The organism is Polaromonas sp. P1_E12 (assembly GCF_056405975.1).
The window spans coordinates 1,058,432-1,114,876 of the sequence record NZ_JBFUBB010000001.1; the positions used below are offsets into that span (position 1 = coordinate 1,058,432).

Annotated in this window: 49 protein-coding genes (1 of these 49 running past the window's edge); 22 read left to right on the forward strand and 27 right to left on the reverse strand. The window is 62.0% G+C overall.

All coding sequences use genetic code 11. The features are described from left to right. The 3 genes from AC1D13_RS05240 to AC1D13_RS05250 form a co-directional block, all read left to right on the forward strand. Nucleotides 1-424, forward strand: partial view of a MetQ/NlpA family ABC transporter substrate-binding protein gene (locus AC1D13_RS05240; RefSeq protein WP_477689091.1) — the 3' portion only. The gene continues 371 nt to the left of window position 1, outside the view; 424 of the gene's 795 nt are visible here — the last part of the coding sequence; its start codon lies off the left edge, out of view; its stop codon occupies nucleotides 422-424. A gap of 24 nt (nucleotides 425-448) precedes the next feature. Further along, a complete protein-coding gene (locus tag AC1D13_RS05245) occupies nucleotides 449-1,585 on the forward strand; it encodes a sigma-54 interaction domain-containing protein (RefSeq protein WP_477689092.1) in 1,137 nt (378 codons plus the stop codon). A 197-nt stretch (nucleotides 1,586-1,782) separates the two neighbouring features. After that, nucleotides 1,783-2,721 (forward strand): TauD/TfdA dioxygenase family protein, encoded by a 939-nt coding sequence (locus AC1D13_RS05250; RefSeq protein WP_457278546.1) that lies wholly within the window; start codon nucleotides 1,783-1,785, stop codon nucleotides 2,719-2,721. 201 nt (nucleotides 2,722-2,922) lie between these two features. Here AC1D13_RS05250 and AC1D13_RS05255 read toward each other — a convergent pair whose 3' ends face one another. The 6 genes from AC1D13_RS05255 to AC1D13_RS05280 are packed head-to-tail and all read right to left on the reverse strand — an operon-like array spanning nucleotide 2,923 to nucleotide 8,939. After that, on the reverse strand, nucleotides 2,923-3,249 hold the full coding sequence (locus AC1D13_RS05255; protein WP_477670794.1) for a 4Fe-4S binding protein: 327 nt from the start codon (nucleotides 3,247-3,249) through the stop codon (nucleotides 2,923-2,925). After that, nucleotides 3,246-4,847 (reverse strand): FAD-binding protein, encoded by a 1,602-nt coding sequence (locus tag AC1D13_RS05260; protein ID WP_477689093.1) that lies wholly within the window; start codon nucleotides 4,845-4,847, stop codon nucleotides 3,246-3,248. Before AC1D13_RS05260 ends, AC1D13_RS05255 begins: the two co-directional genes overlap by 4 nt. After that, nucleotides 4,847-6,199 (reverse strand): LLM class flavin-dependent oxidoreductase, encoded by a 1,353-nt coding sequence (locus AC1D13_RS05265; RefSeq protein WP_477689094.1) that lies wholly within the window; start codon nucleotides 6,197-6,199, stop codon nucleotides 4,847-4,849. The genes AC1D13_RS05260 and AC1D13_RS05265 overlap by 1 nt, the downstream gene beginning before the upstream one ends. Before the next feature lie 28 nt (nucleotides 6,200-6,227). After that, on the reverse strand, nucleotides 6,228-7,067 hold the full coding sequence (locus tag AC1D13_RS05270; protein ID WP_477689095.1) for an ABC transporter permease: 840 nt from the start codon (nucleotides 7,065-7,067) through the stop codon (nucleotides 6,228-6,230). Continuing rightward, nucleotides 7,060-7,914: an ABC transporter ATP-binding protein gene (locus AC1D13_RS05275; RefSeq protein WP_477667306.1), complete on the reverse strand. Its 855-nt coding sequence runs from the start codon at nucleotides 7,912-7,914 to the stop codon at nucleotides 7,060-7,062. The genes AC1D13_RS05270 and AC1D13_RS05275 overlap by 8 nt, the downstream gene beginning before the upstream one ends. Further along, the gene (locus tag AC1D13_RS05280; RefSeq protein ID WP_477689096.1) at nucleotides 7,911-8,939 is read right to left on the reverse strand and encodes an ABC transporter substrate-binding protein; all 1,029 of its coding nucleotides are present in this window, start codon (nucleotides 8,937-8,939) and stop codon (nucleotides 7,911-7,913) included. Before AC1D13_RS05280 ends, AC1D13_RS05275 begins: the two co-directional genes overlap by 4 nt. Before the next feature lie 332 nt (nucleotides 8,940-9,271). Here AC1D13_RS05280 and AC1D13_RS05285 point away from each other — a divergent pair, with 332 nt between their 5' ends. Beyond that, a complete protein-coding gene (locus tag AC1D13_RS05285) occupies nucleotides 9,272-9,820 on the forward strand; it encodes an NADPH-dependent FMN reductase (protein WP_477686437.1) in 549 nt (182 codons plus the stop codon). A 311-nt stretch (nucleotides 9,821-10,131) separates the two neighbouring features. On the opposite strand, the gene AC1D13_RS05290 is transcribed toward AC1D13_RS05285, so the two are convergent. Then, entirely contained in the window at nucleotides 10,132-11,043 is a 912-nt protein-coding gene (locus AC1D13_RS05290) for a TauD/TfdA dioxygenase family protein (RefSeq protein WP_477689097.1), read from the reverse strand. A gap of 142 nt (nucleotides 11,044-11,185) precedes the next feature. Then, nucleotides 11,186-12,088 carry a LysR family transcriptional regulator gene (locus AC1D13_RS05295; protein WP_477689098.1) on the reverse strand — a complete coding sequence of 301 codons (903 nt, stop codon included), beginning with the start codon at nucleotides 12,086-12,088 and terminating at the stop codon, nucleotides 11,186-11,188. A gap of 185 nt (nucleotides 12,089-12,273) precedes the next feature. Here AC1D13_RS05295 and AC1D13_RS05300 point away from each other — a divergent pair, with 185 nt between their 5' ends. Both AC1D13_RS05300 and AC1D13_RS05305 read left to right on the forward strand, forming a co-directional pair. After that, nucleotides 12,274-13,419, forward strand: coding sequence for an alpha/beta hydrolase (locus tag AC1D13_RS05300; RefSeq protein ID WP_477670784.1), 1,146 nt, complete (start codon nucleotides 12,274-12,276; stop codon nucleotides 13,417-13,419). A 206-nt stretch (nucleotides 13,420-13,625) separates the two neighbouring features. Further along, nucleotides 13,626-13,982, forward strand: a complete 357-nt coding sequence (locus AC1D13_RS05305; RefSeq protein ID WP_477689099.1) for a cyclophilin-like fold protein — start codon at nucleotides 13,626-13,628, stop codon at nucleotides 13,980-13,982. A gap of 125 nt (nucleotides 13,983-14,107) precedes the next feature. Here the strand turns inward: AC1D13_RS05305 and AC1D13_RS05310 are convergent, their stop codons facing one another. Beyond that, a complete protein-coding gene (locus AC1D13_RS05310) occupies nucleotides 14,108-14,758 on the reverse strand; it encodes an FMN-dependent NADH-azoreductase (protein WP_477689100.1) in 651 nt (216 codons plus the stop codon). Nucleotides 14,759-15,001: 243 nt separating this feature from the next. Here AC1D13_RS05310 and AC1D13_RS05315 point away from each other — a divergent pair, with 243 nt between their 5' ends. Continuing rightward, a complete protein-coding gene (locus tag AC1D13_RS05315; protein WP_477689101.1) occupies nucleotides 15,002-15,907 on the forward strand; it encodes a LysR substrate-binding domain-containing protein in 906 nt (301 codons plus the stop codon). A 341-nt stretch (nucleotides 15,908-16,248) separates the two neighbouring features. Here the strand turns inward: AC1D13_RS05315 and AC1D13_RS05320 are convergent, their stop codons facing one another. From AC1D13_RS05320 to AC1D13_RS05330, 3 genes are all read right to left on the reverse strand, one after another. Beyond that, nucleotides 16,249-22,149 (reverse strand): calcium-binding protein, encoded by a 5,901-nt coding sequence (locus AC1D13_RS05320; protein ID WP_477689102.1) that lies wholly within the window; start codon nucleotides 22,147-22,149, stop codon nucleotides 16,249-16,251. 878 nt (nucleotides 22,150-23,027) lie between these two features. Further along, entirely contained in the window at nucleotides 23,028-23,810 is a 783-nt protein-coding gene (locus AC1D13_RS05325) for a hypothetical protein (protein WP_477667311.1), read from the reverse strand. A gap of 191 nt (nucleotides 23,811-24,001) precedes the next feature. Then, complete coding sequence (locus tag AC1D13_RS05330) at nucleotides 24,002-24,385, reverse strand: hypothetical protein (RefSeq protein ID WP_477667312.1); 384 nt, start codon at nucleotides 24,383-24,385, stop codon at nucleotides 24,002-24,004. Between the two features lie 219 nt (nucleotides 24,386-24,604). Here AC1D13_RS05330 and AC1D13_RS05335 point away from each other — a divergent pair, with 219 nt between their 5' ends. Next, nucleotides 24,605-24,745, forward strand: coding sequence for a hypothetical protein (locus AC1D13_RS05335; protein ID WP_477689103.1), 141 nt, complete (start codon nucleotides 24,605-24,607; stop codon nucleotides 24,743-24,745). 868 nt (nucleotides 24,746-25,613) lie between these two features. Here the strand turns inward: AC1D13_RS05335 and AC1D13_RS05340 are convergent. The 7 genes from AC1D13_RS05340 to AC1D13_RS05370 all read right to left on the reverse strand — a co-directional run bounded on the left by AC1D13_RS05340 (nucleotide 25,614) and on the right by AC1D13_RS05370 (nucleotide 33,539). Continuing rightward, nucleotides 25,614-26,801: a M20 family metallopeptidase gene (locus AC1D13_RS05340; protein ID WP_477689104.1), complete on the reverse strand. Its 1,188-nt coding sequence runs from the start codon at nucleotides 26,799-26,801 to the stop codon at nucleotides 25,614-25,616. Further along, nucleotides 26,798-28,201: a M20 family metallopeptidase gene (locus AC1D13_RS05345; RefSeq protein ID WP_477667315.1), complete on the reverse strand. Its 1,404-nt coding sequence runs from the start codon at nucleotides 28,199-28,201 to the stop codon at nucleotides 26,798-26,800. Before AC1D13_RS05345 ends, AC1D13_RS05340 begins: the two co-directional genes overlap by 4 nt. Nucleotides 28,202-28,256: 55 nt before the next feature. Continuing rightward, a complete protein-coding gene (locus tag AC1D13_RS05350) occupies nucleotides 28,257-29,117 on the reverse strand; it encodes an ATP-binding cassette domain-containing protein (RefSeq protein ID WP_477667316.1) in 861 nt (286 codons plus the stop codon). Continuing rightward, a complete protein-coding gene (locus AC1D13_RS05355) occupies nucleotides 29,114-30,100 on the reverse strand; it encodes an ABC transporter ATP-binding protein (protein WP_477667317.1) in 987 nt (328 codons plus the stop codon). The genes AC1D13_RS05350 and AC1D13_RS05355 overlap by 4 nt, the downstream gene beginning before the upstream one ends. 12 nt (nucleotides 30,101-30,112) lie before the next feature. Then, nucleotides 30,113-31,024 carry an ABC transporter permease gene (locus AC1D13_RS05360; RefSeq protein WP_457282712.1) on the reverse strand — a complete coding sequence of 304 codons (912 nt, stop codon included), beginning with the start codon at nucleotides 31,022-31,024 and terminating at the stop codon, nucleotides 30,113-30,115. 9 nt (nucleotides 31,025-31,033) lie between these two features. Then, nucleotides 31,034-31,951, reverse strand: coding sequence for an ABC transporter permease (locus AC1D13_RS05365; RefSeq protein WP_477689105.1), 918 nt, complete (start codon nucleotides 31,949-31,951; stop codon nucleotides 31,034-31,036). A 76-nt stretch (nucleotides 31,952-32,027) separates the two neighbouring features. Next, complete coding sequence (locus tag AC1D13_RS05370) at nucleotides 32,028-33,539, reverse strand: ABC transporter substrate-binding protein (RefSeq protein WP_457282795.1); 1,512 nt, start codon at nucleotides 33,537-33,539, stop codon at nucleotides 32,028-32,030. Between the two features lie 183 nt (nucleotides 33,540-33,722). Here AC1D13_RS05370 and AC1D13_RS05375 point away from each other — a divergent pair, with 183 nt between their 5' ends. The 7 genes from AC1D13_RS05375 (at nucleotide 33,723) to AC1D13_RS05405 (ending at nucleotide 40,328) form a co-directional block, all read left to right on the forward strand. After that, nucleotides 33,723-34,655: a LysR family transcriptional regulator gene (locus AC1D13_RS05375; protein ID WP_477689106.1), complete on the forward strand. Its 933-nt coding sequence runs from the start codon at nucleotides 33,723-33,725 to the stop codon at nucleotides 34,653-34,655. Between the two features lie 387 nt (nucleotides 34,656-35,042). Next, entirely contained in the window at nucleotides 35,043-35,693 is a 651-nt protein-coding gene (locus tag AC1D13_RS05380; RefSeq protein ID WP_457282715.1) for a peroxiredoxin, read from the forward strand. A 19-nt stretch (nucleotides 35,694-35,712) separates the two neighbouring features. Then, entirely contained in the window at nucleotides 35,713-36,312 is a 600-nt protein-coding gene (locus tag AC1D13_RS05385) for an RBBP9/YdeN family alpha/beta hydrolase (protein WP_477667319.1), read from the forward strand. Next, on the forward strand, nucleotides 36,309-37,316 hold the full coding sequence (locus AC1D13_RS05390; protein WP_477667320.1) for a sulfate ABC transporter substrate-binding protein: 1,008 nt from the start codon (nucleotides 36,309-36,311) through the stop codon (nucleotides 37,314-37,316). The genes AC1D13_RS05385 and AC1D13_RS05390 overlap by 4 nt, the downstream gene beginning before the upstream one ends. 11 nt (nucleotides 37,317-37,327) lie before the next feature. Beyond that, nucleotides 37,328-38,221 (forward strand): sulfate ABC transporter permease subunit CysT, encoded by an 894-nt coding sequence (gene cysT, locus AC1D13_RS05395; protein ID WP_457282718.1) that lies wholly within the window; start codon nucleotides 37,328-37,330, stop codon nucleotides 38,219-38,221. Then, nucleotides 38,218-39,228, forward strand: coding sequence for a sulfate ABC transporter permease subunit CysW (gene cysW / locus AC1D13_RS05400; RefSeq protein ID WP_477667321.1), 1,011 nt, complete (start codon nucleotides 38,218-38,220; stop codon nucleotides 39,226-39,228). Before cysT ends, cysW begins: the two co-directional genes overlap by 4 nt. Nucleotides 39,229-39,239: 11 nt before the next feature. Continuing rightward, complete coding sequence (locus AC1D13_RS05405) at nucleotides 39,240-40,328, forward strand: sulfate/molybdate ABC transporter ATP-binding protein (protein ID WP_477689107.1); 1,089 nt, start codon at nucleotides 39,240-39,242, stop codon at nucleotides 40,326-40,328. A gap of 72 nt (nucleotides 40,329-40,400) precedes the next feature. On the opposite strand, the gene AC1D13_RS05410 is transcribed toward AC1D13_RS05405, so the two are convergent. Both AC1D13_RS05410 and AC1D13_RS05415 read right to left on the reverse strand, forming a co-directional pair. Further along, nucleotides 40,401-40,754: a hypothetical protein gene (locus AC1D13_RS05410; protein WP_477689108.1), complete on the reverse strand. Its 354-nt coding sequence runs from the start codon at nucleotides 40,752-40,754 to the stop codon at nucleotides 40,401-40,403. Between the two features lie 307 nt (nucleotides 40,755-41,061). Continuing rightward, the gene (locus tag AC1D13_RS05415) at nucleotides 41,062-41,949 is read right to left on the reverse strand and encodes a LysR family transcriptional regulator (protein ID WP_477689109.1); all 888 of its coding nucleotides are present in this window, start codon (nucleotides 41,947-41,949) and stop codon (nucleotides 41,062-41,064) included. A 95-nt stretch (nucleotides 41,950-42,044) separates the two neighbouring features. Between AC1D13_RS05415 and AC1D13_RS05420 the strand changes: the two genes are divergently transcribed. Further along, complete coding sequence (locus tag AC1D13_RS05420) at nucleotides 42,045-43,079, forward strand: SDR family oxidoreductase (RefSeq protein WP_477689110.1); 1,035 nt, start codon at nucleotides 42,045-42,047, stop codon at nucleotides 43,077-43,079. 71 nt (nucleotides 43,080-43,150) lie between these two features. Here AC1D13_RS05420 and AC1D13_RS05425 read toward each other — a convergent pair whose 3' ends face one another. Together AC1D13_RS05425 and AC1D13_RS05430 are read right to left on the reverse strand one after the other, a co-directional pair. Continuing rightward, the gene (locus AC1D13_RS05425) at nucleotides 43,151-43,426 is read right to left on the reverse strand and encodes a DUF2277 domain-containing protein (protein WP_436154801.1); all 276 of its coding nucleotides are present in this window, start codon (nucleotides 43,424-43,426) and stop codon (nucleotides 43,151-43,153) included. An 86-nt stretch (nucleotides 43,427-43,512) separates the two neighbouring features. Then, nucleotides 43,513-43,923, reverse strand: a complete 411-nt coding sequence (locus tag AC1D13_RS05430) for a VOC family protein (RefSeq protein WP_477689111.1) — start codon at nucleotides 43,921-43,923, stop codon at nucleotides 43,513-43,515. A gap of 247 nt (nucleotides 43,924-44,170) precedes the next feature. On the opposite strand from AC1D13_RS05430, the gene AC1D13_RS05435 reads away from it, so the two are divergent. The 5 genes from AC1D13_RS05435 to AC1D13_RS05455 all read left to right on the forward strand — a co-directional run bounded on the left by AC1D13_RS05435 (nucleotide 44,171) and on the right by AC1D13_RS05455 (nucleotide 51,370). After that, entirely contained in the window at nucleotides 44,171-44,677 is a 507-nt protein-coding gene (locus AC1D13_RS05435; RefSeq protein WP_477689112.1) for a disulfide bond formation protein B, read from the forward strand. Between the two features lie 221 nt (nucleotides 44,678-44,898). Further along, entirely contained in the window at nucleotides 44,899-45,699 is an 801-nt protein-coding gene (locus AC1D13_RS05440; protein WP_457282727.1) for a hypothetical protein, read from the forward strand. A 194-nt stretch (nucleotides 45,700-45,893) separates the two neighbouring features. Next, nucleotides 45,894-46,739, forward strand: a complete 846-nt coding sequence (imuA, locus tag AC1D13_RS05445; protein WP_457282728.1) for a translesion DNA synthesis-associated protein ImuA — start codon at nucleotides 45,894-45,896, stop codon at nucleotides 46,737-46,739. After that, on the forward strand, nucleotides 46,699-48,159 hold the full coding sequence (locus tag AC1D13_RS05450; protein ID WP_477689113.1) for a DNA polymerase Y subunit UmuC family protein: 1,461 nt from the start codon (nucleotides 46,699-46,701) through the stop codon (nucleotides 48,157-48,159). Before imuA ends, AC1D13_RS05450 begins: the two co-directional genes overlap by 41 nt. 7 nt (nucleotides 48,160-48,166) lie before the next feature. Then, on the forward strand, nucleotides 48,167-51,370 hold the full coding sequence (locus AC1D13_RS05455) for an error-prone DNA polymerase (RefSeq protein WP_477689114.1): 3,204 nt from the start codon (nucleotides 48,167-48,169) through the stop codon (nucleotides 51,368-51,370). Nucleotides 51,371-51,446: 76 nt separating this feature from the next. Here AC1D13_RS05455 and AC1D13_RS05460 read toward each other — a convergent pair whose 3' ends face one another. Together AC1D13_RS05460 and gstA are read right to left on the reverse strand one after the other, a co-directional pair. Further along, entirely contained in the window at nucleotides 51,447-52,544 is a 1,098-nt protein-coding gene (locus AC1D13_RS05460) for an NAD(P)H-dependent flavin oxidoreductase (protein ID WP_477689115.1), read from the reverse strand. Next, nucleotides 52,541-53,149 (reverse strand): glutathione transferase GstA, encoded by a 609-nt coding sequence (gene gstA, locus AC1D13_RS05465; RefSeq protein ID WP_477689116.1) that lies wholly within the window; start codon nucleotides 53,147-53,149, stop codon nucleotides 52,541-52,543. The genes AC1D13_RS05460 and gstA overlap by 4 nt, the downstream gene beginning before the upstream one ends. A 124-nt stretch (nucleotides 53,150-53,273) precedes the next feature. Here gstA and AC1D13_RS05470 point away from each other — a divergent pair, with 124 nt between their 5' ends. Beyond that, nucleotides 53,274-54,185: a LysR family transcriptional regulator gene (locus AC1D13_RS05470; RefSeq protein WP_477689117.1), complete on the forward strand. Its 912-nt coding sequence runs from the start codon at nucleotides 53,274-53,276 to the stop codon at nucleotides 54,183-54,185. A gap of 55 nt (nucleotides 54,186-54,240) precedes the next feature. Here the strand turns inward: AC1D13_RS05470 and AC1D13_RS05475 are convergent, their stop codons facing one another. Together AC1D13_RS05475 and AC1D13_RS05480 are read right to left on the reverse strand one after the other, a co-directional pair. After that, nucleotides 54,241-54,720, reverse strand: a complete 480-nt coding sequence (locus AC1D13_RS05475; RefSeq protein WP_457282734.1) for a response regulator — start codon at nucleotides 54,718-54,720, stop codon at nucleotides 54,241-54,243. Next, on the reverse strand, nucleotides 54,717-56,423 hold the full coding sequence (locus AC1D13_RS05480; protein WP_457282735.1) for a PAS domain-containing hybrid sensor histidine kinase/response regulator: 1,707 nt from the start codon (nucleotides 56,421-56,423) through the stop codon (nucleotides 54,717-54,719). Before AC1D13_RS05480 ends, AC1D13_RS05475 begins: the two co-directional genes overlap by 4 nt. Nucleotides 56,424-56,445 lie beyond the last annotated feature (22 nt).

A 56,445-nucleotide genomic window follows, 5' to 3' on the forward strand; every position in this document is an offset into this window, starting at 1 on the left:
GGAGGGTGCCCGTTTCGGTATCCCCAATGACCCGACCAATGGCGGCCGTGTGCTGCTGGTGCTGCAGGACAAGGGCCTGATCAAGCTCAAGCCCGACGCAGGCCTGAAAGCCACGCCGCTCGACGTGATCGAGAACCCGAAGAAACTGAAGTTTGTGGAGCTCGATGCCGCACAGCTGCCGCGCTCGCTGGACGACCTGGACGCCTCGGCCGTCAACACCAACTACGCGCTCTCCGCCGGGCTGAACCCGAAGGACGCGATTGCCCAGGAAGCCGCCAAGTCACCGTATGTGAATCTGCTGGCCGTGCGTGAGCAGGACAAAGACAAGCCGTGGGTAGCCAAGCTGGTCAAGGCCTACCACTCGGAAGAAATCCGCAAGTACGTGCAGGCCGAGTTCAAGGGCGCTGTGCTGCCCGGGTTCTGAGCGTAGCCAGGCGGAGCGCAAGGCATGAGCCGGTTGCTGACCCTTCCCAATGCCGGCGCCTTGTCGATTCGCGCCAAGGCGCTGGTGTTCGAAGACCCCGGCTCGCTGGCCTTGCTGGAGCGCGTCGACCAGGTCGCGCCGACCGAAGCCACGGTCCTGATCATTGGTGAAACCGGTACCGGCAAGGAATTGCTGGCGCGCCGGATCCACCAGGGCAGCGGACGCAGCGGGCCTTTTGTGGCGGTCAATTGCGGTGCTTTCAGCGAATCGCTGATCGATGCCGAACTGTTTGGCCATGAAACCGGCGCTTTCACCGGCGCTGCGCACGCCCGCGCCGGCTGGTTTGAGGCGGCCGACGGCGGCACGCTGTTCCTTGACGAAATTGGTGACCTGTCGCTGAGCCTGCAAGTCAAGCTGTTGCGCGTGCTGCAGGAGCGCCAGGTGGTGCGCATCGGTTCGCGCAAGCCGATTGCGCTGGACGTGCGCCTGATTGCCGCAACCAACGTCGACCTGCGCGACGCGGTGAACGCCAGCCACTTTCGCGCCGACCTTTACTACCGCCTGAGTGTTGCCACGCTGGAGCTGCGCCCGCTGTTTGAGCGGCCCGGCGACATCCTGCCGTTGGCGCGACATTTCCTGGCGAGCTACGCCGCGCGCCTGGGCATCAGGGATGCCAGCATTTCGCCCGAGGCGGAGCAGGCCCTGCTGGCCCATGACTGGCCCGGCAATATCCGCGAGCTGGAAAACGTCATCCACTACGCGCTCATCGTCGCGCCGGCCGCAACGCTGCATGTCGCGGACCTGCAGGGCATCCACCGCTCTGCGCGCCTGGCGTCCCGCGCGGCTCCGGCCGCATTGCCGGCACCCGCTTCCGTAGCAGAGGTTTCAACAGAAGCGACGCAGGGTGCTGCACCCGACAGTTTGCGCGTGGTGCTGCTGCAACGCATGAACCAGGCCGAACCTGAACTGTTTGAAACTGTCGAGGCCACGCTGGTGAGGACGGCCTTCGACTTCTGCCATGGCAACCAGGTGCAGACGGCCAACTTGCTGGGCCTTTCGCGCAACGTGCTGCGAACCTTGCTCAAGCGCCATGGTTTGCTCGACCGACCTGCGCAGGCTGATGACGTGGCAGAAGATCAAACCGCTTCGTTGTCACAGTAACTGCAGGTGGGTGCTGTATTCACAGCAGCCGTTGAACACTTTCCCTCACCCACTCCTGCCCGGCTGCTTCGATTGCAGCAAGAGATTGAAAAAAAGCCGTACGGTGCCCGGTTTTCACTGGCACAAGTCATGCGTAGAAGCTTGTCAGCAGCGTCATTTCTGCCGCCCGTTTTATCAACGATACAAGGAGCTTCTTCATGACAACATTGCCCGTGGATATTCACCCGGTCGCCGGCCGCATTGGCGCCGAGGTGCGCGGCCTGCGCCTGTCTGCCGACCTGCCAGGCGCCACCATCACCGCGCTGAACCAGGCGCTGCTCAAGCACAAGGTGCTGTTCTTTCGCGGCCAGCAGCATCTGGACGACGCATCACAGGAGGCGTTTGCCAAGCGCCTGGGCGAGCCGGTGCCGCACCCCACGGTGCCGGTGCGCCAGGGCACGGGTTTCATCCTTGAGCTGGACTCGGAACACGGCGGGCGTGCCAACTCCTGGCACACCGACGTGACCTTCGCCGTGGCCCCGCCCAAGATATCGGTGCTGCGCGGCGTGGTGATCCCGCCCGCCGGCGGCGACACGGTGTGGGCCAACACGGCGCTGGCTTACCAGGGCCTGCCGCCCGCGCTGCGCGAGCTGGCCGAAAAGCTCTGGGTGATTCATGGCAACGATTACGACTACGCCGCCTCACGCAGCGAAGACGAAGTGTCGAGCGAAGGCCTGCGGCATTACCGCGAGGTTTTCACCCGCACATTGCATGAAGCCGAGCACCCGGTGGTGCGCGTGCACCCCGAAACGCGCGAGCGCACGCTGGTGCTCGGCCACTTCGCCAAAAAGCTGGTGGGTTATTCCAGCACCGATTCGCAGCACCTGCTGTCGGTGCTGCAAAGCCATGTGACCCGCCTTGAAAACACCGTGCGCTGGCGCTGGATCCAGGGCGATGTGGTGATCTGGGACAACCGCGCCACCCAGCACTACGCCATCAACGACTACGGCGACCAGAAGCGCATCGTGCGCCGCGTCACGCTGGCCGGCGACGTACCGATCAGCGTGGACGGCCGCCGCTCACGCGTGCATGGTGGCCAGGCGCAGCCACCGAAGGCCGCCCAACCGGTGGTGCCTGCCGAGGCCGTGGCTGCCTGATGGATTGATCTTTCGTGTGGCATGGCCGTGCTGCCAGTGCGGCCGGCCATTTTTGCCGGCTTCGCGCCGGCTTTTTTGTGCTTTCGAGCGAAAAAATGGCCGTCTTGATGCATTTTGAGCAATCAAAACGGCCGTTAGGCCAATGAAAATGCGCGCCACCAGCTATCAAATAGATAGCATATGGTGGCGATGGGTTGAGGCTCAGGCTCTCTGCAGCAGGTGGTAGCTGTGGTCGTCCGAAGCTGTCGACTTGCGGCCGCCGCCCCAGCCCACGGCTTTGCGGTAGCTGCCGAGCAGGGCGCCGTGGCGCAGGGCTTCTTCGTTCACCTGCACGGACTCATCGGCGCTGGGCGCGACAAACAGCGCGTCTTCCGGGCAGTACAGCTCGCACATGAAGCAGGTCTGGCAGTCACCCTGGCGCGCGATGACCGGCGGGCCGCCGGGCACGGCGTCGAAGACGTTGGTGGGGCAGGCCGTCACGCAGATGTTGCAGCCGGTGCATTGCGAAGCGCTGATGAGCTCGATCATGCGACCACTTCCTGGTTGACCCGGATTTCGTCGAGCCCGTTGCTGATGAGGCGGTGCCGTTGCGTGGGGTCGGGCGCGGCGTGCTCCTGGCGCCGGTGCATGCCCCGCGTTTCGTTGCGGGCGAGGGCGCTGCGGTACATCCAGCGCGAATGGGCCAGCAGCGCGGCGGCTTCGCGTGTGCGAACCGCCTGTTGCCTGTCGGCCGGTGCGGCCTGGCGCAGGCGAATCCACAACGCATCAAGCCGCGACAGTGAGTCTTCGAGCACATCACCAGCGCGGAACCAGTTGCGCTCATATGGAAACACTTCGGCCTGCACGGCCCGGATCAGGACTTCGCTGTCGATGTGTTCGCTGCCCGTGCCCTGCAGGCCCACGCCGCCGGCGCGCAGCACCGCGCGTGCGGCGCTGTGCCCGTTGGAGCGTGCGAAGCCCGCTGCGCCCGCACCGGCCCAGAACCCGGACGACAAGGCCCAGGCCGCGTTGTGGCTGCCGCCGCCGGTAAAGGCGCCGCAGATCAGCTCACGTGTGGCGGCGTCCCCGGCGGCATAAAGGCCTGGCACTGAAGTCGCGCAGTCGCGGCCCGTAATGCGCAGGCCACCGGTGCCGCGCACCGTGCCCTCCAGCCGCAAGGTCACGGGGAAGCGCTGGGTAAAAGGGTCTATGCCTGCGCGGTCGAAGGGCAAAAAGAAGTTGGGTTGGGCGGTGCGCATCCAGGCTTTCACCTGGTCGTCGGCTTTATCCAAACGGCCGAACACACGCTGGGTCTGCAATGTTTTGGCAATCAGGCTGCGGCCGAAAGCCGAGCCTGCGCCTTCAATCACGCTGCCGTCTTCGTAGTAGAAGGTGGCCCATTGGTAGAACAGCGACTTGGTGACCGAGGCAAAGGCCGCACCCAGGCCGTAGGCATTGGAAAACTCCATGCCCGAAAAATCGGCACCCGCCTCGGCGGCCATCAGGTGGCCGTCGCCGGTCAGCACATTGCAGCCCAGTGCGCGGCTTAAGAAAGCGCAGCCGCCGGTGGCAATCACCACGGCGCCGGCCCGCACCACCCAGGGCTCCAGCGTCTGGCGCTGCTGGCCGGTGGCGCCGCACACGGTGCCTTGTTCGTCCACCAGCAGTTCCAGCGCCGGGCTGTGGTCGAGGATGCGCACGCCTGCCTCTTTGGCGCGCTTGCGCATCAGGCGCATGTACTCGGGGCCTTGCAGCGAGGTGCGGCGCTGCTCGCCGTCTTCGCCAATCGGGAAGGGGTAGCCCCATTCGGCCAGTTGCTGCATGTTGGCGTAGGTCTGCTCAAGCACGCGGTCCATCCACGCGTGTTCGGCCAGTTGCCCGCCCTTGTCGTAGCGGCTGGCTTTGGCGTCTTCGCGCTGCGTGCCTTGCGGCTCCACGTACCAGACGCCTGTGCCCGAAGGCGCCGTGGCGCCCGAGGTGCCGCAGTAGCCCTTGTCGGCCAGCACCACCTTGGCGCCCTGTGCTGCGGCGCTGATGGCGGCCCAGGTCCCGGCAGGGCCGCCGCCTATGACCAGCACGTCGGCATCGTGCTGCCGGGCGCCGGCCGCGTTCGCGAGGGCGGTGAAGTTGAGGTCGCGGCTTCCCATCACGCCACCTTTTGGGCCTTGACGGCGAACTGGTTGACGGGCCGGTCCAGGCCGAGGTTTTCGCGCAGCGTGCTGCCTTCGTATTCGGTGCGGAAAATACCGCGGCGCTGCAGCTCTGGGATCACCAGGTCCACAAAATCGTTGAGCGACTCGGGCAGCACCGGCGGCATCACGTTGAAGCCGTCGGCGGCGCCGTTTTCAAACCACTCCTGGATCTTGTCCGCGATGGTCTCTGGTGTGCCCACCACCACCCAGTGGCCGCGTGCACCCGCCAGGTATTCATAGAGTTGGCGCACGGTGAGCTTGTCGCGCCGCGCCAGCTCCAGCACCACGTGAGCGCGGCTGTTCTGGCCCTTGGGCGGTTCGGGAATGTAGGGCGGCGGGGCGTCCAGGTCCCACTTCGTGAGGTCTTCGCCGGGCCAGAATTGAGCAATGGTGTTCAACCCCACTGAAGGGTGAATGAGCTTTTGCAGCTCGGCCCACTTGGCTTCAGCTTCGGCCTGCGTGCAGCCGATCACGGGCGAGATGCCAGGCAGGATCAGCAACTGCTCAGGCCGACGGCCGTACTTGGCCAGGCGGCCTTTCACGTCGCGGTAGAAGGCCTGCGCTTCCGCCAGGCTGGTCCAGGCCGTGAAGATGGCTTCGGCGGTGGCCGCCGCGAGTTCGCGCCCAGGTTCGGAAGAACCGGCCTGCACGATGACGGGGTAGCCTTGCGGCGGCCGCTCGAGGTTCAGCGGACCCTGCACCTTGAAGTATTTGCCGTGGTGGTTGATCTCGTGCAGCTTTGCCGGGTCAAAGTAGCTGCCTGTTTCGGGGTTGCGGATGAAGGCGTCGTCTTCGAAGCTGTCCCACAGGCCCTTCACCACGTCGATGAACTCATGGGCCTGCTCATAACGCACCTCGGGGTCGGGGTGTTTGTCGAGCCCGAAATTGCCGTAGACGTTGTCGGCGCCCGTGGTCACCACGTTCCAGGCCGCGCGGCCCTTGCTGATGTGGTCCAGCGAGGCGAACTTGCGCGCCAGCAGGAAGGGGTCTTCATAAGTGGTGGAAGCCGTGGCCACGAAGCCGATGTGTTTTGTCACAGCCGATAAGGCCGCCCACAGCGTGACCGGTTCGAAGTAGGACACGCGGCCCTGCCGGCTAAAGGCTTCGTCGGTACCGTGGAATGCGACGCCCGGGCTGTCGGCCACAAACACCTGGTCGAACAGGCCGCGCTCGGCGGTTTTGGCCACCTCAATGTAGTGGTCGATATTGACGCCCGAATCGACCTGGGAGCCGGGATGCCGCCAGGACGCGATGTGGTGGCCCGTGGCCATGATGAATGCGCCCAGGCGAAGTTTGCGTTGAGTCATGAGGGATGTCTTTCTGTGGGTAAAGGAGTCAGCTGTGGGTGGAAGCAGGCTTCCACGCCGTGAAGTGACGCTCCAGCGCCTGCAGCGCGAAGTTCAGCGTGACCCCGATGGCGGTGATGGCGATGATCCCGAAGTACATGTCGGCAATCAGGAAACTGAACTGGGCGTAGATGATCAGGTAGCCCAGCCCGGCCTTGGCACCCACCATCTCGGCGGCGATCAGCACCAGCATGGCCGAAGCCGCAGCCAGGCGTATGCCCACGAAGATGGTCGGCACGGAAGCCGGCAGGATGACCTTCAGGAACAGCTGGCGCGGTGTCACGCCCATGGTGCGGGCCGATTTCACGAGCAGCGGATCCACCTGCCGCACGGCCGAGATGGTGTTGAGCAACAGGGGCCAGGCGCACGAATACACCACGATGGAGACCTTGGACACCTCGCCAATGCCCAGCAGCAGCAGGAAGACCGGCAGCAATGCCAGCGGCGCGGTATTGCGCAACAGCTCAATCAGCGGATTGAGCGTGTTGCCCAGGCGCCGGTACCAGCCGATGGCCAGCCCCAGCGGAATCGCGAACACGATGGCCAGCAGCAAGCCGCCGAGCGAACGGGCCAGGCTGATGGAGGTGTGCTCCCACAGCTGGCCGTTCAGTGCCAATGCCCAGCCGGCGGCAAGCACCTCGCTGAGCGGCGGCAGGAAGGTCGGGTCGGTGAGGCCCAGGCGCGGCGCCAATTCCCACAGCAGGGCCAGCGCCACGATCAGGCCGGAGCGCCAGGTGGCGTTGGCAACTTGTGCCTGCAGGCGTTTCCAGAGCGGCGGCGTGTGAAGGGTAAGCGGTGCGGCGCCCGCGTTCAGGGCAATATCAGACATGGGCGATTTCCTTGAGGATGGGTTGTGAGGAAATACGGGCGCGGCGCTCGCGGCGGGCGGATGCCACCTCGTCATGCAGCTGCGACCAGATTTCGTGGCGCAATTCGCCAAACAGCGGCAGCGAGCGCACGTCGTCGGTGCCGCTGCGCAAGGATTCGGGGATGTCCACGATCTGTTTGATGCGGCCCGGCCGGGTGGTCATGATGGCCACGCGCTGGCCCAGCACCACGGCTTCGTCGATGCCATGTGTGATGAACACAATCGTCTTGCCGGTGCGTTGCCAGATTTCGACCAGCTCTTCCTGCAGCGTTTCGCGTGTCTGCGCATCGAGCGCGGCAAAGGGCTCGTCCATCAGCAGCACCTGCGGCTCGTAAGCCAGGCTGCGCGCAATGGCCACGCGCTGCTTCATGCCGCCGGAAAGTTCATGCGGAAAGCGGTTGGAAAAATCGGTCAGGCCCACCAGCTCCAGGTAGTGCGCGGCCTTCTCGCGCCGGGCGCGCTTGCCCACGCCCGCCACCTCCAGGCCAAAGGCCACGTTGTCGAGCGCGCTGAGCCAGGGGAAGAGGGCGTATTGCTGGAACACCACGCCGCGGTCGCGTGCCGGGCCGGTAATGGGTTGGCCGTCAATCAGCACGCGGCCACTGGTGGGCAGCGCCAAACCGGCCAGCAGGTCAAGCAGGGTGGACTTGCCGCAGCCGCTGGGCCCGACCAGCACCAGGAATTCGCCCGGACGCACGTCCAGCGTCACGTCGTGCACGGCCACAAATCGTTTGGCCGCACCACCGTCGTCCGCGCGAACGGTGAACTCCTTGCTGACGTTTTCAAAGCGGATTTTTGCGGCGCTCATTTGGCGGCCGCCAGCTTGTCGCCGCTGTTGGAGGTATTGGAATAAGGGTTGAAGGCGTTGGTGTACAGGTCTGTGGGCTTGACCTGGCCGGGTTTGAGCAAGCCGTCCTTGACCAGCCAGTCGATCCAGATCTGCAGCTCCTTGTCCTTGATCACGCCGCCTGTGCCCGCCACGCCGGTGCTTTTCCAGTACTGGATGGTGTCTGCGCTTTCGGCGCGCTTGCGGCCGTCAATGATTTTCACGAAGCGTGCCCGAACCTCGGCCGGCGGTGTGTTGCGCGCCCATTCGATCGAACGCGCCAAGGCCGACACCAGGTGGCGGCTGGTGTTGGGGTTCTGCTCGATGAACTTGTTGTGCAGAACGATGGAGCCCGCCGTGAAGTTGCCATACAGGTCCCGGTCTGTGAAGAGCGGGCGTATGCCGCCGCGCTCCCGCGCCTTGTCGCGCAGCACACCGCCCAGGGTGGTGACTTCCACATGGCCCTGGCGCAGCGCCTGCTCTCCAGTCACCGGGGGCGTGACCACCAGGGTGACCTGCTTGGCGTCTGCGTCGCTGACTTTGGCGCGTTCCAGGTATTCGCGGACCATGAACTCGTGGTGTGCGCCCAGCGTGTTCACCGCAACTTTTTTGCCGATCAGGTCGCGTGCGGATTTGATCGGGCTGTCTTCCTTGACGTAGTAGCCGCTCCAGGTGTTCTCGTCCACCCCGTAGTAGCCCAGCACCGCCTTGATCGGCGCTTTCTTGGCCAGCAACTTCACGACCGCGCCGTTGAAGGCGCCACCCAGGTCGACATCGCCGGTGACCACGCTCTGGATGTCTTGCGGGCCGCTGATGGTGTTGCCCACCCATTTGGCTTTGAGCGGCGCAAGGTAGCCCAGGTCTTCGGCCAACTCGATCCAGGTGACCTGGCCGGCCCAGCCCTGGTAGCGGATTTCGGTTCGTTCAGGTGGGGGTGCGGCATGGCCTTGAGTGGACAGGAGGCCAAACGACAAAGCTGTGAGACCGAGGAAGCGAGTGATATTCATGGCGTGAGGAGTGAGTGGTTGACAGGCTCAACATCGCAGCATCCGTGCCAGTGATTTCGGGCTGATTCAGGGGTGATTTCGGGGTTTTCAGGGCGTCCGGGTTGCTTTGTTGCTGCATCCCGGGCAGTCGGCTGTTGGGGTGCTGTCTGGTTTTGCGCAGAGGCGGCCTGGCGTGTTGACGGGAAGCGGGCAGCGCTGCGGAACCTTGGGGTATTTCTGTCCTGAAGTCCTACAGCGCGCGGCGGTGAATTGATTTAAAACCGGGAATGCCTTTTGCGAATTCGCGCATTCGCTGATCAAACCCTTTCATCCTCACCTTCCTGGAGAACCCCATGGCCCAATACAACATCGCCGTCGTCGTCGGCAGCATCCGCAAGGATTCGTTCAACAAAAAACTCGCCAGTGCGCTTGAAAAGCTGTTTCCCGCGGACTTCAGCTTTACCCATGTGCGCATTGACGACCTGCCGCCCTACAACCAGGACGACGACGGGAATCCGTCGGCAGAGGTGAAGCGGCTCAAGGGCGAGATCAAGGCGGCGCAGGGCCTGCTGTTTGTCACGCCCGAATACAACCGCTCGATTCCCGGTGTGCTGAAAAATGCCATTGACCATGCCTCACGCCCTTACGGCCAGAGCGCATGGGACGGCAAGCCTGCCGGCGTGATCGGGGCATCGGTTGGCGCGATTGGTACTGCGCTTGCCCAGCAGCATCTGCGCAATATCCTGGCTTACCTGAATGTGCCTACGCTGGGGCAGCCTGAGGCTTTTGTCCACAACAAGGAAGGTTTGTACGACGCTGATGGCAGCATCAGTGAAGGCAGCCGCAAGTTTTTGCAGGGGTGGGTGGATGCTTATGTGGGGTGGGTTAAGAAGCACGCCTGAGCGTCATGCTTTTTGCTGAGGGCGGCTGGCCGGGGTTGCCCGGCGGCAAGTAACTTTCTTTTGCTTCGCCAAAAGAAAGTCACCAAAGAAAAGGCGACCCTGCTGTCTGCGTCCCTTCGCTGCGCTGCGGGCAACCTGCGGTGCTCGGTCCAGCCGGGGTCTCGCTCGAACTCGCCTTCGGCTCAGACAATCGCGATCCCTGATCCGTCTGGACCTCCGCTCCTCGGCGCATACAGAAGGGGTGGGGGCAAGGAATACCTGAAACCCGAATACCTAAAACCGCAATCCGAATACCGGACGCAAGCTCTCGTTTAAAACGGGGCGTCGCCTTCGATGGTGGTGCGGTAGAGCTTGCGGCGCAGGTGGTCGGGGGTGCCTGCTGCCAGGTGGGTGACTGAGCGGTTGTCCCAGAACACCATGTCGTGTGGTTGCCACTGGTGGCGGTAGATGAGTTCGGGGCGTGAGGTGTGTTCGAACAGTTCGCCCAGCAGCGCTTTGCTTTCGTCCTCGGGTATGCCCAGGATGCGGGTGGTGAAATGCTCGCTGACAAAAAGCGCCTTGCGGCCGTTTTCGGGGTGGGTGCGCACCACCGGGTGAACCACCGGCTTGACCTCTTCAACCTGCTCTTGTGTGAGCTTGGGCCGCCATGGGTTGCGGCTGCGCAGCTCTTCGTATTTGGCGAGGTAGGTGTGTTCGGCACGCAGGCCTTCAACGGCTGTTTTTAGCGCGGCGGGCAGGGTGTCCCAGGCGGTGTGCTGGTTGGCGAAGAGGGTGTCGCCGCCTTCGGAGGGCAGCTCCTGGGCATGCAGCAATGAGCCCAGGCTGGGCTTGTCTTTGTATGACAGGTCAGAGTGCCAGAAATGGCCGGCGTCGCCCAGGCCGATGGGTTCGCCGTTTTCCTTGATGTTGGAGACGATCAGGATTTCAGGGTGGTTTTGCAACTGGAAGTTTTTCAACACATGGATTTGCAGCGGCCCAAAGCGGCGGCTGAAATCAACATGTTGCTGCGGCGTGATGCGCTGGTCGCGAAAGACCAGAACGTGGTGGTCCAGGTGTGCGCGGTGGATGCGGCTGAAGTCAGCTGTGGTGAGCGGCGTGGACAAATCCATGCCCAGCACCTCGGCGCCCAGCGGGGCGTCAAAAGGCCGGATCTCGATGGAGGATTGGGTATGCGTTGCTGCCGATGCATCGGCACGGTCGTTCGGAGTCAAAGTCGCTGTCATCTTCATCTTTCTCATCTGCGTCCTGGGGCGCCGGTCAGCCTATAAATGTAGGAGTGCCGCCGTGCAAAGCGAACTACCTATTCGTCGTTTGTTAATTACTTTTAAGTCTGTTCGGCTTCGCCACACGAGGGCGCCAACCATCTTATCTATCGGATCCACTCACCCGCAACGCTTTCACCACCAGCGAAAAGGCCGGTGAAGGCTGGCGTCTGCTGGGATAGTACAGGTGGTAGCCGGAAAATTTTGGGCACCAGTCCTGCAGAACGCGCACCAGCCGCCCGGCTTCAATGTGCGCCGTCAGTTCGTCTTCCGGCAGCAATGCGATGCCCAACCCCGCCAGTGCCGCGTCGACCTGCGGCGTTGTCGTGTTAAAGATCAGCGGGCCATCCACACGGACATTGACCTGGCGGCCGCGGCGCTCAAAGTCCCAGACGTACAACCCGCCGGAAGTAGGCATGCGCTGGTTGATGCAGTGATGTGCGGTGAGGTCGTGCGGTGTTTTGGGGATGGAATGGACCGCAAAATAACCGGGTGAAGCCGCTACTGCCATGCGCAGCGGCGGGCCGATGGGCAAGGCGATCATGTCTTTGTCGATCGTGTTTCCCAAGCGTACGCCGGCATCAAAACGGTCGGCCACGATGTCGCGAAAACCATAGTTCACGTCGAACTCCAGCTTGATGTCCGGATACTCGCGAAGCAGTGGCGCGAGCTTGGGCAGCAGGGTGCTTTGCAGCACGTGGTCGCCACACGTGATGCGCACGGTGCCTGCAGGTTTGTCGCGCAGGTCGGTCAATGCGTCGAGTTCAGACTCAATTTCGTCAAAGCGGTGGCCGATCGCCTTCATCAGCCGCTCGCCCGCGGACGTTGTGGCGACGCTGCGTGTGGTGCGTGTGAGCAGCCGGATCTTCAAGCCTTCTTCCAGCCCCCGGATGGCCTGGCTCAGCGCTGACGGGGTCACACCCAGCGTGGCGGCGGCCCGGGTGAAGCTGCCCTGGCGCGCCACGGTGACGAAGGCCAAGAGGTCGTTGAGATTGCGTCGAGGCATTGCGGGTCTCTGTTTCGTGGGCTACTGATTAGCTATGCTAACAAATTCATTAAGAATTCATTACCTAGTCAATGTTAAAGGTACTTGGCAAACTTCAGGAACTGCGAACGGAACACGGACCACGTCGAACAAGGGCAACCGTCACGCGTAGTGCCTTCTGACCCAACCAAAGAGGAACATCGACCATGAAAACACCATCAGAGAACGACGGCCGCGCAGCGGTCGAACTGTCCAGCGACGCCTCCGGCCGCCGTGAGTTTTTGAGAATGACTGGAACAGGCGTGGCTGCGGCCGGCATGCTTTCGACCGTTGGAGGAGCTGCCTTTGCGGCGGATACGCCGGCCATACCAGGCAGGCCCGGTGGTGCCGATAACTTTTACAAGAGCGACAAGGTGACCGTGCAGAAGGTGACTTTCAGGAATCAGTACCGGATGAACGTCGCGGCGAATCTTTTCATTCCCAAAACGCTTGACCGGAAAAAACGCAACCCGGCCATCGTTGTGGGCCACCCCATGGGTGCGGTGAAGGAGCAAAGCGCGAACCTGTACGCCACCAAGATGGCGGAGCAGGGCTTTGTGGCCATGTCCCTGGATCTCGCTTTCTGGGGCGGCAGCGACGGCCAGCCGCGCAATGCCGTTGCGCCGGACCTGTACGCCGAGAACTTCAGCGCTGCAGTGGATTACCTCGGTAGCCAGGCGTTTGTCGACAGGCAGCAGATCGGCGCCATCGGGATTTGCGGCAGTGGCAGTTTTGTCATCAGTGCGGCGAAGATTGACCCGCGCATGAAAGCCATCGCCACAGTGAGCATGTACGACATGGGCGCGGCCAACCGCGACGCCCTCAATCATTCGCAGACGCTCGAGCAGCGCAAGCAGATCATTGCCGCCGCCGCCGAGCAGCGCGATGTGGAATTCAAAGGCGGTGCGATCCAGTACACCAGTGGCACCGTGCATCAACTGACGGCGGACACGCACCCCATCCAGCGCGAGTTTTACGACTTCTACCGCACACCGCGAGGCGAATACACGCCCACGGGCGGATCGCCGCGAACCACCACGCACCCGACCCTGGCCAGCAACGTCAAGTTCATGAACTTTTACCCGTTCAATGACATCGAGACGATCTCGCCTCGCCCCATGTTGTTCATCACGGGCGACCAGGCGCACTCGAAAGAATTCAGCGAAGACGCCTACAAGCGGGCCGCTGAACCGAAGGAGTTGTTTATTGTTCCGGGCGCCGGCCACGTGGATCTGTATGACCGGGTGACGATGATTCCGTGGGGCAAGCTGACTGCGTTCTTCGGCAAGCACCTGGTGCAGACCGGCGCCTGATGGCGGTTCGGGCGATCATCAATGTGGTGAGCGGCGTCTGCGTCGAACGCGAGACCGCCTTTCACTTCGCCGCGCGCAGACGGAGGTTTTGCGCCTCGCTGATGCTTCCACTGCTTTGCGCGAGTAGTCTCGCTGCTGCGGGCGGCGACACTCGGGCAGTTTCCCAACAACCATCTGACCCGACACCCCGCAGGAAGGACCCCGTGATGAAAATTCAGATGAGCGTGGATGGCATCGTCATTGCGACGGCAACACTTGACAGCAATGACAGCGCCAGAGATTTTGCGGCACTGCTTCCGCTGAACCTGGTCCTGAAAGACTACGCGGCCACGGAAAAAGTCGCTGATTTGCCGCGTGCGCTGTCAACGAAGGGTGCGCCGGTGGGGCACAAGCCCTCCACCGGCGATCTCGGTTATTACGCTCCGTGGGGCAATCTGGCGATTTATCACAAGGACTTCGCTTTTTCAGACGGCCTGGTTCGGCTCGGGCGGCTTGATTCAGGGCTGGACGCCATGCGGCGCCCCGGCCCCGTGGCGGTGAGGGTTGAACACGCTCCTCCATGACGCTGCACGGCGCAACGTGTCGGGCCGTGTGCATCAGGCCGATGATGTTGGCGAAAACGAAAAAGCCCGCAGTTGCGGGCTTTTTTCCGTACGGCGTTCCGGCATGGGTGCCGGACGCCTGTGGCTCAGGCAGCCAGTGCGGCTTTTTCCTGGTTGGCGGACTTTTGCGTGTGGGTCACGATTTCAATCTGCGCGGCTTCCAGTGCTGCGGCCTTGGCGGCTTCGCCCATGGCCAGGCCTTCGGCGCGCACAAAACGCACGTCGGTGATGCCGAAGAAGCCGAACACCACTTTCAGGTAGCTCTCCTGGTGTTCCAGGGCTGTCATCGCGTCGCTGGTTGAATACACACCGCCGCGGGCGGACGCCACGATCACCGTCTTGCCGCCGGCCAGGCCCACAGGGCCTTTGTCGGTGTACTTGAAGGTGCGGCCGACTTGCGCAACGCGGTCGATCCAGGCCTTGAGCTGGGTGGGAATCGCGAAGTTGTAGAGCGGTGCACCCACAACGATCACGTCGGCGGCCAGGAATTGCGTCACCAGCGCTTCAGACACGGCGTTTTCGCGCTTTTGCACGTCGCTCAGGGCGGTGCCGGCAGGCATGCGGAAGCCGAGTGATTCGGCGGAGAGGTGGGAAGGTGTGTCGGCTGCCAGATCGAGGTAGCTGACTTCGGTGCCGGGGTTGGCGGCGCGCCATGAGGCCACGATCTGGGCCGTGAGCTGGCGGGAAACCGAGTTGCCGCCAAGGATGCTGGAGTCGATGTGAAGAAGCTTGGTCATGGTGAATTCCTTGAATTGAAGTGATTGATCGGGTGGGATAAACCGGTTTTCAGGCCGTGTTCACCTTGAACCGCAGCCATGGGATAGATTGTGCGGATGAGTCGAGTGTTTGATAAGTTGGCAATAATGCGACTTATCGTTCTACTGATGAGACAATAAACACCGCAAAATCACAAAATGCCTTCGATCTGGCGCCATCGCACCTGGCGCAAGGCGAGTAAAGGCGACGAAAGGACTTTTCCCATGCAAGACCTCAATGACATGCTGTACTTCGCCGAAGTGGTGGAGCGGGGCGGCTTTGCCGCCGCCGGCCGGGCGCTGGGTTTGCCCAAGTCGCGCCTGTCGCGCCGCGTGGCCGAGCTGGAGGCGCGGCTGGGCGCGCGGCTGCTGCAGCGCACCACCCGCAAGCTTTCACTGACCGAGGTCGGCGAGATTTACCTGCGCCACTGCGGCGCCATGCGCGACGAGGCGCTGGCCGCATCGGAAGCCGTGGCGCAAATGCAGGTCGAGCCGCGCGGCACCCTGCGCATCACCTGCCCGGTGACGCTGGCACAAAGCACGGTGGGCTACCTGGTGCCGCGCTATATGGCGCTTCACCCGCATGTGAAAGTCGACATGCGCGTCACCAACCGGGTGATTGACCTGGTGGAAGAGGGCATCGACATTGCCCTGCGCGTGCGCCCCACGCTGGAAGACAGCGGCAGCCTGATCGTGAAAAACCTGGGCGCGGGCTCCGGGCGCCTGCTGGCCAGCCCGGATTTGCTGAGGCGCCAGGGCACGCCTGAAAAACCGGAAGACCTGCACAAGCTCGACACCGTCGCCATGTCCTGGGTGGACGGCCGGGCGTCGTGGACGCTGATGGGCCCCGACGGAAAGGAGTTTGTGCTGCAGCACCAGCCGCGTTATGTGGCCGACGACCTGCAAACCCTGAAGCTGGCCGTGCTGGCCGGCACCGGCATGAGTTTTTTGCCCGAATCCCTGAGCGCGGTAGAGCAGCAGGCGCAGTTGCTGGTGCCTGTGCTGCCAGGCTGGGCGCTTCGCCCCGGCGTGGCGCATGCGGTGTTCACTTCACGGCGCGGGCAGATTCCGGCGGTCCGGAGCTTTCTGGACTTCCTGGGGGAGCGGATGCGGGGTGAAGAGCTGGTTTGATGGCCTGGCCTGGCGGATTAGCCGGCCGCGAGTGCAAGTAATGTGCTATTAATTTAATAGCTGTTTGCGCTTGTCCTTATTGGGCTGAAGGCAGTTTTGATAGTCAGAAAAGCTGTCAAAACGGCAAAAAACAGGCGATTTGGGACCTGCGGGTGCATGTTGAGGCCGGAAATAGCGCCCCGAAAGCTTGTTTTTTCACGAAAAAAATGGCTGCAAGCCAACAGGGATAAGCGCCAGCAGCTACAAAAATAATAGCGCCCGGGCCCGCCGGGATTCACGGCCGACGGCAACCGGGCGGAAGCCGTCGGGCGATTTCAGCGAGCAATGTGATTCAACGCTATTTACTGCCAGTTGGCAGCAATCACCGGCGCCAGACTGTTCTGGTAGCTGGCAGGCAAGGTGGTCTCACCTGCTGCCGGCGGGCTGAACGATGCCATGGCTTGCACGAGGTTTTGCACCTGGGTGTTGAGCAACGTCAGCCCGCCGCTGGTCTTGAACTGCTCGACATGGTACTGGCTGTCCAAGTACCAGTTGCTGACCATGAATTTGTCGTCGGTGCCGATGATGCTGACCTCAAGGTCGTTGTTGACCTCACGGAACCAGAGCTGGTCCGCGGCGATACCGGCATCAAACTGGGCAATGTCCACGTTGCCGGCCGTGGCGTCGTCTTCCTCAATGGTGTCACTTCCATAGCCGCGAGCCAGGAAGAATTTGTCGTCACCAGTGCCTCCGCTCAGGGTGTCGGCTCCAGCGCCTCCGTTGAAATAGTCATTGCCCGCGCCGCCTTCCAGCACATCGAGCCCGACCCCGCCGTAAAGGGTGTCATTACCGCCGTCACCGCGCAAAACATCGTTGCCATTGGAGCCCAGCAGGAAGTCGTCACCGGCAGTGCCCACGTAGGTAGACGTGGTGGCCAGGGCGGCCTGATCCCAGACCGTGCCATCGGCGAACTCAACGCGCTCGATCCTGTACGCGCTGTCGAGGAACCAGTTGCCCAGCGTGATGCGGTCGTTTGTTCCTGCGATATTGAGATAGAGGTGCTGCTGGTCGCGGCTGGTGGTCACGTCGCTGGCCAGCACCGTGCTGTCAAAGCGGAACGTGTCCGTGTTGCCTGCCGTCTCGTCGTATTCAACGGTGGTGTCGGATCCGTCACCCCGGCTGTACAGGTAAACATCGTTGCCTTCGCGGCCGTAAAGCACATCGTCTCCCTGCAGTCCTTGCAGGGTGTCGTTGCCGAGGTCACCCGACAGGTAGTCGTCGCCGGCTGTACCGACGACATTGAGTGCAATGACGGTGGCCGAGGCGGCCAGGGTTTGCGAGTCCCACACGGTGCCGTCGGCGAACTGGACCTGCTCGATCTTGAACTGGTCGCCGTTGAACCAGTTCCTGAGCTGGATGCGGTCAGTGCCGCCGGAGATGTTCAGGTACAGGTTGTCCTGGTCGCGGGTGACGGTGACGTCTCCAGCCAGCACACTGGCGTCGAAACGCACGGTGTCGATGTTGCCGGCCGTGGCGTCCAGGTCGTAGAGGTGATCTGAACCGTCTCCGCGCTTGTACAGGTACACGTCGTTGCCGCCGGCAGTGTCGAAGATGTAGTCGTCTCCGCCTGCGCTGTTGAAGGTGTTGCTGCCGGCCCCTCCGGTAATGACGTCCAGGCCTTCGGTGCCCACATACGCAGATGTAGCGGCAAGGGCCTGCTGATCCCACACCGTGCCGTCAGCGAATTGGACGCGTTCGACCTTGCGTGCGTCCTCGAGAAACCAGTTCGCTAAAGTGATTCGGTCCGTGGTGCCCTGAATGCTGAGGTACAAGTTCTGCTGGTCGCGACTGGTGGTCACGTCGCCAGCCAGCACGGTGCCGTCGAAACGCAGGGTGTCCAGGTTGCCCGCCGTCTCGTCGTAATCGATGATGGTGTCGGAACCATCACCCCGGCTGTACAGGTAGACGTCGTTACCTTCGCCGCCGTACAAGGCATCGTCTCCGGCCTGGCCGTCGAACACGTCTGCTGCGCTTGTGCCGCCCAGCGTGTCGTCTGCGGCTGTGCCAGTCACGGTCAACGCTGCCGCCGTCACAGCCGCACCCGTCCATATCGTGCCGTCGGCAAAAGAAATTCTCTCCAGCCTGCTGAAAATGGTGCCGTCAAACCAGTCCTTGATGGTGATGCTGTCAGCGCCGTTATTGAGCGTGAAGACGGCGTCATTGCCGGTGCGCGAGACGGTTACGTCTTGCTGGGTAATGCCTGCGCCGAACACCAGCGTGTCCCGGTAGCCTTCGTCATCCGGATGTGCAGCAAAATAATCTGGCGCAGCCGCATTGGGGTAAAAGCGCACATCATCAGTGATGGTGTCGTGGCCATCACCCAGGTTGAAGACATAGGTATCGCCCGCGTAACTGCCAATGAGCGTATCGTCGCCTGTGCCGCCTTCATAGGTGTTCGCACCAATCGTGCCGGTGTTGTGCGGAACTGTCAGCAGGTCGTTGCCGGCGCCGCCGATCAGGTGTCCCAGTGCGCCCATGCCGGTCAGTACATCGTCGTACTGTGATCCCTGCAAAGTGCCGGTTCCCGTCAGGGTCAGGCCGGACATACTGGCCATATAGGCAGAATCCCAGACCGTGCCATCGGCGAACGCGACCTGTTCGATCTGGTAGCCGGCATCGGCAAACCAGCCTGTCACCGTAATTTTGTCGGTGCCGTTGGCATGGCGGAAGATCATGTCATTGCCTGACCTACCCAAGCTGATATCACTAACCAGAATGCCCGCGCCAAACACCAGCGTGTCGGTCGGCCTGAAGTTGGACTGGTTCTCGGTGATGGTGTCCTGCCCGTCGCCCAGGTTGAACTTGTAGGTGTCTGTAAAGCACGTACCGCTGATGGTGTCGTCGCCTGTGCCACCCTCAAACACGTTGTTGTTCGGGCCGTAGTAGAAGGCACTCAAGGTGTCATTGCCTGCGCCGCCAATCAGGGTGTTGGAGGTTGAGCTTTGCTCGCCATACAGCACGTCGTCGCCGTCGCCCCCGTCCAGGATGTTCACGCCTGCGCCCCCGCGGATGTCGTCGTTGCCGGCGCTACCGTGAATGATGTCGTTCATGACCGTGCCGGTCATCACATCGTTACCGGCCGTACCGGTAACTTCCAGCCCGGCCGAGGTCAGGGCCGGCTCCAGCCACACAGTACCGTCAGCAAACTCGACCCGCTCGATCTGGTAACCCGAATCGGCATACCAACCCTTGACGGTGATCTTGTCGGTGCCATTGGCGTGGCTGAACACCATGTCGTTGCCCACGCGAACGAAGCTGATGTCTGCAACCAGAATGTCCGCGCCAAACACCAGCGTGTCAGTCGGCCTGAAGTTGGACTGGTTCTCGGTGATGGTGTCCTGCCCATCGCCCAGGTTGAACTTGTAGGTGTCTGTAAAGCACGTACCGCTGATGGTGTCGTCGCCTGTGCCACCCTCAAACACGTTGTTGTTCGGGCCGTAGTAGAAGGCACTCAAGGTGTCATTGCCTGCGCCGCCAATCAGGGTGTTGGAGGTGGAGCTTTGCTCGCCGTACAGCACGTCATCGCCGTCACCGCCGTCGAGGATGTTCACGCCTGCGCCCCCGCGGATGTCGTCGTTGCCGGCGCCACCGTGAAGAATGTCATCCATGACCGTGCCGGTCATGACGTCGTCACCGGTGGTGCCGGTCACGATGAGTCCCGCAGTCGTCAGGTCGGCCGAATTCCAGATTGTTCCATCCGAAAATTCGACCCGTTCGATCTGGTAACCGGAATTGGCAAACCAGCCGATGACCGTAATCTTGTCGGTGCCATTGACATGGGCAAAGACCATGTCGTTACCTACCCGGTAGCTGCTGATGTCGCCAGCCTGTATGTTGGCGCCAAAGACCAGCTTGTCGATTGGTGTGGGGCCCGTCGACTGGTTCTCGGTGATGGTGTCTTGGCCATCACCCAGATTGAATTTGTAGGTGTCCACAAAGCAGCCGCCAGTGATGGTGTCGTTGCCCGTACCGCCCTCAAATACATTGTTGCCGGGGCCATAGTAGAAGACACTCATCGTGTCATTCCCCGCACCGCCAATCAGGGTGTTGGATGTGGAGTTTTGCTCTCCGTACAGCACGTCGTCGCCATCACCACCGTCCAGAATGTTTGTGCCGGCAGCACCGGTAATGGTGTCGTTACCGCCCATGCCAAGCAAGGTATCGCCCATGGGGGTGCCGGTCATGACGTCGTCGCCGGCCGTGCCGGTGACGATCAGGCCTGCAACCGTCAGGTCAGCCGAGTTCCACACCGTCCCGTCAGCAAACTCGACCCGCTCGATCTGGTAGCCGATGTCGGCAAACCAGCCTGTCACCGTAATCTTGTCGGTGCCATTGACATGGGCAAAGACCATGTCGTTGCCCACCCGGTAGCTGCTGATGTCGCTGACCAGTATGCCTGCACCAAAGATCAACTTGTCGACTGGCGTTGGGCTGATTGACTGATTTTCCTGGATGGTGTCGTGGCCGTCGCCCAGGTTGAATTTGTAGGTGTCTGTAAAGCACGTGCCGACGATGTTGTCATCACCGGTTCCGCCTTCAAACACGTTGTTGTTCGGGCCATAGTAAAACGCGCTCAGCGTGTCATTACCGGCACCGCCGATCAGGGTGTTGGAGGTAGAGGTTTGGTCGGCGTACAGCACGTCGTCACCGTCACCGCCATCCAGCAGGTTAACGCCCGCACCGCCATTGATGGTGTCATTGCCGGCGCCGCCATACAACTCGTCGTTGCCACCGCCGCCAGAAATCACGTTGGCGCCGGCACTGCCAACCACCGCCCAGTTTGCGTTGTCCTGCACCGCGTGGTTGGTATCGCCGCTTCCCAGTACGGCAACATGCTCCGCCGCAAGCATGGCCTGAATTTCAGGCGTGCTGGTGTTGTTTTCAAGAATGCTCTGAAGCGTGAAATAAGGTTCCCAGCCCACTGCTTTAACCGTGGCGGAGGCGTACTTGTGCAACTCAACCAGGTCGATGGCTGTGTTGTACGTGTCACTCACAGCCCGGGTGTTGGCCATGGCCTGCGCAGCGGTGGTATCGAAATGAACGCCGGTCTCATCAATCGCCAGCTCAATGCTGTCGAGGTAGGGCTTCAACCGCGTCTGAACAACAAGTGCGGAGTACACACTTTCTTTCAATGCGTCGTAGGCCTGCTGAAGCAACGCGACCTGCTGGGCTGGGGGGCTGACGATATAGGTATAGGTGATGTTGCCTGTGCTGGGTTCCGTCACAGCTTGGATCGCGTAGCCTGCGGGCCTTGGCCCGCCGTTCTGGTCACCATAGAAACGGCTACCGTTAAATTTTTCAAGCACCTCGATCATGGTGATGAAATGCGCTACCGACACGCCTGCAGGCATGGTGTAGACGATGTTGACTCCACCGGTGCTCAACATGCTCGGCGCGAAACTCGACGTTTCAGACCACTTCTTGATCAACTCATCAAGCTGCCCGCGCTGCCCAGTACGCGTGGTAGTTTCTGCATAGGTTTGCAACGCTGTCGCAAAATCACCGTCAATGCTGGCTGCGGCTTGCATGTTGCGCACCATTCCAGAACCATTCATCTGCGGCAATGCCCGGGCTTGCTCGGTGATGGGAACGGGGTTGCCGGCTTCGTCCACCACTTCGGGTGGGAACTCGGTGAAGAAGTTATTGGTCTCGAGGTCGATCGCACCGACGGTATGCGTCTGGCCATTCTGGGTAAAGGTGGCGCTCAGGGCCACGGTGTTGTTGTTAATCACTTGCCCCGCTTGTGGGCCGGCGCTGCTGCCGTTGACCCCAATGCTGGTGATGTTGAGCTCGGTCAGGGTTTTGAGCTCGCCGCTTTGGGTAATGCCGTCCTGGTTGGCGTCCTGCCAAATCTTGAGTTCGCCAAATGCAGCATCTGCACTGGTGATAAAGCCATCGCCGTTGGCGTCCAGGTCACGCAAGGCATCGAAGCCGTCAGTGGCCAGTGTGTTGTTGCTCTTGATGGTGTCTACGCCAAAGAGCTCCCGGCCAGTGTCTATGGTACCGTTGCCGTTGAGGTCACGCACGAGGAGACCGTCGTCTGGCCGGGCCCAGCCGGTGCCGGTTTTTATGCCGTCGGCGTTGTGGTCGAAGAGAGTGGAACCGCTGGCGGCTGAGAGTTCTAGGCCGTCGCCGTCCAGGTCCAGAACTAAGGGGTCACGGCGGATGATTAGGTTGCGGGCCGATAGAAAAAACGTATTCAATTCGGATGACAAGTCTTTCAACGAAGAAAGCATCCAGTCCGCAAGGGAATAATCCGGTGAAGAGTAAAGCTTTCCTGCTGCGTCATAAACCCATTTTTCAGTGGAGCCGTCAGAATGCTCAATGGTGTATTGGCTACTACCGTCGGCGAAATACTCCTCGGTTTCGGTATATCCCAGTACGTTGGGATAAGTCGTATTCAACTGGGTGCGTAGCGCCTGAACCTCATCGATATCTAACGCTAACCTGGTTTTTACTTCACTCAAAAAGCTGTCGATATATCGTCGACTGTCATAGCCGGCCATGACGTTGCGTGATTCATCAATAAGCTGGGCATCCGTTTTACCTGACGCTTCCAACTCCGCGAATTTTCGGTACAACTCATTTGTAGCTAGCAGGCGCTGTGCTTGCCCTGCGTACTCAGTAGGCAGCTCCTTCAAGGCCCTGTAGCCTGCTAGGCGGCTTGCTGTTTCATCATCGAGCATTGCTTTTAGGAATTCATCCGCTCGGATAGACAAAGAATTGGAGGGGTTTTGCAGCATTCGATAGGCGTCGTCTCGATCACGTTTCAACTCATGGTGTCGAAACTCATGAGCGATGTCGTCAATCGCCTGAGGTAGCTGGGAGTAGCGCTGTAGATACTGAGCCTGTATGACCATGCTATTGTTGTTGTCGTAAAAAGCATGCGCGCCGGCGGGAATCACCTCGCCTGGAACAGGTAATCGAATAGTAGCCGTTCCGGCATTGAGTTCCTGGCGCAACCCTTCAAGCGATGTCATGGCGGGGTTGTTCAATAGTCCCTCAAGCTGCATTACAAAGAAGGCGGGTACGCCGCTGCTGGAGGCGCGCAGGTTGGCTAGTGCATTGGCATTGAGCGTCGTCATTTGGCGCCTTTCTCAGAAAATCTTTGGCTTGAAATTGAAAGAACTTTCACGCAACGCGCGTCGATAAGCTGCCCATCAACCACATTGGTGTCCACATAGATGTGGAACCCTTTGTTGGAGAAGTACAGACCTGACTTGGCACGGGCGAACATTTCCCACTCGTACTTGGGCGGGTAATGAGTGGTGTTATGTGGTCCTCCATCCATTCCGGAAAAATCAGCACCGAAGTAGATGGCCAACTCGTAGGGATCTAGACAGAATTTTTGGGTTTCAAAGGGAATATCCAGGACGTAGCTGTATGCTTTGGGGCGGCTACTGTATCGAAACGATTTCCACAATAGGGGACCACCTTTGCGTGGGTCGCCAAAGCGAAACTCTGTATCAATGGGCCACGGCGGGCTCACTGAAAGCCCGCGGATACGCCAAGCTGCGGCATAGACGTCTGGAATTCCTTTTGCAAGAGTGAGCGGTACCAGTTCAGCACCAAGCACGCGCCCAATCTCAGCAATACTTGGTAGATCTTCCGCTTGACGGCGTTCTGCACCAAAAAGCGCAATGGCGCCCTCGACGGTTTGTCGAACTTCCGGTTGCCATGTTTTGGCAATATCAGGATTAGCGGGAGGTAAGGGCGTGCCCGCCGGTGGCCGACTCTTGGTTGGGGGCGTTAGTTGCTGAGCGTCCACCGCAAAGACCGGAGCGACCAAAGAGACCAAGATGCTAAAGGTTAGCCACATGGGCAGTTGCCTAAGCAATAAGAGATTTGATATGGATTTGTTCATTATTTCTCCCCGTGATTTATTGGTATTAAACGGTAACTCTTAAAGGTTGATCATGCACATACCTGAAATTTGAATTCTTTTACGGTGTCACACCTATTGACCTCGATTCCTCTGCGGCAACGTCTACGATTGAATCAACACTAGCCGTATCGACGCGAATAGACTCTTGGGAAACTCATTCTCCAAATCTATTACTTCAAAATAACAACACCGATAACTGGACAGATTGCTATGTACCCCGCGCCGACCATCGTGATGGGCTGAAGGTAGCGATAGCACGCCACAAGCCAGAAACGATCAGGGCGTTGCGCGGCCTCTAACAAACGTTCATCGTTTGTCGGCGAGCCAGGCGAGTCTTTATTTGGTGTGCTTCCGGTTGCAAACCAGAATGCCAAATTTGCGATCGCAGCAACACCAATGGTGGCAAGCATTGGAAAAAATATTAGAGGAAATACGATCATTTCGTCATGAACTCCATTTAGTGAAACGACATATCCCAATACACATAGGCCAACAATCACTCCGGCTGGTATGCCCAATATTTTTGGCTTCTTCTTTTTAATGCCGATTGTCATTGCGGAGTTCTTCGTAATTTTTAGATGTGAATCGCTGAAATCTGCCCCTAGTGTGGAGCGCTCCACCGGACTGAAACCGCGTCGGCTGTCACGTGATTAACTTGGGCTTGCACGGTGCCATAGCGGGTGTAGAGAAAGGTTTTGAGTTTGACCTCGGCTGTGGTTTAGCAACTTGCCATCCACACCACAGGCGGCGGCGTCACCGAAGCACAAGCTTTTATGATCGTCGTGCCTGAGGACGCACAGGTCACGGCCGAAGTCACGCTGGAAGACAAGGGCATCGGCTTTGTGAATGTCGGCAACGGCCCAGCGTCCATGCGCTCATGGGTTTTGTCTTGCGTGGCATGGCCGGAGATATAGCCCTGGCCCACGAGTTTTCTAAAGTTTGTCTCACGCGCCGCGGCGATGGGCACGATGGTTTCGAGTTTGGTTACGGTGGTGAAAGCCATCACCCAAGCCGAAAACCCGGATTGGCCGAGTAGATGGTCCCCCGATGAAAACGGGCGAACGGGCGTAGGGCAAGCAAACCGAAGGCTGCAGCGCAAGTAGACACATTGGCGACACAAACAGCGGCAATACAACTTGTCTTATTGGTTCTTTGTGCGCGCGCTGGCGTCTCCTTCGCCACAGCTGCTTCTGCCTGAGTCATACACTCCCTGCCCATTCGTTATTTATTGGTAGCCACTGCCAGTTTATGTTGAACGGCTCCGGCAAACCAAATCAAATCGCACTCGTCGTCTGGCCGCCACAAGTCGTTTTCATTAGTTGACGCAGAGGAAGTCCAGCAAACGTTTTAATCAAGCGGCTTGGCGCCGACTGAGCAGAGGTAACCCACACGCGAGGGTGAAAATTTACCTACGTCACAACAACTGAGCATGAACAGTCCACACCGCGGCCGCTCAGAGCAGACGGCGCCTTTTCGAGAGAATTGAACGCAGAAGAAAATGGCGTCCGCCGTTAGGTCGCCACCAAATCTTTGATCACCTTGTTGGGTTGCGCTGAAGTCTGACCAGAGGGGATCACTCCATCTCTACGTTACTTACAACCAGTCGTGGGCAGTTGCCTCAATGCCCATCCTTAACGGTGGCGGGGCCGGTAGTCAGCCACTGAAAGCCCAATTCTTCATGAGAAATATGCCTGCAAGCCAATTGGGGAAAGCGCGAGAAGCTATAAAAACAGGAGCGCTTGCGCTGACCCGTTGCTTGTCACATCGCCGCGGCCAGCCAGTTCAAGCCGCCAGGCTCAACACCGTTTTGACCAGCGCCTGCGCACGCGGCACCAACGTATCGAGACAGCAGTATTCGTTATCGGTATGCGCCTTGGCGCCCACTGGGCCAACGCCGCACAGCGTGGGAATGCCCAGCGAGGCGGTGAAGCCCGCGTCGGAACAACCGCCCGTGGCTTCTCCGGCAACGTCGAAGCCGACTTCGGCCGCACTCGTTTTGTAGCGCTGCATCAGGTCGCTGCTGGCTTCGGGCTCCAGGGGCAGCGACTCCGACATCTGTGTGATGCGGATGGTGGTGCCCGGCACGCCGGGCGCGGCGGCCAGGGCGTGGATGCTGGCGAACACCGCCTGGCGTTCGGGCAGGGTGCGAAAGCGCACGTCGAGCTTGGCCTGCGCGGCGGGCGCTACGGTGTTGGTCGACATGCCGCCGCTGATCAGGCCGACATTGGTGGTGATGCCGCAGCTGTAGTCGGTCAAGGCATGCAAGGCGGTGACCAGCTGCGCCAGGGCACCGATGGCGCTGGCGCCGTCGGCGTGGTTCATGCCCGAGTGGGCGGCGCGGCCGGTGACTTCAATCAAAAAGGTGGCGCCGCCCTTGCGCTCGGTGACGAGGTTGCCGCTGACGCGGCCGGGTTCGGAGTTGAAGACCGCCCGCGCGCCGCGCGCGTGGTTTTCGATGGCGATGCGCCCGTTTTGCGAGCCGATTTCTTCGTCGGCCGTGAAAAGGCCCAGCACAGGGAAGGGCAGCAGCGGCAGCTTCTGCAGCGCCATCATCACAAAGCATTGCAGCACCAGGCCGGACTTCATGTCGGACACGCCGGGGCCGTAGCCGCGCTCGCCGTCCACGCGCCAGGGGCGTTGGGCCACGGTGCCGGTGGGGAACACGGTGTCGCGGTGGCCCATTAGCACCACCGGCGCTGCCGCAGGTTGCGCGCCCGGCAGTCGGGCCAGCAGCACGTCGCCCTCGGCGACATCACCGCGGTGTTCGGCGCTGATGCCCGCGGTTTGCAGCCAGCCTGCCATGGCCTGGGCCACGCGGTCGGTGCCCGGCTTGTCGTGGCTGCTGGAGTCGATGTCGACCAGCGTGGCCAGGGCCGCCTGCATGGCGGGGCGCTGGCCGGCCAGCCATTCGGTGGCGGCGCAGCCTGGCGCTTGTACGGCGGTCATCGCGGTGGTCATCGCGGCACTCATGCGCATTCCTCCATCACGCCGGCGCCTTCTTCGGCCAGGTCCCAGAACATGCCGGCCATGATCTGCAGCGACTCACGGGTGGTGTCCACCAGGATGTGTTCATTGGGGGCGTGCTGGGAGCAGGCGGGGTACGAATGCGGCACCCACAGCGTGGGCAGGCCCAGCGTTTCAGAAAACACGTCGTTCGGCAGCGAGCCGCCGAGGTTGGGCAGCAGGGCCGGGCGGCGGCCGGTGCTGCGCTCGATGGAAGCCATGCCCCAGCGCACCCAGGCGTTGTCGGGGTCCAGGCGGGTGGCGGCCATGTTCACGTCGGTGCCGCGCACTTCCACATCGTCAAAGCCGTGGGCCAGCAGGTGCTTGCGGATGTGCGCCAGAAAACTCGCCGGGTCGCTGCCCACCACATAACGCATGTGGCAGTGCGCGCGTGCCTCGGCCGGAATGGCATGCACTGGCATGGCCGGGTTGCCGGTGGTGAAGGCCAGCACCTCCAGGCTGTTCCAGCCGATCACGCGCTCGGCCGGCGAGAGGCCCGGCTCGCCCCAGTCGGGATCGATCTCGGGATCGTTCGGGCCACCGCCGACCTCGATGTCCTGCAGCGCGGTGCGCACGCTGGCCGGAATGGCGGTGGGCAGCAGGCCGGGCACCAGGATGCGGCCGCGCGCGTCCACCAGGCTGGCAATCGCATGGGCCAGGCGGATGCCGGGGTTGCGCAAAAGGCCGCCCCAGTTGCCCGAATGGTGGCCGCCGTCGCGCAGCTTGAGGTGCAGGTCGAAGTTGAAAACGCCGCGCGAGCCGAGAAACAGCGTGGCGCGCGAAGCCGACACACGCGGGCCGTCGGAGGCCAGGAACAGGTCGGCCGCCAGCGCATCGCGGTGCAGGGCACACACTTCGTTCAGGCCGGGCGAGCCGTCTTCTTCACCCATTTCCAGGATGATCTTCACGTTGTAGCCCAGGCGCCCGCTGCGCACGGCCAGCACCTGTTCCAGCGCGGTCAGGTTGATGGTGTGCTGCCCCTTGTTGTCGGCGGTGCCGCGGCCGTACCAGCGGTTGCCGTCCACCACGATCTTCCAGGGGCTCAGGCCTTCGCGCCACTGGGCGTCGTAGCCGCGCACCACGTCGCCATGGCCGTAGGTCAGCACGGTGAAAGCGGCGCCGGGCTCGATGCGCTCGGCCAGCAGGAAAGGGCTTTTGCCCGGCACCGGGTTGTCGACGATGCGGCAGGCAAAACCCAGCTCCTTGAGCTTGGGCGTGATTTCGTCCTGCAGATAGGCGTGCAGGATGGGGCCGCTGGCGGCGTCCTGGCTTTCGGTTTTGTAGGCAACGCGTCGGTCCAGCGTTTGCTGGAAACGCCCGTCGTCGAAACAGGCGAGGGTCTGGGCCACGGCTTGGGTACGGCTCATGAGAGGTCCTTGAAATTGAAGGGAAATTGCGCGGTTGAAATGGAGAGGTAAAACGTCAGGCGATGGCTTCGGCGGCAATGTCCGGCACGCCCAGCCCGGGCTCGGGCGTGAGGGCCGAGGCCAGCAGCATGCGGGTGTAGGGGTGCTCGGGCCGGGCAAAGACCTGTTCGCGCGTGCCCAGCTCAACGATGGCACCGCGGTGCATCACGGCCACGCGGTCCACCAGGTGTTCGACCACACCCAGGTCGTGGCTGATAAAGAAGTAGGTCAGCCCGAACTCGGCCTTCAGGTCCATCAGCAGGTTCAGGATTTGCGCCTGCACCGACACGTCGAGCGCCGATGTCGGTTCGTCGCAGATCAGGATGTCGGGGCGCAGCACCAGTGCCCGCGCAATCGCCACGCGCTGGCGCTGCCCACCCGAAAGCTGGTTGGGGTACTGGCTGTGCGTGCGCTCGGGCATGCCGACCAGGTCGAGCATCTCGCGCACCTTGCGCTGCTGTTCCTGTGCAGTGCCCACTTTGTGCAGGGCCAGGGGCACCCCGACAATGCCTGCCACCGTGCGGCGTGGGTTCAGTGATGAATACGGGTCCTGAAAAATCGGCTGGATGTGGCGCGCCAGGGCGCGGCGTTGGCTGCTGTCGACTTCCTTGCCGTTGACCAGCACATTGCCGGAGGTGGGCGGCAGCAACCCGAGCAGCATCTTGGCCAGGGTGCTTTTGCCGCAGCCGGACTCCCCGACCAGGCCCAGGGTTTCGCCCTTGCGGATGCGCAGGGAGACGTTATTCACCGCCCTGATTTCACCGGGCGCTGTGAACAGCCCGCGCTTGAGTTTGAAGACGCGGCTGAGTGCGCACAGCTCCAGCGCAATGTCTTCGCTGCCGCCGGGGGGCGTTGCCAAAGGGGTGGTGGGGTTCATGCGGCCTCCGCCAGCAAGGGTGAAGCCGCGACGCAGCGCACGGCATGCTCCGCGTCCAGCGCCACATAGGGCGGGGTGGCGGCGCAGCCTGCCTGTACCTGGCTGCAGCGGTTGGCAAAGGCACAGCCCTCTACCTTGCCCACCAGGCTGGGCACCACGCCGGGGATCGCCTGCAGGCGGCTGCCGGGCAGGGTCTTGCCGCGCACCGGAATGCAGTTGAGCAGCCCGCGGGTGTAGGGATGTGCGGGGTGGGCGAACAGTTCGGCCACCGGCGCGGTTTCCACCACCTCGCCCGCATACATCACGGCCACGCGGTCTGCGATGCGCGCCACCACGCCGAGGTCGTGTGTGATGAAGACCACCGCGGTGCCGAACTCTTTTTGCAGCTCACGGATCAGTCTAAGGATCTGCGCCTGGATGGTGACGTCCAGCGCGGTGGTGGGTTCGTCGGCAATGATCAGGTCCGGCTCGCACATCAGGGCCATGGCAATCACCACGCGCTGGCGCAGGCCGCCCGATAGCTGGTGCGGGTACTGCCGCAAACGGTCTGCGGCCTGCGGAACGCCCGCGCGTTCGAGCAGGTACAGCGCACGCTCACGCGCCTCGGCCATGCTGACCTTGCGGTGTGCGCGCAGCGCCTCGCACAGCTGGTCGCCCAGCGTGTACGACGGGTTCAGCGCCGTCATCGGCTCCTGGAAAATCATCGCCATGCGCGAGCCGCGCAGCGCGGACATTTCCCGCTCGGGCAGTCCCTGCAGGTCCACACCGCCGAAGCGGATGTGGTCGGCGGTGCGCACGGCCTTGCGCGGCAGCAGGCCCATCAGCGCAAGCGACGTCATCGACTTGCCACAGCCGGACTCGCCGACCAGGCACAGCATTTCCCCGCGCCGCACCTGGAAGTCGATGCCGCGCACGGCGTGCAGCATGCCGCCCGGTGTCGGCAGGTCGACGCGCAGGTTTTTCACGTCCAGCAAAATGTCCATGGGGGTTCCCTTTCAGTTGCGGCCGTCGGGCGCGGTCAGGTCACGCAGGCCGTCGCCCACCAGGTTGATGGCCAGCACCAGCAGGGCCAGCACCACGCCGGGCACCAGGATGACCCAGGGCTGGAAGAACATGTAGGCCTTGCCTTCGGCCACCATCAGCCCCCACGACGGCGTGGGCGGTTGCACGCCCAGGCCCAGGAAGGAGAGGGTGGATTCCAGCAGGATCGCGTGCGCCATCTCGAGCGTGGCCACCACGGTCAGCGGGCCCATCAGGTTGGGCAGCAGTTCGCGCACCAGGATGTAGGGCGTGGACGCGCCGAGCGCCTTGGCGGCGGCGATGAATTCGGCGTCGCGCAGCTGCTGCGTGGCCGAGCGCGTGACGATGGCGAAGCGGTCCCACAGCAACAGGCCCAGCAGGATGATGACCACCTGCAACGAACCGCCGATGAGGGAAGCTGTGGCCAGCGCCACCAGCACCACCGGCATGGCCAGCCGGGTGGTGATGATGTAGCTGACCACGGCGTCGACGCGGCCGCCGAAATAGCCCGCCAGCACGCCCATGGTGGTGCCGATCAGCCCGGACACCAGTGCCGCGACCAGCCCGATGCCCAGCGATACGCGGGCGCCGTACAAAAGGCGGCTCAGGTAGTCGCGGCCGAGCTTGTCGGTGCCGAAGACGTGTTCCCAGCTGCCCTTGTCGTGCCAGAACGGCGGGATCAGGCGCTGGGTCACGTCTTGCGCATACGGGTCATGCGGGCTGAGCCAGGGCGCGAACAGGGCGGCCACCACGGCCAGGCCCAGCAGGATGCTGCCCAGCGTCATGCCGCGGTGGCCCAGCACACGCCGCAGGCTGCGGCGCCAGGCGGGGACGGGCGGCAGCGGCAGCGCCGGCGCGGCGGAAACGGTCAGGGAAGGTGCGTTCATGGTGATGTCCTAGCGTGTGCGCATGCGGGGGTCGAGCGCGGCGTTGAAGACATCGGCCAGGAATGTCAGCCCGATGTAGAACACGGCGATGATCAGCACCACGGCCTGCACCACGGGGTAGTCGTTGCGCGAAATGGAGTCCCAGGCGAGCTGGCCCAGGCCCTGCATGGAATAGACCGATTCAATGACGACCGAGCCGCCCAGCATGAAGCCCAGCTCCACGGCCGCAAGGGCGACAACCGGAATGATGGCGTTGCGCAAGGCGTGCTTGAACACCACGAGTGCCGGGCTCAGGCCCTTGGCGCGCGCAGTGCGGATGTAGTCCGCGCCCAGCACGTCGAGCATGCCTGCGCGCGTCAGGCGCATCAGCGACGGCATGGCGTAGTAGCCCAGCGCAATGGCCGGCAACACAAAGTGCTGCCAGGTGGTGTTGCCCGCAACGGGCAACCAGTGCAGCCCGACAGCGAAGAGCAGGATCAGCGTCAGCGCAAACCAGAAGTTGGGCATGGCCTGGCCGACCACCGCCACCATCAAGGCCAGCCGGTCTATCCAGGTGTCGCGGTAGACGGCGGCCAGCACGCCCAGCGGAATCGCCACCGACACCGCCAGCAGCAGGGACACGGCACCCAGCTTGAGCGTGATGGGCAGGCGCTCGCCGATGAGTTCCATCACGGTGTTCTGGAAGAAGAACGAACGCCCGAAGTCCAGGTGCAGCGCGCCCCACAGCCAGTCAAAAAACTGGGTGGTGATGGGGCGGTTCAGGCCGTACTGGACGCGCACTTCCTCGACGGCTGCGGCGTTGGCCTCGGCACCGGCGATGGAGGCCGCCAGGTCGCCGGAAAGGTGCAGCAGCATGAAACTGACGACGGCCACCGTGAGCATGACGCTCAGGGCCACCAGAAAGCGGCGGAATATGTATTGCAGCATGGGAATGCCCCGGTTGTTGCGTTAGCGGACTGCGCGGGTCAGCCCAGCCATGCGGCGCAAGGCTGGGCCGTCGTGGCTACTTCCAGCTGGCCTGGATGAAGCGTGGCAGCTCGTCCGCATGCGCCGTGAATTTGAGGTCCGGCGTGAAGGCGTAGTTGGTGGAGTAGGAGAACATGGGCGCCATGTAGGCCTGCTCGCTGATGCGCTGCAGGGCCTGCGCATATTTCTTCTTGCGCTCGGTCTTGTCAACCGTGCTGTCGGCGGTTTTCAGCAGTGCAATCACCTGCGGGTCTTTGGCCGTGTCGTCCGGGCCGCCTTCAAAGTAGTTGCCGACAAACGCGGACGCATCGTTGATGGAAAACGATCCCCAGGACTGGAAGGTCAGCGGCGCGCGGCCCGAGTAGATTTCGGTGCGCAGCACCGGGTACTGCACAAAATGCAGGCGTGCGCGTATGCCCACCTTGCGCAGGTCGCCCACCATGGCTTCGGCATATTCACGCTCGCGGTAAGCCCACAGGTCGGTGTCGAAGCCGTTGGGGTAACCCGCGGCCGCCAGAAGTGCCTTGGCCTTGGCCGGGTCGTAGGTGTACTTCACCTCTTTTTCGGTTTCGCAGCCGAACTGGGTGCGAAAGCACGGCGAATACACCGGCTGGCTGCCGCCGCGCACCAGGCTGTCGGCCAGGCCCTTGCGGTTGATGGCGTGGTTGACGGCCTGGCGTACGCGGATGTCCTTGAAGGGCAGGGCTTCCGGCGTGGTGCCGTTGCTGTTGATCGACATGAAACCCACGCGCATGGTTTCACCGCTCAGCACGGTGGTGTTGGGCCTGGACTTGAGCGACTCGGCCTGGTCGGAAGGCACGCGCCAGATCCAGTCCACCGCGCCCGTCATCAGCTGGGCCACGCGCGCTTCCGGGTCGCGGATCACTACAAACTTCACCGTGCCGATATTCGGCTGGCCGGCCGGGCTGTCCTTGAAGTAGGCCGTGTTCTTCACCATGGTCACGCCCTGGCCTGGCACCACGGCGGTGATCTTGTAGGCGCCGGTGCCAATGGGCGCCTTGCTGTAGCCCTCCAGGCCCACCTTCTTCATGTAAGCGGCGGGGTAGATCGGCGTGGGCCCGGCCAGGTAGTCCATCGCGGCCGGAAACGGCGCCTTCAAATTGATGCGGACCTGGTAGTCGCCGAGCTTTTCGACGTTTTTGATCCAGCCCGTGTTCTGGCGCGTGGCGATTTTGGCCTCCGGCGCCGTGACCACATTGAAGGTGTAGGCCACATCGTCGGCACTGAACTTGTCACCGTTGTGGAAGGTGACACCCTGGCGCAGGGTGACCAGCAACGCGGTGGCGGATTCCCATTTCCAGGCGGTGGCCAGCTGGGGTTTGAACTCACCGGTTTTGGGGTCACGGTAGACCAGTGTGTCCCAGGCCAGGTTGGCCAGGATCACGCCTTCACGCATGTTGTTGTGGTACGGGCTGACGTTTTCAACCTCGCTGTCCGAGGCGTAAACCAGGGTGTCGTTGGCTTTGCCGGCATGGGCTGCAGTCAGGCCGGCACCAAAGGCCGCAAGCACAAAACTTTGACGCACCATCGTGGTGAAAAATTGCTTCATAAAAGTCCTTCGTCATGGCGTGGGGAGTGGAGACGGCTCATTCTGCGCAAGAACCAGACCGAAAGACCATTCCATGCATTAGAGAATATGTATGATTGCGTTGCCAATTCGGCAATGCTCTGGCTGCCCATGCCCTGGCCGCTCCGCCACCACCCGACGCCCATGACCCTTTCTCCCCAGGTTGCCCGTCAATTGCAGGACACCGCGCTGCGCTACTTCCTGGAGGTCGTGCGCTGCGGCTCCATCAGCGAAGCCTCCCAGCGCCTGAATGTGGCGGGGTCTGCCATTAGCCGCCACATAGCGCACCTGGAAGACCTGCTGGGTGCAACGCTTTTTGACCGTCGTCCCAGGGGCATGGTGCCCAGCGCCGCCGGGGAGATGCTGGCCGTGCACGCGCTCAAATCGGCACACGACTCGGAGCGTGTGGTGCATGAGATCCAGGCGCTGCAAGGCATGCAGCGCGGGCGGGTGCGCCTGGCCTGCACCGAAGGTTTTGCAATGGAGTTCCTGCCCAAGGTCATCAGCGACTTCATGAAGAAGCATCCTGGCATCCAGTTTCACCTGGGTGCGCACCCCCCGGCGGAATGCTCACGCCGCGTCCTGCATGGGGATGCCGACATCGGCCTCACCATGAGCCGGACTCCCGAAAGCGGCATCCAGGTAGAGCACGTGCAGCCGTCGCCGGTGATGGCGGCCATGCGCTTTGACCACCCGCTGACCCAGTTCAAACAGATCAACCTGAAGCAGCTTCTGGTCTACCCGATCGTGCTGCCGGAAGCAAACACCACCGTGCGCCAGCTGTTTGACATCGCCTGCAGCCTGCAGGGCCTGACCGTGTCGCCGGTGCTGACCAGCAACTACATCACCAGCCTGAACGACTTTTTGCGCCATTACCCGGAAAGCGTCACCATTGCGGGCGAAATATCGGTCCGCTACAAGGTCCAGCGCGGCGAGTTTGCGTGCATACGCCTGCGTGACCGTGGCCTGGATTTGCGCAATGTGGAAGTGCAAACGGCGACGGGCCGCACGCTGTCGCGGGCGGCGCAGGCCTTTCTGGCGCACCTGAAGACGGAGCTGTCGGGTTCACCGGCCTGAGCTGCCAATTGCCGGGAAGGCTTGCCGGTGCAGGGCGGTGCCACAAGAACTCTGTGCCGAATTGCTATCAATAACATAGCTGCTCGCGCATGTTGTTATTGGGCTGGAGGCCGTTTTTATACTTGAAAATGCCTCAAAAACACCCTGGGCGAGGATGGTTGGGCTGTGTTTTGATGCTGCCAGGCGGGTTCCGGCACGGCTATCTAGCACAGAAATAGCCGCTAGCCCAATAACAGCATGCGCCAGAGGCTATCAAAAACATAGCACCGAAAACACCAATTCCTCGAATCGTTATTCGATTATTGAGATAAATTAAGAGCGATATATTCTTTTGAGTTTTAACGCTTGCTCCCCACAATGCTTTGATCAGCAATCAAGGAGCACAGCATGACCACTCTCAGACTCGGCGACACCGCCCCCGATTTCACCCAGGACTCCACCGCCGGCAAGATTTCCTTTCACCAGTGGGCAGGCGATTCCTGGGTGGTGCTGTTTTCGCACCCAGCAGATTTCACACCCGTCTGCACCACCGAACTGGGCAAAACCGCGGCCCTGGGCGGTGAATTTGCCAAACGCAACGTCAAACCCATCGCCATCAGCGTGGATGCGCTGGAATCCCACGGCAAGTGGGTCAACGACATCAACGAGACGCAAAACACCACGGTGAATTTCCCCATCCTGGCCGATGCCGACCGCAAGGTGGCCAACCTGTACGACATGATTCACCCGAACGCCCTGAGCACCGGCCCCACGGCCACCGTGCGCAGCGTGTTCATCATTGACCCGAAAAAGGCCATCCGCACCACGTTTACCTACCCCGCCAGCACGGGCCGCAACTTCGACGAGATCCTGCGCGTCATCGACTCGCTGCAGCTGACCGACGGCTACAAGGTGGCCACGCCGGTGAACTGGAAAGACGGCGACGACGTGATCATCGTGCCCAGCCTGCAAGACCCGGCTGAACTTGCCCAGCGTTTCCCCAAGGGCTTCAAGGCCATCAAGCCGTACCTGCGCGTCACGCCGCAACCCAACAAGTAATCAGACGGGTTCACGCGAAGTGCGTTTCATCATCGTCCCTGGCTGGCGTGACTCGGGCCCCGGCCACTGGCAAAGCCTGTGGGCCGAACGCCTGAGCAATGCGGTGCGCGTGCGCCAGGACGACTGGATCACGCCTTCGCGCAAGGCCTGGGTCGCGTCGCTGGCCAACACCATCGTGCTGCAGGACGAGCCGGTCGTCATCGTGGCGCACAGCCTGGGCTGCATTGCCACGGCGCACTTGCCGCCTGAGGCGGCAGAGCGTATTCACGGCGCCTTGCTGGTGGCGCCGGCAGACCCGGAGCGCCGCGCCGTGCTGAGCGACTTTGCGCCCGTGCCCTACCAGAAGCTGCCTTACCGCAGCGTGCTGGTGGCCAGCAGCAACGACCCGTATTGCCCGGTGCGCCTGGCCGGTGCCTATGCCCGCGCCTGGGGCAGCGAATTTGTGCGCATGCAGGACGCCGGCCACATCAATGTGGAGTCGGGCCACGGCGAATGGCCGCTGGGCATTGCGCTGTTGCAGTCGCTGGCAGGTGATGCATCGCTGACGGCGCCCCGTCTTGACTTTTCTTCTTCGGCAAATTCTTCGTCTTCTTCTTTTGGATCCCTGGAAACGGCATGACTTCTTCAAAAATAAAAATCGCGCTTGCAACGCTGGCACTGGCCGCGGGCGCTTCGTTCTCCGGCACGGCTTCGGCACAAACGCTTCTCAATGGCTCGTATGACGTGGCGCGCGAGTTTTACAAGGAATACAACGCCGCTTTCATTGCCCACTACAAAAAGACCGCAGGCAAAGACATCAAGATTGACCAGTCGCACGGCGGCTCCAGCGCCATCGCACGCTCGGTAGCCGACGGCCTGGATGCTGATGTGGTGACCATGAACACCTCGACCGACGTCGACTTCCTGGCCGGCGCCGGCGTGGTCGCCAAAGACTGGACGAAGAAGTTTCCGGACAATGCATCGCCCACCACGTCGACCATGCTGTTCCTGGTGCGCAATGGCAACCCCAAGGGCATCAAGGACTGGGACGACCTCGTCAAGCCCGGCATCCAGGTGATTCTGGTGAACCCGAAAACCGGCGGCAATGGCCGCTACGCCTATCTGGCCGCTTGGGGTTACGCGAAGAAGAAGGGCGCCACCGATGCGCAGGCCGCCGAGTTCGTCGGCAAGCTCTACAAAAACGTGCCGGTGCTGGGCAAGGGCGGGCGCGACGCGACCACCGTGTTCCTGCAACGCAATATTGGCGACGTGCTGATTACGTTTGAGTCCGAAGTGTTGTCGGTGAACAAGGAGTTTGGCGAAGGCAAGGTGGACGCGGTCTACCCGTCCATCAGCATCGTGGCGGAAAACCCGGTGGCGGTGGTAGAGCGCACCGTGGCCAAGAAGGGCACGGCCGATCTGGCCAAGGCCTACCTGAACTACCTCTATTCAGACGAAGGCCAGGAAATCGCCGCACGCCATGCATTGCGTCCGCGCTCACAGGCCATCCTGAAAAAATACGCCAGCACCTTCAAGCCGCTGCAGCTCTTCACGGTGCAAGACGTCTTTGGCAGCCTCGGTGAAGCACAAAAAGTGCACTTCAACGACGGCGGCCAGTTCGACAAGCTGTACACCGTCAAGTAGACCGCACCACCATGACTGCCTTGTCTTCTGTGGCACCGCCTTCCGCGGTGGTGCCGGGTGTTCCTGCGGGTAGCAAACGCGCCGCAAAGCGCGTGCTGCCCGGTTTCCGCCTCACGCTGGGCTACACCGTGCTGTACCTGAGCCTGATCGTGCTGATCCCGATCTCCGCGCTGTTTTTCAAAACGTTCACGCTGAGCTGGGACCAGTTCGTCACCGCGGTGACATCGCCACGCGTGCTGGCGTCTTACCGACTCACGTTTGGGGCATCGCTGATCGCTGCGCTCGTGAACCTGGTGTTTGGCCTGCTGCTGGCCTGGGTGCTGGTGCGCTACAAATTCCCGGGCAAAAAAATCGTCGATGCGCTGGTGGACCTGCCGTTTGCCTTGCCGACCGCTGTGGCCGGTATTTCGCTCACGGCTTTACTGGCCGGCAACGGCTGGATCGGTCAGTACCTCGAACCCATGGGCATCAAGTTGGCATTTACGCCGGCTGGGGTGGTGATCGCTTTGATTTTCATCGGCCTGCCGTTTGTGGTGCGCACGGTGCAGCCGGTGCTGGAAGACGCCGAGAAAGAACTCGAAGAAGCCGCCACCTCGCTGGGCGCCACGCGCCTGCAGATTTTCACCAAGGTCATCCTGCCGCACATCACGCCTGCCTTGCTGACTGGCTTTGCCATGGCGTTCGCAAGGGCGATCGGCGAATACGGCTCGGTCATCTTCATCGCGGGCAACATGCCCATGATTTCTGAAATCACGCCGCTCATCATCATTGGCAAGCTGGAGCAATACGACTACGCCGGCGCAACTGCCGTGGCGGTGGTCATGCTGCTGGTGTCGTTTGTGCTGCTGCTGGTCATTAACGGCCTGCAGGCCTGGCAGCGCCGAAACGCGGGAGCCCCAGCATGAAACAGGCCCCCACGCTTGTCGCTTCGCGTACTGCGCTGCCCCCCGAGGGGGCTGAGCTTGCTCGGGGCGGCCCTTCGCTGCGCTCGACTGCTTCCTCCTCCATTAAACGCCGTGTCACCGCCGGCACCACCGAAGCACGCTGGGTGCGCTACACCTTGATCACGGTGGCGTTGCTGTTTGTGTTCCTGTTTTTGATCCTGCCGCTGGCCGCCGTGTTCACCGAAGGCCTGCGCAAGGGCTTTGGCGCCTACATTGCCGCGCTGCAGGAGCCCGACGCCTGGTCGGCCATCAAGCTCACCTTGATTGCCGCGGCGATTGCCGTGCCGCTGAACCTGGTGTTTGGCGTGGCCGCGGCCTGGGCGATTGCCAAGTACGAATTCCGCGGCAAATCGGTATTGACGACGCTGGTTGACTTGCCGTTTTCCGTGTCGCCCGTGGTGGCTGGCCTGATCTACGTGCTGATCTTCGGTGCGCAGGGCTGGTTCGGGCCGTGGCTGCTGGCGCATGACATCAAGATCATCTTTGCCGTGCCCGGCATTGTGCTGGCCACCGTGTTCGTGACGTTTCCGTTCATCGCGCGTGAGCTGATTCCGCTGATGCAGGCGCAGGGCAACGACGAAGAGCAGGCCGCCATCGTGCTGGGCGCTACCGGCTGGCAGACTTTCTGGCATGTGACCCTGCCCAACATCAAATGGGGCCTGGTGTATGGCGTGATTTTGTGCAACGCACGGGCCATGGGAGAGTTTGGCGCGGTGTCGGTGGTGTCGGGCCACATCCGCGGGCAGACCAACACGTTGCCGCTGCATGTGGAAATTCTGTACAACGAATACCAGTCGGTGGCTGCATTCGCCGTGGCATCGCTGCTGGCCATCCTCGCGCTGGTCACGCTGGTCATCAAGTCGGTGGCCGAATGGCGCCACGAAGCAGAAATGAAAGCCGCGGCCGATTTGCCGCCTGAGCGCCCGCAGAGTCCCGTTGACGGGGCCGCCGTGGCAGCCGCTCGCTAAAGGAAAACATCATGAGCATCGAAATCCGCAACGTCAGCAAACATTTTGGCGACTTCCAGGCACTGGGCGACGTCAGCCTGGACATTCAATCCGGCGAACTGGTCGCCTTGCTTGGCCCCTCGGGCTGCGGCAAGACCACGCTGCTGCGCATCATTGCCGGGCTGGAAACCGCTGACCGCGGCAGCATCCTCTTCAGCGGCGAAGACACCACCGAGGTGCATGTGCGTGAGCGCCAGGTCGGCTTCGTGTTCCAGCATTACGCCTTGTTCCGCCACATGACCGTCTTTGAAAACGTGGCCTTCGGCCTGCGCGTCAAACCGCGCGGCCAGCGGCCCAGCGATGCGCAGATCAAGGAAAAAGTGCATTCGCTGCTCAACCTCGTGCAGCTTGACTGGCTGGCCGAGCGCTTTCCGTCGCAGCTTTCAGGCGGGCAGCGCCAGCGCATTGCCCTGGCCCGCGCGCTGGCGGTAGAGCCCAAAGTGCTGCTGCTCGACGAGCCCTTCGGCGCACTCGACGCCAAGGTGCGCAAAGAGCTGCGCCGCTGGCTGCGCCGCCTGCACGACGACCTGCATGTCACCAGCATTTTTGTGACGCATGACCAGGAAGAAGCGCTGGAAGTCGCCGACCGTGTGGTGCTGATGAACCAGGGCAAGGTCGAGCAGATCGGATCCCCGCAAGAGGTGTGGGACCACCCGGCCAGCCCGTTTGTGTACGGCTTTCTCGGTGACGTGAACCTGTTCCACGGCCGCGCGCACGAAGGCGAAGTGCAGCTTGAAGGCCTGCGGCTCAACTCACCCGAACACGCCGGCGCGCAGGACGCCAAGGCCTTTGCCTATGTGCGCCCGCACGACCTGGACGTGCAGCGTTATGCACCGGGCGCCGAAGGCATCGTCGCCCACCTGGAACGCGCCATCGTGATCGGCCCGATCGCGCGGCTGGAACTGATTCCCGCCGAAGGCTACGAACAAAAGGGCAACGTCTCGGGCGACTCGATCATCGAAGCCCAGATGACCTCGCAGCAGTTTGCCGAGATGGGCTTGCGCGAAGGCGACATGCTGGTGGTGACGCCGCGCAAGGCGAGGGTATTTGTGGAGAGTTAAAGTTGGAGTCAGGCCGCGCGCGACGAAGGGGATGGTACGTGTTAGGCATGCGCGGCATGCATGGCGAAGACCTTAGGAGGTTGTGTCCCAGTAGAAATGAATGAATTCATCCTCGTACTCGGCGAACAGAGAAACGATCAAGTCGGTTTTCATCGAATACAAGACCAGTGCGCCAACGAAGCCCTGTTGGGAATGCAGGGGCAGCGGCTGTGCAACCAGCAACTCCCCGGACTGTGCTGCGACCAACGTATTGAACTCGGCTTCAGAAATAACCTCAAATGCAGCACTCGCGACATAGGAAGACATGAACTGCTCGCGACCATTCCACCCTTGCGCCCACTCGGCTGAAAGCCAAAATCTCAGTCCGTTGTCCCCTTGCAGTTTCGGCGCGCGCGTGATCCTTATGGTTTCTTCAGAATCAGGCACGCGAAAGGCGTACTGTGGATAGACGGTGTAGTGAAGGCCAGGATAACAACCTACGAACCGCCAGTCGGTTAGCTGTGGTTGTTTGAGAAACTTCAGATCGATTCGACCAAACATCGGTAACCTAACTTTGATATATCCCGCAATACCGCAGAATACCGCGGCCGCTTGCAAATTGCACTGCACGCCAAATTTGAAAAACTGTTTATTGACATGCCGTCGTGACACCGCGCAAGGCGAGGGTGTTTGTGGAAGGGTAGTTGCGGGTGTGTGCAGGCAGCCGGTAATGCAGATCGAATCTTGCCCGACGTCAACCAATATGTTGCTTCAAACCTTCGACGAATGCATCGAAGGTTACACGGCAACGCGGGCTGTGACGCAGGTCTTCGTGCATGGTCAGCCAGGTTTCGAGTTTGAAGGACCACTCGCCAGGCAGAATCCGCACCAGGGCGGGGTCACGCGCCGCCAGCGCTGACTGGCACACGCCAATGCCGGCGCCGGCACGTATCAGTGCCAGTTGCGCGAGGTCGCTGTCGGTACGCGTGGAAAACGCCGCCCGCTTCCATGCGGGCAAGGCTTTGCGCGCCGAACGCAGGAAGGGTGTCTCTTCGTCAAACCCGATCAGCGCATGCTGCGCCAGGTCCGTTGACGACTGCGGCGTGCCGCGCGCATCCAGGTAATCGCGGCGTGCGTAGAGACCCAGTTCCACTTCGCCCACGCTGCGAGCGATCAACAGGTCCTGCTTGGGCTGTGTCATGCGCACGGCAATGTCGGCTTCGCGTTGCAGCAGGTCCTGCACGCGGTTGGTCAGCACCAGTTCGATGGTCAGGCCCGGGTGCGTGCGTTGCAGTTGCGCGACGATGGGCGGCAGCACTTCAACACCGATGACTTCGCTCACCGTGACCCGCACCGTGCCGCGCACACCGTCACCCTGGCTTTCGGCGGCGCGGCGCAGGGCGGCTGCGGCGCTGGCCATTTCTTCGGCGAAGGGCCGCAGTCCCAGCGCGGCTTCGGTCGGCGCAAAACCGGTTTGTGAGCGCGTGAACAACGCCAGGCCGAGCGACTTTTCGAGGGAGGCGACATGGCGTCCGACCGTAGGCTGTGCCACCCCCAAAGACCGTGCCGCACCTGAGAGCGAACCCTCGTGCAGCACCCCTAAAAACGAACGGTAAAGCTCCCAGCCAGCATCTTCTTCCATACAAAAATGTATAGCCGTTACCCTGCTTTAGTCAATTCCATTTTGATGTCCCGGGGCCCAGAATTTCCCCATGACAACTTTTTTGGGAAATTGACATGAGCAGCAAACAAGACAAATCAAACACAGCACTGGTGCTGGGCGCAACCGGTGGCATCGGCGGGGAAGTCGCGCGGCAACTGGAGGCGGCAGGCTGGCAGGTTCGCGCGCTTAGGCGTGGCGAGCCGCGGCCGGGCGAGCAACGTGGCGGCATCACCTGGCTGCGTGGCGATGCGATGAATCCCGGCGACGTCATGGCTGCAGCACAAGGCTGCGGCGTGATAGTTCACGCAGTCAATCCGCCCGGCTATCGTCGCTGGGGCGAGCTGGTGCTGCCTATGCTGGACAACACGATTGCGGCCGCCCGGGCGCAGGGCGCGACCATCGTGCTGCCGGGCACGGTCTACAACTACGGGCCAGACGCATTTCCCAGCCTCCGGGAGGATTCACCGCAACACCCGCAAACTGCCAAAGGTGCGATTCGCGTGCAGCTCGAGCAGCGGCTCAAGGATGCGACCAGCGACAGCGGCCAGGGCGGCTGCCGGGTGATCATCGTGCGCGCGGGGGATTTTTTCGGGTCGGGTGCCGGGAACAGCTGGTTCTCGCAAGGCCTGGTTCGGCCGGGTGTTCCGGTACGCAGTGTGAAGCTCCCAGGCAAGCCTGGCGTCGGTCACCAATGGGCCTATTTGCCGGATGTGGCGCGTACCATGGTCGCCTTGCTGGCACGGCGCGACGTTCTGCCTGCATTTGCAACCTTCCATATGAACGGCCAGTGGGACGCCGACGGCCGCCAGCTGGCTGAAGCGATCTGCCGTGTCGTCGCACGCCGCGGTGGCCCTCAGCCGTCTATCAAATCCTTTCCCTGGTGGGCGGTGACGCTGGCCGCGCCCTTTGTTGAGACCCTGCGCGAGCTGCGCCAGATGCGCTACCTCTGGAACACGCCGGTACGCATGGACAACGCCGCCCTGGTGGCGATGCTCGGCGCGGAGCCGCACACGCCGCTGGACATTGCCGTGGAGGAAACACTGCAAGGGCTGGGCTGCCTTGTTGCGCATGGCGGGGATTTCAACCATGGAAGTGTCCGCCGCAGCTGAAGCAAGTCAAGCTCGGCCTTTTGATGTCGTCAAGCGCTTTCGTTGGGCGAGGCCGACTTGGGGGAGGGCGGCTACTGGCTCGTGCCAAACCTCAGCGCCGACCTGGCACGCGCCCGTTCTGCTTCCACCTCACGGTTGCGCGGCTCGGCGTTGGTCACCAGTGTGCGGATGAGAACCCGTGCCGAGGCCGCCACCTCTTCCACGGCACGATCGAACGCGGCCTCGTTCGCCTTGGACGGCACGTTGAACCCGCTGAGCTTTCTCACAAACTGCAACGAGGCGTCACGGATTTCCAGTTCCGTGGCCGGCGGCTCGAAGTTGAATAAAGTCTTGATGTTGCGGCACATGGCGGCTCCTTGAAGCAAAAGACTTGGAAATCATTCCACGGCGCATTTTGCCGCCAGCCGCAACCCTTCGCCCAGCCTGGTTGTATCTATTCAGCGGGCCTGATCACCACTGATTCAGCCGACGCCACAAAAGGCCCGTGGTACACCGCTTCGATGTTGTTGCCGTCCGGATCCAGCACAAAGGCGGCGTAGTAGCCGGGGTGGTATTTGCGTTCACCCGGCGCGCCGTTGTCGGTGCCGCCTGCGGCCAGGGCGGCTTCGTAGAAGGCTTTGACTTCTGCGTGGTCTTTGGCCCGGAAAGCCAGATGAACGTGCGAGGTAGGTCCGTCGGCTTGGTCTATCCACAACTCGTCGCCGGAAAAATGATCGTCGGCTTCCTGGATGGCACTTTCCTTGTTCAGTGACTTCAGCACGGCGCGGTAAAAGCGCTTGCTGGCCGCGAGGTCATGGGCGCGCAGGTGAATATGGTCGATGAGTCGTCCGCGGTGTATTTCCATCATGGGGTCCTTTCTGGGATCTTCAAAAAAACTGACGTCCTGAAAATCTACGCCCGCCGGGGTGGCCCATCTGTAGGACAAACGCTGGCAAATTAGGGCGAGAGGGGACCAGGGGGCGGGAGCGACAGGGATGGGTAAGGCGGCGAAGAATCTGCCCTGCATGTATCGCCGAAGGGAACTTATCCGGCACCAAACGCCCGAACCCCTGGACAATTCATAATTCATCCAGAAAAAAGAGGGCTCCCTGATGTTTTTGACGTATTTCGACGCCATGCCGCGCCGCGTGCTGGCGCTGATCGCCGTGGCCTGCGTGGCCATGCTGGCCTTTGGCCTGTACCTGCAGCATGTGGTGGGCCTGGAGCCTTGCCCGATGTGCATCGTGCAGCGGTATGCGCTGGTGCTGGTGGCGGTGGTGGCGGGCGTGACGGCCATCGCCAAAAGCCGGGGCCTGCTGATCGCCGGTTCAGGCCTGATGGTGCTGCTCTCGGGTTTTGGTGCTTTTGTGGCGGCGCGCCAAAGTTTCCTGCAGTGGTATCCGCCTGAAATTGCCTCTTGCGGCCGCGACTTTTACGGAATGATTGAAACCTTTCCGCTCAAACGCGCCATTCCCATGATCTTCAAGGGCAGCGGCGACTGCACCAAGATCGACTGGACCTTTCTGGGCGGCTCGATTGCCAACTGGTCTTTCCTGTGTTTTGTGGCTATTGCGGTCGTGGGCTTGCTGCTGATCGCACGCCAGGCGCGCAAGCGCTGAATCGACCACATCGCCAGTTTGGCGGCGCATTGCCCCCGGCCAGCTCATCCTGCGAGCTTGAGGGCCGCAGCGACGCACCCATAGCCGAAGCATGTAATTTTTCACCTGAAAAAGGGGATGGCGCCAGCCGCGCGCCATGACTAGACTGAATATCCAGTCGTCGGTTTTACCGGAAGGTCAGCTCATCAACATTGCCGCGCTGCGGCACAAGGATGGTCCCCATGGCAGCAGGAAGGGTGTTATCGCGCTTTGGCTTCCCGGTCCTGGCGAGTGCCGGCGCCGCTGCCAGTGCCTATTTCCTGGGAAACCAGCCGGTGGTGCCGGTCAAGTTCTCCACGTGGAGAAACACGACGAATCCACAACAGCCGGAACACATGACCGTCAAATACGGACGGGGTTCGTGGGGTCATTACGAAGATTTCCGGATGGGCAGTGGCCCACCCCGTACAGATTTGCCAAAGTTTGGCGCCGTGAACCAGCTGACCGGCATAGACGAGTCCAAGCCTTACTCGAACCTGGCCTATGGCAGCCATACACCGACCGAGCACAGGGACCGCTTCCTGGCGCGTCCGGCCCCAGAAAGCGATCGCAAGAAGGGACGGGAATACCGCTATGACTCCAAGGAGGCGATGCGCGCAAAGGTGTCGGTGTTCGAGCTCTGGAAGCTCAAGCAGATGACGAGCGAACGTCAGCAGCACGGCGTGTTTCACCTGTTCGGTGAGGCACCCGACCCCTACACGACGCGGTGCATGACGCACATTGAAACGCTGGCGAGTGTTCGTGGCCAAAAGTTGTCTCCCCAAAACCCTTCAAAGGTGGCGCACGAGTTTCATGAGCTCAACCCCTCCACCACCGAGAAGCCCAAGCTGAAAACCTATTCGGTGGAGGGCGTTCAGCGCCCTGGCAATGTGCCGGTCGGCACCCCGGTCAAGAACCACCCCGGCACGCTGGACAAGGCGTATTGGGAGGCGGCCGACAAGGGCGCCCACAACGTGGGCCGGCCACTCCCGCCCAAACTCTAGACGCGCGAGAACAGCGGTACCGCCGGCAAGCGCGCTGCATCCTGATTTGCAGGGAGGTGCCGGTTTTCCCGGTGGCTCCGGGGTGAATAATTCTCGACTGGGGTACCCGGGTTTCATGCAGGTTGGCAGGGCGTCGAATCGATCATATACTGTACATAAATACAGTACATCCAGCTTGATCCGGACCACCTTCCATGCCCACCCTTACCGCAATGCCCAGCGCTTTGCCGGACTTTGCCGACGCCCTGAATGCCCAGGTTTGGCGGGCCGGCGAACTGGGCAGCGCGAGTGTGCAGACGGTGGCCACAGGTTATGCGGCGCTCGACCTGGCCTTGCCAGGAGGAGGCTGGCCGCAGGGCGCACTGGTTGAACTGCTGCTGCCGCAGGCGGGCCAGCAGGAATGGGGTTTGCTGGCGCCCGGTCTGGCCCGGGCCCTCAACCAGCCCGCCGCACCGGATGAGCCTGGCGCGCAACTGACGGCGCTGGTCGGTGCGCCTTATCTGCCATTTGGCCCGGCGCTGGGCGCGCGCCAGATCGACATGCGGCGGCTCATCAGCATTCACGGCAAGCCCGGTGACGCGCCTTCGCTGCTCTGGGCCACGCGAGAGGCGCTGCAGTGCGCTGACGTGACCGCCGTGCTGGCCTGGCTGCCGGATGCGCGCAGTGCCCACCTGCGCCGCCTGCAGATTGCCGCGCATGCGCACCACAAGCTGCTGTTTGTGTTCCGGCCGCTGCGGGCCCAACACGAATCGTCACCCGCGCCGCTGCGCCTGCTGCTGGAAGGCGCTGTGCAGGAGGGCGGCAATCTGCTGGTCCACGTGCTCAAGCGCCGCGGCCCGCCACTGGCTGCGCCGGTGCTGCTCGACACCCGGCCCGCCCGGCTGTCAGCGCTGCTGGCAGCCAGTCGCGACAGGGCCCGGCAAAAGCGGGAAGAGCTTGCCCCCATCCTGCTGCCGTCGCTGGTGTCGCTGCCTGTTACTTCACCCCGGAGCCCCATCCATGCGTTGCTGGATCGCATTGCGCATCTCGATCACCACTGACGCGGTGCAGTCATGGACCCAGGACGCCGCCGCCGTGCAACAAGCGGTGGCCAGCCTGGCGCTGGGCTTCACGCCGCGCGTCGCGCTGGTCGACGAAGCGGTGCTGATGGACGTGACGGGCAGCCTGCGCCTGTTTGGCGGGCTGGCGTGGCTGATGCAGCTGCTGGCGCAGAAAATTGAGCTGTTTTTTGAATCAAATCAGGCTGTTGCCCTTATAGAACGTGCGCAAGGTGCTACATCTTTGATAGCGCTCGGGCGGTTAAGACTACGGCTTCGGATGCAGCAAGGCCAGGCCGGCGCGATGAAAAAACGCGTGGCCGACCTGCCCATGCACACGCTGACGGCCGCCCGCCCGCACCTCGCTGTGCTGGAGCGCATTGGCTGCCGCAGCTGGGACGACCTGCTGCTCCTGCCGCGTGACGGCGTGGCGCGGCGTTTTGGCGCCGAGCTGCTGGAGGCGCTGGACCGTGCCCGCGGCACCGTCGCCGACGACTACGCGTGGCAAGTGCTGCCCGAACACTTTGAGGAAAAACTGGAGCTCAACGCACTGGTCACTCATGGGCCCGCGCTGATGGCGGGCGTTGAGCGCCTGCTGGTTCACCTGCACGCCTGGCTGCTGGGGCGGCAGAGCGGGCTCTGCGCCCTGAAAATCATCTGGCACCTGGATAAACGCCGCGATGTGCCTCCGACCGGCGAGCTCGAGATTCGCACCGCCCAGCCTGCACAAGACCTGCGTCACATGGCACGCCTCATCTCAGAGCACCTGGCGCAGCAAAAGCTGCCGGCGCCGGTGCACAGCCTGACGCTGCAGTCGCTGGCCACCGAGCTGCTGGCCGATTCGGCAGCCGCCACCGGCAGCCTGTTGATGGAAACGCGCCGGCAGGGCGACAGCGTGGTGGAGCTGCTCGAGCGGTTGAGCGCCCGCCTGGGCGATGCCAATGTGCAAGCCTGGCAACCTTGCACCGACCACCGGCCCGAGCTGATGCAGCGCTGGGTGAGCGCCCGAAGCGCTATTAAATCGATAGCTGCTTGCGCACAACCAGTGCGCGCCAGGGCTCTAAAAGGCTTAAGAAAAACCACTTCGCATGCTTTTCCGGATGCCCGGGTTGAAGCCTTGTACCCTGCCTGGCTGCTGCCCGAGCCGCTGAAGCTGCAAGCTGCAGGCAACAGCCCGGTGTACCAGGGCAAGCTGACGCGCCTGGCCGGGCCGCAGCGGCTGGAGGCTGCCGAATGGCTGCTGGCCGATCACGAAAACCGCAACGCTGAGCCGGGCCTGTGTGAAAAGCCGTGGGCGTTTCGCGACTACTACATCTACCGCAGCCAGCAGGGCAGCTTGCTGTGGGTTTACAGCGAAAGGCTGGGCTCCGCCGCCCAGGCCGGCAGGCAGCGCACCTGGTATTTGCACGGCTTTTTTGCCTGAGGCCCGCATGCCTGCCTACGCACTTCCCGATTACGCCGAACTGCACGCGCTGAGCAACTTCAGCTTCCAGCGTGGCGCCTCGCACGCGCAGGAACTGGCCGAACGCGCTTCCGAGCTGGGCTACAAGGCGCTGGCCATCACCGACGAATGTTCGGTGGCCGGGGTGGTCAGGGCGCATGAGGTGGCAAAAGAGATGGGCCTCAAGCTGCTGCCGGGCGCGGAATTTTTGGTGCAGGCGCCCGATGCCTTCAGGCTGGTGGTGCTGCCGCACAACGCGGCAGGCTGGGGCAACCTGTGCGAGTTCATCACCGAAGCGCGCAAGGCCGGTGACGTGGTGGAAAAAGGCAGCTACCGCGTCGCGCTGGGCGAAACGGATTTCTCCCGGCTGGGGGATTGCGAAATTTTGCTCGCGCCCCTGCATGAAGCAGGTGCGAGTGCTATCAATACAGAAGCGCTTTGCGCTCATTGCGCCTGGGCTGCAGGACTTTTTGGCATCAATGCCTGGCTGGCGGTGGAGCTGCTGCAGGGCCTGGACGACGCGCTGCGCCTGCAGCAGCTGCAGGAGGTGGCGCAGCGCACCGGCATACGGCTGGTGGCGGCCGGCCATGTGCTGATGCACAAGCGCTCACGCAAGCCGCTGCACGATGTGATGACCGCCATCAAGCTGGGCAAACCGGTGCACGAATGCGGCTTTGCGCTGCAGCCCAATGCCGAGGCACATTTGCGGCCGCGCATGCGCCTGGCCGAGATTTACCCCGCCAGCCTGTTGCGTGCCACGCTGGAAGTGGCGGCGCGGTGCAATTTCAATCTCGATGAGATCCGCAACCTGTACCGCTACCCGCAGGAAGACATGGTGCCGGCGGCCGAAACGCCTTCGCGGTGGCTGCGGCGGCTGACCTGGCAGGGCGCCCATACACGCTATCCGTATCACATTCCCCACAAGATCAGGCGGCAGCTGGGTTTCGAACTGGCGCTGATCGAGGAACTTGAATACGAGATGTTCTTCATCACCGTGCACGACATCGTGCGGTTTGCGAGAGAAAAGGAAATCCTTTGCCAGGGACGTGGCTCGGCGGCCAATTCGGTGGTGTGTTTTTGCCTGGGCGTCACGGCTGTCAACCCGGCGGAAAGCAAGCTGCTGTTTGAGCGTTTTATCAGCCGCGAGCGCAGTGAACCGCCCGACATCGACGTGGACTTCGAACATGAACGGCGTGAAGAAGTCATCCAGTACATCTACGGCAAATACGGCCACGACCGCGCCGCCATTGCCGCCACCGTCATCAGCTACCGGCCGCGCAGCGCGATCCGCGATGTGGGCAAGGCGCTGGCAATGGCGCCTGAACTGATTGACCTGTTCGCCAAAGAGCATTTCTGGTTTGACGGCAGCGAGGTGCTGCAGGAAAAACTTAAGGAAGCCGGGCTGGAGGGCCGAGAAGGGCCGGTGCTGCAATGGTTTGACCTGTCGGCGCAGCTTATTGGCTTTCCGCGTCACCTGAGCCAGCATGTCGGCGGCTTTGTCCTGACCCAGGGCAAGCTCACGCGGCTGGTGCCGGTGCAGCCGGCCTCGATGGAAGACCGCCGCATCATCCAGTGGGACAAAGACGACCTGGAGGCCATGGGCCTGTTGAAAGTGGATGTGCTGGCGCTGGGCATGCTGTCGGCCATACGGCGCTGCCTGGCGCTGGTGAACCAGACGCGGGGCAGCCAGTTGGAGATGCACCAGATCGAGCCGGACGACACACCCACCTACGACATGATCTGCGAAGCCGACACGGTGGGTGTTTTCCAGATTGAAAGCCGGGCCCAGATGTCCATGCTGCCGCGTTTGCAGCCGCGCAATTACTACGACCTGGTGGTGGAAGTCGCTATCGTGCGGCCGGGGCCCATCCAGGGCGGCATGGTGCACCCGTACCTGAAGGCACGCGATAAAAAGCGGCGGGGCGAAGACGTCGTGCCGGAATACCCGGCGCTGAACCCGGCCCTGGAACGCACGCTGGGCATCCCGATCTTCCAGGAGCAGGTGATGCAGATCGCGATGATCGCCGCTGACTTCACACCCGGGGAGGCCGACGACCTGCGCCGCTCCATGGCGGCCTGGAAGCGCAAGGGCGGGGTAGACCGGTTTCATGGCCGCCTCGTCAATGCCATGGTCAAAAACGGCTACAGCGCCGAATTTTCAGAGCGCATCTTCAGTCAGATATTGGGCTTCGGCGACTACGGCTTTCCGGAAAGCCATGCCGCCAGCTTTGCCAAGCTGGTCTACGTGAGCTGCTGGCTCAAGCGCCACGAGCCGGCCTGCTTTCTGGCGGCCATGGTCAATTCGCAGCCCATGGGCTTTTACACGCCGTCCCAGCTGGTGCAGGACGCTGTCCGCCACCAGGTGGAGGTGCGCGCAGTGGACGTCATGCACAGTGAATGGGACTGCACGCTGGAGCCGCAGGGTGTGCTGCCTGCGGATACGCAGCCGGCGGTGCGCCTGGGCCTGCGCCTGGTGGCCGGTTTGCGCAAAGAAGCTGCACTGCGGCTGGTGGAGGCGCGGGCGCAAGCGTCTTTCACTTCGACGGAAGACCTGGTGTCGCGCGCCCAGCTGGGTACGCTCGAAATCAACGCGCTGGCCGCCGCCGATGCCCTGCTGCCGCTGGCCGGACACCGGCGCCAGCAGGTCTGGGAGGCTTCGGCCATCAAACTGGCGCCACGCCTGCTCAAATCGGTGCCCACGCACGAAACGCCGCTGGCCTTGCCCGACACACCCGAGGGCGAAAACATCCTGTTCGACTACCAGGCCACCGGCCTCACGCTGCGGCGCCACCCGGTGGCCTTGCTGCGGGAACGGCTGTCACGCAGGGGCCTGCTGAGCGCCAGCGAGCTTAATGCCTTGCCCGACGGTGAAGAGGTGGCCGGCTGCGGCATCGTCACCGTGCGCCAGCAGCCGCAAACCGCCAAGGGCACCATCTTCGTCACGCTCGAAGACGAAACCGGGCCGGTCAATGTGATCATCTGGAAATCACTGCGCGAGGCGCAACGCGGCGAGGTGCTGCATGCCCGGCTGCTGGCGGTGTACGGTACATGGCAGCGTAGTGAAGAGCAGCGCAGTGAAGAACGCGGCAGCGCCAAAGGTTACGGCGCGGTGCGCAACCTGGTGGCGCACCGGCTCGAAGACCTCACGCCGCTGCTGGGGCGGCTGGGCACATCGAGCCGCGATTTTCATTGAGGTGACCGCACCTCAATCAGGCACCTTCAGTCAATCCATCATCATGCACTGTCATCAGACAAATCCTGCTTGAGGGTCAGACTGACCCGGCAACCCGCTTTAGCGCGTCGTCAGTTTGCTGCTGCAGCGCCTGCATCAGCGAGCTTGCATCCCGGTGCCTGAGCAGCGGTGCGGCCTGACCGGACCAAAGCGACATCAAGTCTGTTCTGCTCTGGGCAATGGCCGCCGGCTTCATCTGGCCTGTCAGCCAGTTCTGGACCGGGTAGGGCGCAATGTGGCCTTCATGCACCTTCAACTCGTTCATGAAACGGTTTTCAATGCCGCGCGCCAGCCGCCCGCTGAAGGCACGGGTGAGGGCTGTGTACCTGGCGTCGGGGCTGAATAACTTTTGGCGGTGGATGTCGCTGGCGGATGACTCAACGCACGCCAGGAAAGCCGTGCCAATCTGCACGCCCTGGGCGCCCAGCGCCAGGGCCGCTGCAATACCGCGCCCATCCGCAATGCCGCCTGCGGCAATGACCGGGGCCTTGATCGCGTCGACCACCTGCGGAATCAGCGCCAGTGTGCCGGTGAGCGAGTTGTCGGCCGGGCGGAGAAAGGACACGCGGTGCCCACCAGCCTCAAAGCCGGTTGCCACCACCATGTCGACGCCGGCGCTGTCGAGCGCTATCGCCTCTTCAGGCGTTGTGGCGGCGCCCAGTGTCACGATATCAAGCGCCCTGCATTGGCGCAGGATGTCCGGCGACGGAATGCCGAACACAAAACTGAACACTGCGGGGCGCGCTGCCAGCAGGCCCTGCACCTGATCTTCGTAGCGCGGGCTGAAACGCTCGGGCCGGGTCGGCAGGGGTTCACCGAGTTCCTTGAAGTAGGGCGCAAGCAACGCCAGATGCTGCTCGAACTGCGGGTCTGTGAGTGGCGGATCCTCGCTGTTCTCATGCGGCACCCACAGGTTCAAGGCGAAAGGCCGTTTTGTTTTCAGGCGTATGGCCTGCGCCGTTTCTTCAATTTGCGCGCCTGTCAGGTGATGCACGCCAAACGAGCCCAGCCCACCGCTTTCGCAGACCGCCGCGGTCAGCGCCACCGAGGAAAGTCCGCCGCCGAAGGGACCTTGCACAATCGGCGCTGCCAGGCCCAACCTCTGGGTCAGGGCCGTGGTTTTCCAGCGGCTCATGCCAGCAGCCCTTCGGCCTTCAGGGCCTCGCGCACGGCGGGCCGGCCGGCCACGCGTGCCAGGAAATCCTGCAGGTGCTTCAGGTCCGCCAGGTCCAGCGACACGTACTTGGCCCAGCCTGTGACGGCAAACAGGTAGGCATCGGCCACGGTGAAGGACTTGCCGAGCAAATAGTCTTTGGACTGCAGCTGGGTGTTAACCCATTCGTATTTTTTGCGCAGAACGCTGGCCAGGGTTTTCTTGGCGCTGCTGTCCAGGTCCGGGTTGAAGAGCGGCGTGAAGGTTTTGTGGAGCTCCGAGGTGATGTAGTTCTGCCACTCCATCACGCGGTAGCGGTCCATGCTGCCGGCGGCCGGAAGCAGGTCGGCGCGGCCTGCCTTGTCGGCAATGTATTGGGCGATGACGGGGCCTTCGGTCAGGCGCTCGCCGCTCTCGAGCTCCAGCAGCGGCACGGCACCCTTGGGGTTGATGGCGTAGTAGTCGGCCCCGTCTGCGGTGGTGTGGGTGCCTGTATCAACTTTTTCAAGCTTGAAGGCCTGCCGGGTTTCCTTCAGAACAATGTGGGGAGCCAGTGAGCAGGCGCCAGGAGAGAAAAACAGTTTCATGGGTTCCTTGATCAAATTAGTTGGGAAGGCCTCATGCTATTGATGATGTTTGGAGAGATAAATGGATGTTGGTTAACTTCATAAGTTACATGGCGTAATAGATAATCCACAGAAAATCAAAACCATGAACCGTCAATTTGATGATCTTCAGCTGGGAAGTATTGAGCTTTTTTGCCTTGCGGCAGAGCTCAGCAGCTTCACGGCGGCGGCAACCAGTGCCGGCCTCACGCCTGCCGCTGTGAGCCGCTCGGTGTCGCGTCTGGAGGAAAGGCTGGGCGTGCGGCTCTTCACGCGCACGACGCGGCAGATACGGCTGACCGAGGCCGGTCGCGCTTATTTTGAGCAGGCGCGGCAGGCCCTGGGGCAGCTGGTGGAGGCCGAGCGCGAAGCCACGGGCCAGCAATTGGTGCCTGCCGGCGTGCTGCGCATCAGCCTGCCCACGCCTTACGGGCACTACCGCGTGCTGCCTCTGCTGCCGGCTTTTCGGGCTCTTCATCCAGCGGTGCAGGTTGAGGTCAACCTGAGCAACCGCAATGTCAACTTTGCCGACGAGGGCTACGACCTGGCCATACGCGGGCGCGCGCAGCCCGACTCCAGTCTGGTCGCGCGCAAGCTCGAAGATGCCGCGTTGGTGGTGGTGGCCGCGCCCTCGTACCTGCAGCAGGCGGGAACCCCAACCTCGCTGGAGGCCTTGCAGCAGCATGACTGCATCCAGTTTTTGTTGCCCAGCAGTGGTCAGAAAATCCCGTGGCTGTTCAGCCAGGCGGGCAAGGAACTGGAGGTGGCTACCAGCGGTGGGTACTGCTGCTCGGAAGACCTGCTGGGTGGGGTGACGCTGGCCCGGCATGGCGCGGGCCTGCTGCAGACTTACCGTTTTATCGTCGAAGAAGACTTGCGCCAGGGCCGGCTGCAAGAGGTGTTGCAGCCCTTTGTGGGGCGGTCACGGCCGTTTTCATTGCTATACCCGCACGGCCGGCACGTGCCCTTGCGGGTGCGCTTGTTCATCGACTTCCTGCTTGAAAAGCTCAAGCAGTAAATGCGGGCCGCAGACTAGAGGGATGGGCCTGGCCGCCTGGTCCAGCCAGACGCTATTAGCGGCTTCGCGCTTCGTCGGTTTCTGCGGTGCTCTGCTGCATGGCCAGCTCCAGCAGCTTGCTGTAGTTTTCCAGCTTTTTATACAGCAGGCGCACTTCCAGCGCATTGTGGATGCGCGTCTTGACTTCGACCAGGTCAAACGGTTTGCTGATGAAATCCTTGGCGCCGGCCTGCAAGGCGCGCAGCTTGTGGGCCGGCTCCGCGGTCAGCACGATGACAGAGAGGTATTTGTCGTGCTGGTCTTCCTTGAGTGCTTCCATCACCTGGAAGCCGTCCATGCCGGGCATTTTCAGGTCGAGCAGGATCAGGTCGTAGCGGTGCTCTGCGTGCAGCGCGGCTACCTCCAGCGAATTCATGGTGGACCTGACCTGGGTATAGCCGGCGCCTGCCAGCAGCTGTTCGAGTAACTGCACATTGACGGGCTGGTCGTCCACCACCAGGATGCTGCCGTTCAGGATGTCGAATTCGGTGTTCATGCGGTTTTTTCCGGCACGGAGGCCTGCATGGACTTTGTTTTGGAAAATGCCAGCGCCAGGTCCAGGGTGTCCATGAATTCATTGATCCTGATGGGCTTGGTGAGGTAGCGAAAGAAGCCGGCTTCCATGCCTTTTTCAATGTCACGGGGTATGGCATTGGCGCTGAGCGCCACCACCGGAATGTGTGCTGTCAACGGATCGGCACACAGAATCTGTACCGCCTTGATGCCGCTGATGCCCGGCAGGTTGATGTCCATCAGGATGATGTCCGGCTGCGAGGCCTTGGCCATCGCGATGCCGCTGATGCCGTCACGGGCCGACAGCAGCCGGATGTCGGAGCGGCGCGCGATGAGGTCTTCCACCAGCATCAGGTTGGCCGGGTTGTCTTCTACGTACAGAAGTGTATGGGCACGTGGATCGGTAGCCACCTGGCTTTGCAGGATCGGTGCCAGGGCTGCCAGCTCTGTTCGCAATGCAATTTCGTCGGTCACGTCCATTTCAATCCAGAACACACTGCCTTTTCCGACAACGCTCTCGACGCCGATGACGCCACCCATCAGCTCGATCAGGCGTTTGGTCATCACCAGCCCAATGCCCGTACCTTGTTCGGTGGTGGCTTGCTGGCCCAGGCGGTTGAAGGGCTGAAAAAGCTGGTCGATCTTGGCAGGGTTCAGGCCTTCACCCGTGTCCTCAATGCAGATACGGATGCGCTTTTGCGGCAGATCCACGCAGTTGATCAAGACCGTTCCACTACTGGTGTTGTACTTGATCGCGTTCGACAGCAGGTTGATTAGTACCTGCTTGAGCCGGGTGCGGTCGGCATTCACGAAGCAGGGCACAGGGAATTTTGGAAAGGTCACGGTAATGCCGCGCTTGCCGGCCTGTGACTCGATCAGGGTCTCGCATTCAAGCATGACCTCGGCCAGCGACACAGGTTCCAGCGACAGCGACAGCTTGCCGGACTCGATCAATGCCAGGTCCAGGATTTCGTTGATCAATTCCAGCAGATACCAGCCGGCCTGGAGGATCTGGTCCACACTGCGTTTTTGCGAGGGCGTGGGTTGCGGCGTGCCGGATTCGATCAGCTGCGCAAATCCGAGGATGGCGCTGAGCGGTGTGCGCAACTCGTGGCTCATGCTGGACAGGAAGTCCGATTTGGCGAGGTTGGCCTTCTCGGCCACGGCCATCGCTTCCTTCAAGGCCACTTCGACCTGCTTGCGTACCGAGTTGTCGGTGCCGATCAGCAGGTAGCCGATGATGGTGCCGAAATCGTCGCGCAATGCGGTGATGGACACGATGGCCGGAAAGCGGCTGCCGTCTTTACAGATATAGGTCAGCTCGTAAATGTCTTCAATGCCGCGCGAGGCCTTGAATGCCAGCGCCTCGAAGCCGGGCGTGATGGTGGTGGCGAGCTCCAGGCTCAGCGCCTGGGCCCGGGCCATCACTTCCTGCGGATCATGGATGTCGCTGGGGTTGATCTTGTTGACGACTTCAGCCGCCATATAACCCAGCATGCGTTCGGCACCGACGTTGAAGAGCTGGATGATGCCTTTTTCGTCGGTTGCGATGATCGAGAAATTTTCGCTCGTCAGGATGGCCGTCTGCAATGCGCCTGTCTTGAGCAGTGCTTCCTGGCGCTTGACCTCTATGCCATCGGCTTTGGCAATGGCGTCAAGAACGCTCAGGCTGGTAATAGGTGACATGGGCCATGTTTCTGTAAAAGTA

Bases quoted from the DNA above. Each gene is read 5' to 3' on its own strand.
- AC1D13_RS05245 (WP_477689092.1), top strand. From the start codon at position 449: ATGAGCCGGTTGCTGACCCTTCCCAATGCCGGCGCCTTGTCGATTCGC.
- AC1D13_RS05250 (WP_457278546.1), top strand. From the start codon at position 1,783: ATGACAACATTGCCCGTGGATATTCACCCGGTCGCCGGCCGCATTGGC.
- AC1D13_RS05255 (WP_477670794.1), bottom strand. From the start codon at position 3,249: ATGATCGAGCTCATCAGCGCTTCGCAATGCACCGGCTGCAACATCTGC.
- AC1D13_RS05260 (WP_477689093.1), bottom strand. From the start codon at position 4,847: ATGGGAAGCCGCGACCTCAACTTCACCGCCCTCGCGAACGCGGCCGGC.
- AC1D13_RS05265 (WP_477689094.1), bottom strand. From the start codon at position 6,199: ATGACTCAACGCAAACTTCGCCTGGGCGCATTCATCATGGCCACGGGC.
- AC1D13_RS05270 (WP_477689095.1), bottom strand. From the start codon at position 7,067: ATGTCTGATATTGCCCTGAACGCGGGCGCCGCACCGCTTACCCTTCAC.
- AC1D13_RS05275 (WP_477667306.1), bottom strand. From the start codon at position 7,914: ATGAGCGCCGCAAAAATCCGCTTTGAAAACGTCAGCAAGGAGTTCACC.
- AC1D13_RS05280 (WP_477689096.1), bottom strand. From the start codon at position 8,939: ATGAATATCACTCGCTTCCTCGGTCTCACAGCTTTGTCGTTTGGCCTC.
- AC1D13_RS05285 (WP_477686437.1), top strand. From the start codon at position 9,272: ATGGCCCAATACAACATCGCCGTCGTCGTCGGCAGCATCCGCAAGGAT.
- AC1D13_RS05290 (WP_477689097.1), bottom strand. From the start codon at position 11,043: ATGACAGCGACTTTGACTCCGAACGACCGTGCCGATGCATCGGCAGCA.
- AC1D13_RS05295 (WP_477689098.1), bottom strand. From the start codon at position 12,088: ATGCCTCGACGCAATCTCAACGACCTCTTGGCCTTCGTCACCGTGGCG.
- AC1D13_RS05300 (WP_477670784.1), top strand. From the start codon at position 12,274: ATGAAAACACCATCAGAGAACGACGGCCGCGCAGCGGTCGAACTGTCC.
- AC1D13_RS05305 (WP_477689099.1), top strand. From the start codon at position 13,626: ATGAAAATTCAGATGAGCGTGGATGGCATCGTCATTGCGACGGCAACA.
- AC1D13_RS05310 (WP_477689100.1), bottom strand. From the start codon at position 14,758: ATGACCAAGCTTCTTCACATCGACTCCAGCATCCTTGGCGGCAACTCG.
- AC1D13_RS05315 (WP_477689101.1), top strand. From the start codon at position 15,002: ATGCAAGACCTCAATGACATGCTGTACTTCGCCGAAGTGGTGGAGCGG.
- AC1D13_RS05325 (WP_477667311.1), bottom strand. From the start codon at position 23,810: ATGAACAAATCCATATCAAATCTCTTATTGCTTAGGCAACTGCCCATG.
- AC1D13_RS05330 (WP_477667312.1), bottom strand. From the start codon at position 24,385: ATGACAATCGGCATTAAAAAGAAGAAGCCAAAAATATTGGGCATACCA.
- AC1D13_RS05335 (WP_477689103.1), top strand. From the start codon at position 24,605: ATGATCGTCGTGCCTGAGGACGCACAGGTCACGGCCGAAGTCACGCTG.
- AC1D13_RS05340 (WP_477689104.1), bottom strand. From the start codon at position 26,801: ATGAGTGCCGCGATGACCACCGCGATGACCGCCGTACAAGCGCCAGGC.
- AC1D13_RS05345 (WP_477667315.1), bottom strand. From the start codon at position 28,201: ATGAGCCGTACCCAAGCCGTGGCCCAGACCCTCGCCTGTTTCGACGAC.
- AC1D13_RS05350 (WP_477667316.1), bottom strand. From the start codon at position 29,117: ATGAACCCCACCACCCCTTTGGCAACGCCCCCCGGCGGCAGCGAAGAC.
- AC1D13_RS05355 (WP_477667317.1), bottom strand. From the start codon at position 30,100: ATGGACATTTTGCTGGACGTGAAAAACCTGCGCGTCGACCTGCCGACA.
- AC1D13_RS05360 (WP_457282712.1), bottom strand. From the start codon at position 31,024: ATGAACGCACCTTCCCTGACCGTTTCCGCCGCGCCGGCGCTGCCGCTG.
- AC1D13_RS05365 (WP_477689105.1), bottom strand. From the start codon at position 31,951: ATGCTGCAATACATATTCCGCCGCTTTCTGGTGGCCCTGAGCGTCATG.
- AC1D13_RS05370 (WP_457282795.1), bottom strand. From the start codon at position 33,539: ATGGTGCGTCAAAGTTTTGTGCTTGCGGCCTTTGGTGCCGGCCTGACT.
- AC1D13_RS05375 (WP_477689106.1), top strand. From the start codon at position 33,723: ATGACCCTTTCTCCCCAGGTTGCCCGTCAATTGCAGGACACCGCGCTG.
- AC1D13_RS05380 (WP_457282715.1), top strand. From the start codon at position 35,043: ATGACCACTCTCAGACTCGGCGACACCGCCCCCGATTTCACCCAGGAC.
- AC1D13_RS05390 (WP_477667320.1), top strand. From the start codon at position 36,309: ATGACTTCTTCAAAAATAAAAATCGCGCTTGCAACGCTGGCACTGGCC.
- cysT (WP_457282718.1), top strand. From the start codon at position 37,328: ATGACTGCCTTGTCTTCTGTGGCACCGCCTTCCGCGGTGGTGCCGGGT.
- cysW (WP_477667321.1), top strand. From the start codon at position 38,218: ATGAAACAGGCCCCCACGCTTGTCGCTTCGCGTACTGCGCTGCCCCCC.
- AC1D13_RS05405 (WP_477689107.1), top strand. From the start codon at position 39,240: ATGAGCATCGAAATCCGCAACGTCAGCAAACATTTTGGCGACTTCCAG.
- AC1D13_RS05415 (WP_477689109.1), bottom strand. From the start codon at position 41,949: ATGGAAGAAGATGCTGGCTGGGAGCTTTACCGTTCGTTTTTAGGGGTG.
- AC1D13_RS05420 (WP_477689110.1), top strand. From the start codon at position 42,045: ATGAGCAGCAAACAAGACAAATCAAACACAGCACTGGTGCTGGGCGCA.
- AC1D13_RS05425 (WP_436154801.1), bottom strand. From the start codon at position 43,426: ATGTGCCGCAACATCAAGACTTTATTCAACTTCGAGCCGCCGGCCACG.
- AC1D13_RS05430 (WP_477689111.1), bottom strand. From the start codon at position 43,923: ATGGAAATACACCGCGGACGACTCATCGACCATATTCACCTGCGCGCC.
- AC1D13_RS05435 (WP_477689112.1), top strand. From the start codon at position 44,171: ATGTTTTTGACGTATTTCGACGCCATGCCGCGCCGCGTGCTGGCGCTG.
- AC1D13_RS05440 (WP_457282727.1), top strand. From the start codon at position 44,899: ATGGCAGCAGGAAGGGTGTTATCGCGCTTTGGCTTCCCGGTCCTGGCG.
- imuA (WP_457282728.1), top strand. From the start codon at position 45,894: ATGCCCACCCTTACCGCAATGCCCAGCGCTTTGCCGGACTTTGCCGAC.
- AC1D13_RS05450 (WP_477689113.1), top strand. From the start codon at position 46,699: ATGCGTTGCTGGATCGCATTGCGCATCTCGATCACCACTGACGCGGTG.
- AC1D13_RS05455 (WP_477689114.1), top strand. From the start codon at position 48,167: ATGCCTGCCTACGCACTTCCCGATTACGCCGAACTGCACGCGCTGAGC.
- AC1D13_RS05460 (WP_477689115.1), bottom strand. From the start codon at position 52,544: ATGAGCCGCTGGAAAACCACGGCCCTGACCCAGAGGTTGGGCCTGGCA.
- gstA (WP_477689116.1), bottom strand. From the start codon at position 53,149: ATGAAACTGTTTTTCTCTCCTGGCGCCTGCTCACTGGCTCCCCACATT.
- AC1D13_RS05470 (WP_477689117.1), top strand. From the start codon at position 53,274: ATGAACCGTCAATTTGATGATCTTCAGCTGGGAAGTATTGAGCTTTTT.
- AC1D13_RS05475 (WP_457282734.1), bottom strand. From the start codon at position 54,720: ATGAACACCGAATTCGACATCCTGAACGGCAGCATCCTGGTGGTGGAC.
- AC1D13_RS05480 (WP_457282735.1), bottom strand. From the start codon at position 56,423: ATGTCACCTATTACCAGCCTGAGCGTTCTTGACGCCATTGCCAAAGCC.